The following is a 57671-nucleotide window of genomic DNA, read 5'->3' as shown; positions in this document are numbered from 1 at the left end:
CATTACCTTTCTATGCATGTAGTGATGATGAACGCGATTTAGCTACATTTAAGAAATTACATGAAAGTAAAAATGTAACTGTACGTAATGATCCAGACGGTCGTTCTCGTTTAAATGTAAATATTTTCGATGGAAATATTATTGTGACGGACTTTGGTGATGTTCCGCTTCTAGGAAACATACAAACAAACACATTACAAGAAGCATATGAAAAATGGAGCGCTTCAAAAACAGCACAATCATTAAGTTGTCATTGTCCTGCTGTTAAATGTCTTGGACCAAATGTTCTTGTAAAAAATAGCTACTATCCAAAAGAAGATTTCTTATCAAAAACATCAAACATTATGTTATAAATAAAAAACGTCAGCTTATAGGCTGACGTTTTTTATTTCATTGTGAATGCGATGAAGAAACAAATTTAAAAAACAAATGATCATGAATTGGAATAGCAGCTCCAATTCCTTGAGAAGTAACATTTTTTACGACAAGCCTTTTTTGATTTCCCTTTAAAACAAGGTACACTTCTCCAAATGTTACTTTTCCTTTTTCATTTACTGCTGGCGTATAAGCATATAAATATCCGAGTTGACTTGGACTAATATTATAAACACGCTCATGTCCTGTACCATAACCAATGGTCGTTTTAAACGAAAGTGGCAATTGTACTTTTTCAAGCGCTTTTAAAAGCATCATTTTTTTCACATCTGTAGCATCTTTCATATCCGCTGTTAAATCGCCTTCGATTGTCTTTTGAGTTTCTTGTTTATAGCGAAGTGGATATAAACGATCTCCTCCGCGATTATCATATACATTTCGATTCACTTGCTTATATTCCCAATTAATCGATGTATCTATTGACTCATAATTTAATGCCCATTGACCTAAATAAATTTTCGCTCGGTATCCTACCGCAAGCGGTGCATTCGAAATTGTTGTTTCATTAAACATTCGAATTAAATCAGGGTTTTCAATTTTGATATTTGCTGTTTTCAATAGTTCTTGCGCAAACTTACTTGGCTGTAAACGCGGTAAATCTTGTGCGTCATTTGGAAATGTATTATCTTTTGAAATATTTAAAACAGATGAAGGCATTTTTACTTCTACCGTTGTCTTTGCAAAACTACTGTTAGGAAATAATAAAATAAACGAGACCATGGTTGAAAGACATATGCTGTATACTCGTTTCACCTGTCTGGCTCCTTCCTACATAAAGGTATATAAATCTGTATTTATTGTTTTCCCTCTGAAGCATTGTTATCCCTATTTTTCATAATAAATAAAAACCAATTCCCATAATGACATACGCCGCTAATAAAGTGCCTCCTTCAAACCAGTTTGTATCCCCATCATTTGAAATCGCAATGGTTAAGAAAACAGCTGTAATCATAGAAACAAGTTCTGGTATTGTAAATACTAAAGGCATCTTTTGTGCAAAAAGCATCGAAAGAAGTACTAATACAGGAGCAACAAACATAGCGATTTGTAATGTAGAACCTACTGCAATTTCCACTGCGATATTCACTTTATTTTTATATGCCATAATAATCGCAGATGCATGTTCTGCTGCATTGCCAACAATTGCAACGATAATAACCCCTATAAATAACTCTGACCAGCCAAATGACTTTGCGACCGTTTCAAAAGTATGTACGAGGGCCTCTGACACATAAGCAACTGCAAGTGTTGCTATCGCTAAAATGAGTAGCGCTTTACTTTTGGACCACTCTGGCTCTTCCTCATGCGCTACTTCATCACTTTTATGTTGATATACACCACGGTGCGTAACTAACTTAAATAGCAATGCAGCAAGGTACATAATAATCATGATAATAGAAACACCAATACTTAATTGATACGTCTTTCCAGCATCCATCTTCATTGAAAAAATCTCTGGAATAACAAAGGCTACGACAACAGCAAATATTAATAAAGCTGAATTATGCCTCGCATCATACACATTAAAACTTTGTCTTTTATATTTAAGGCCACCTATAAAAAAGGAAAGTCCTCCTACTAATAATAAATTCCCAAGTACAGAACCCGTTAATGAAGCTAGCACAACTTCAATTAACCCTGCTTGAAGTGCGAAAATTGAAATGATAAGTTCAACCGCATTACCAAAAGTAGCATTTAATAATCCACCTATCCGAGGTCCAGAAACAATTGCTAAACTTTCTGTTGCTCTCCCCATAAACCCCGCTAATGCGATAATCGTAATGCAATATACAGCAAACATAATTGTTTGAGGCCAATGCAATGTTTTTCCGAGTACAGAAAGTGGTACACCTATAAGCGCTACTATAAGAAATATTTTATTAAACATGCTTTCCATCCTTCCATCGTCTGTATTTCTCCTCAATATTATTATTATTCTTCTCCTAACTTGTCCGATTTCATCACAATTACGTTTAAAAAATCGAATTGAAGAAAACAGTATGAAAGATATTTAAATTGTCTTGTTTAGACAGAAAGAATTAAAAATTTGAAAAGAGGTTATAAGCATGCACTTAAAAGAAAAAATCGCAACTATTATTCAAGGTCAACGAACAGGTATATTATCTACTGTACGTAACGATAAACCACATGGTGCCTTTATGATGTTTTTCCACGAAGATTTTGTACTATATGTTGCAACAGATCGAAATTCAAAAAAGATAACAGATATCGAAAAGAATCCAAATGTACATGTACTACTTGGGCGAGAGGGAAAGAAATTAGATGAAGATTACATTGAAGTTGAAGGTATAGCTTCCATCGAAGAAGATCAAACGTTAAAAAACAAATTTTGGACTAATAGCTTAAAACGCTGGTTACTCGGTGCGGAAGACCCTAATTACGTACTAATTAAAATTAATCCCGACACAATTTATTACATCGATAGTGCCGGTACGACCGAGCCCGAGTTTTTACGACTATAAAATAAAAACAAGCCCCCTTAGGTGGGCTTGTTTTGTCGAAAAGTCCTTCTGAAAAAAACAATAAAATAGGTGGAACTTTCTAAAGATTCTGTTATATAATAGCAGTAACTTAAATAAACTGTATTAAAACAGATTGAGGGGAGAAATAAAAATTGATGAAAAGAGAAGAACGAAAAAACATGATCGAGTTTATTGAAAAGAAAAAAGGGATTGAACGTGATGAATTATTATTTATGACGGATGATGAAGTAGAGCATATTTATAATGTAACGTACTTTTTATATGAAGAAATAGCAGAATAGTATAATAAACCCCCACCTTATTAAAAATATAGGGCGGGGGTTTATTTCGTTATTTATACATGAGAATGTTTTTCATGTATAATAATGTAAGATTGGAGGAATTTCACTATGAGTTCATGGCTATTATTCGCACTATTATCAGCAATTGCTGCTGCCCTCGTATCTATTTTTGGAAAGATTGGCTTAGATGGAATCGATGCCAACGTTGCAACAACGGTTCGTTCTATTATTATGGCATTATTTATGATAGGAGTTATTATTATACAAGGTAAATTTCAAAATATCGGCGACGTCCTGCTAAATAAAAAAGCACTGCTATTTATCACATTAAGTGGGGTTGCAGGTGCTTCGTCATGGCTATTTTATTTTCTTGCCTTAAAAACAGGAAAGGTCTCTCAAGTAGCTCCTATCGATAAATTAAGTGTAGTATTTTCTATTATTCTTGCGATGATTATACTCGGTGAAAAGTTAAACTTTATGACTGGTATCGGTGTAGTCTTTATTACAGCTGGTGTACTATTTATTGCTTTCAGCTAAAAAAACCGCTATTAGCGGTTTTTCTTTTTCTTTATGTAAAACCATACAATGCATGTAACAACTGCTGAAATGATTAAAATCCATATTCCATAATGATGTAAACTATACTCAACAAATCGCCACTTCTCTCCTAACTTCCAGCCAAGTCCGATAAAAACACTTATCCAAATGAGCGCACCACCGTAAGCGTACAAGCAAAAACGCCAAAATGTTAAATTTGAGACTCCCGCAAAATATGCTGTTAAATGACGTACTCCCGGTATAAAGTAACCAATCATTAAAAGAAATGGACCGTATTTTTCAAATAAAATATGTGTTTTTTCAATATGATGTTCCTTAATTCTAACTTTCGGACCATATTTTTTTAAAACAGGGAGCCCAAGTTTTAAACCTAATATGTAACTTAATGTAATGCCAAGCATTGCACCTGCCATTCCACTTAAAAAAGCAGCTGTTCCGGACATAACTCCTTTTGAAATGTTATAGCCAATAAAAGTCAACAAAAACTCATCCGGTATAGGCAATCCAACAATCCCGCCAGCTAAAGCTATAATAATTCCAAAATAACCATAATGTGCGATTAACTCGCCAATATGTTGTTCCATTCGGAAGACACATCCTATGCACGATCGTTATTCCATATTGTGCCCATTCTATCTTTAAGACAAACATGGTATACATATTCACTATACATTGTTTTTATAATGAACTCTACTTCTATTCCATTCCTTAAACAGAGATTTAATCAGTGGTTTTTTTATCCATCCTCACTGATTATTAGCCTGAACCAATCGGGATTTTACAGGTAGCAGGGCCGCCACTTAACTTCCTTGCATTTACTAAATTTTGGAGTAGGAGTCTTACTGCCTATAAATAGCGAGATAAAAAATAAAAATTCATAGGCTTATTTTTTTGTTACAATAAAGGAAAGTTAATTTTTGCAACGGTTTAACTCTCAGGAAAAATGATATATCTAGCAAAAACATAGTTTGGTCTATATAATGCAACTTCTACCTATTAGAGTAACATGCACCCTTTTACATACAACATCATTTTTCTAAATTATACAGGGGGAACGAACATGACCATTGAAAAACAATTTATCCAAAAGATTTACTATAAAACATTTTTAACAGAAGACTCTTCCATTCCGGTAGCGGAAGTACTCGGTGAAGCATATATAAATGAATCCAAAAATGAATTCTCCAACATATCTAATATTCGCTTCGCACAAGGTGAAGTTTATTTTCAAACTAACGACTTTGAAGCCGCTATATTCAAATGGGAGAAAGTAAATAATGAACTTGCTCTCTGGGCTATGAAGAATATTGCAGATGCTTATTTCGAATTAGATTTCTTGCCAAAAGCAGAAGAAATTTATACATCTATCCAAACAGAAGATACAACTCTTACGATGGAAGTTTCCCTACAACTTCTTTCTCTTTATATAGAGCAAAATCGTTTAGGACTAGCATTTAAGACGATTAGCGAAGCTGTTGCATTTCAACCAGACTATCCAAATATTACTGCAATCGCTCGATCGTTCTATGAAAAACAAGAAGATTGGAATAATGCTATTGAACTCGCTGTTCAAGAAGGAATTCGAACAAAGTCATTACACTGGTTCGATACTTTAATCAATTATGTGAACAGAGGCTTTACTAAAAAAATTAAACCTGAGTATTTCTATGAATCTTTAAAAGCCTTATATACAATTGATCAAGTTCAATTTAAAGGACTTGTTATTTCACTTTGGAACAGCTATGAAAATGAATCATTCCATCTACCTTGGATTCAAACAATAAATCACCTATTCTTACATATTGAAGTAGATGCTAATGACGATTGGAATGAAATTTCTACTCGCTATCAAGAGACGTACTTCGAATTGATTACTGGACAACATTTCATGCATGAATTACAAGGACTTGTACCAGATTTATTAACAAATTGGTTTAGTTTAATGAGAGCGGAAGATTCTTTACTTGTCTCCGCAGCAGTATTAGCATGGAATGAAGTTTCACCGACAACTCTAGAATCATTACTCGTAAAAAGCGCATGTGCCTTACTTTCAAATGCATCAGCTCATGCAAATGTTGCTATGGCAGACGTATCAGCATTATTTGAAACGATTGCTGTATGGGCTGAGAAGAATGATGTAGATTTAGGTCATCAATTCACACTACTTGTTCGTGAGTTATACGATTTAACTGTTACACAACTTCTAGTAGCAGGAGCTAGCGATTATGATAAATCAGCCTTTATTAACTCTATACTAGGAGAAAATATATTAAATGAGGCTATAACAACTTCAATTACATTTAAAGATAATAGTCAAACTGAAATAACTGAGCTTACAGAGCTAGATATACGAAATATACCAAACTTTGACGAACTTCATAACATACTAGCGGTACCTTCTCAGTCAGAACTAGAAAGAAAATGTATTGAGGTTAAATTGCCAAGTAGATTTTTACGAAAAAATAAGTTTTCATTCCTTGTCACACCTACTGTGCATGGACAACTTGACAAAAACAGCTCTCACTTTGAATACTTACAGGCAGCAGATAGTCTCATCTATGTACTAAACTCAGCTTCACCATTACATGATGAAGAGCTCGATACATTATTATATATTCGTAAGCAAGTACCAAATTTACAAATTCAATTCGTCTTACAAACAATTGATACGAATACTAGTGAAAATATCACGAACAGCATTAAAAAGAAAATACTCGTACATTTCCCAGAAGCACAATTTTCCCCTTACTCTCCTTCACAAGAGAGTAGTGAACAGCTAGGTAACGTAACAGACTCTATTCTTTCTAACCTTACTCAGCGTAACGTGGAAAAAGAACGCATTGAAAAATTATTATGGTTTATCCAAAAAACAATTGCATACCTTGTAAATGAACGTGTGGAATTAGAAAATACGTTAGTGAAATCCGTCCGCTGGAATAAACATATTTTAGTAAAACTTGATGGTTTTATTAATAATCTTACTGCCATTCAAAAAGATAAAATTCGTTCTATTACAGAATCTTATCTCTTAACGAAAGAAGAGATTACGCAGGATATACATTCTCAAATTCCTGAATTGTTGCAGAGTTGCTCTGATCTTGTTCAAGAAGATAGTGATTTCAAATTGGTCCATGAAGAACTAAATGTAGCAATGAATGAAAGAATTCAAAAACATGTACAACAAGTGCTTCTTCCTAAATTTACTGGGTCTATTCAAGAATGGATTGAAACTGCTCATAATGAATTCATTCAAGCTCAGGCTTATTTAGATGAAATGGGCGATACCTTTAATAAACTCTATGAGGAAGAGCGTATTAAACTTCCTTGTGATTTCAAATTACTAGACGACTGGGATAGAGATGTTGCAAGAATGACGAATAGAATTACAGTAGCTAACATCAATATTTTATTACGCTTTACACCGACACAATTTTTCTTAAAGAGTGCAGGGAAATTATTCGGTAATATGCAAAAAAATCAATCTATGCTATCAAATAAATATAAACAATATATTGAAACAGAAGATTATACAGAAGTTGCTCAGATGATTTCAAAACAATTCTTCCTTCAATTTGAAGTATTTGAAGGTGCGCTAGAACGTGATATCATGATGTTCTTTAAGGACCCTCTTAGCATATTGAAACAAACTGTAGAAGCAGCCCAACTTGAAATACAAGAAGATGAGCAAACTTTAACAAAGCTAAGAACGAACCCAGAAACTTATCATGATCCTTTAACACTCTTTAAATTGCAATTGTTACAACGAAAATTCATGTTAAATATCGACCAAAATAATGAACATATTGCTTCACAAGAAACAATAAATAAAACACCAACTGTTTAAATAAGAAAAACCAAGCAACTAATTCGCTTGGTTTTTCTTATTTCTAATTTGCAATTTTCACATGTTCAAATGGATAATATATCGCCATGAGCTTTCCTAATACTTCTGTTCGATCAATAAATCCTAAGCCGTTCCTACTATCCCTACTAACTAAACGATTATCTCCCATCACAAAAATTTTATTTTTAGGAACTGTAATCGGTCCAAAATCTTCAGTTAAATTGATAAGTAATTTTTCTGCCTGTTTTTTATTATTCTTTAAATACTCTTCGTTTTTCACTTGATGATTAACATATAATTGATCATTCTTCATCTCAATTACATCTCCTGGCAATCCAATAACTCTCTTCACGTAGAAATTATCTGTCTTCACGACAATAATATCCTCTCTCTCATAACTTTCAAATCTCTTTGCAAGTTTATTAATAATTACTTTATCTCCATCTTGTAACGTCGGCCTCATCGACGCTCCTTTTACAGTCGTAGGAAAAAACAAAAAGATTTTTGCCAAAAACACCAATAAACATGCAATTGCAATTATTTCAAAGAATTCACGCAAACGTTTTTTCTTTTGCATCATTCCACCATCTTTTTATTTTTATTATAAGTACTCCGACTAGTTAATTTCCACAAAATTCTGAATTATAACATTAGAATATTACAAATATAAAAATAATAATCCCTATAAATTCATTATTTTCATATACTATATTTCCCATCTATCAAGCAGGATTCCCCTTATGAAATCCATACTTAGAAAGTATAAAATACTGCACAAATTAAACAAACAAATATAATAGCATAGCAATAAAAAAGATACTCTCAAAATAGGCTATCAACTATTTTTGAGAGTATCTTTTTATAATCCTACATATACAATACACATCTGCGCTGCGACATATGTAAACCAAATCCAAAGTGGTTCATACTTCAGTTTGCGCCCTCCGATATCTGTCACGCCTATAATAAAATCAGAAATCACAAACAGTAAACCACCAAGTGCTGGTATCCACCATATTCCTATATTCTCGTAATATAAGGCGAATGCAAAACATGCCATTCCTCCAACCCACAAACCGTAAATTAAAGCGCCTATTGTAAAAAGTTTGTCTTGTTTTTCATTTCGAATAAAGAAAAACCACCCTATAATTAGAAAGAGTCCGTATACGAGTAAACCGATCCAAAAACCATTCCATGAAATACCTGTTTGTAAAAATGCTTTCACATAGAAACAATGCGCAAGAGCGAAAGTAACCATTCCTCCAATTAATCGATGACCAATTGGAATTAATCCTGCCATAAATAAATCCCCTACAGTTGATAAAGTCATACCGAGTGCAACCCACGTACTGTACTCAACCGATGGATCTTGTAACCATATCCAACTTGCACTTCCTGTTAAAGAAAAACTAAGAATAAGACGAACCGCTAAAGGTAACGGCATATTATTTCTCGTTCTCTTCGTCTGTCCTATTGCATAAATTGCTCCCATTACAAAAAGAATAATTTGCCCGACTAACACAATGTAAAGTACATTCATAATATGTTCTCCTCAATAAATGCTTTTTCTATCTTTTTTTCGTTACATATAGCACGTTCTCCTTTTTCTATGTAAAAAAAAAGAACAATACTGTTCTTCCATTTTAATCGTTTTTCTGTTCTCTATGCTACTTGTTTTTCTTGCTCAACTTTCTTTTTAACCGGGTTACGATTTACTACAATAATTCCCGCTGCGACACATGCTAAACCAAATAATACAAAGGAATGAATTGCTTCCCCTAAAATTAGGCTTGATAGTAGCACACCAAACACTGGTATAAAGAACATATACATCGAGACTTTCCCTACTTTGTTATACTTCATAATTGTATTCCATATACAGAATCCCGCTGCTGATAAGAACGATAAATATATGAGCATAAGTATTGCATGTAGATTAAATGCGAATGGCATCATTCCAACTTGAAATGCACCTATACATAGCAACCCAATTGATCCGAAAATCATCTGATATGCTGTCATATACCCAATATCTAATGTTTTACTACCTTCTTTCGCTAATATGTTTCCATATGAATACATCATCGCTGCCCCAAGAAGTAATAAGCTACCTATTCCAAAATGAAATGATAAACTTCCATCACTCGGTACATTCACTAAAATCACACCGCAAAAGCCGATAGCTACTCCAATTACTTTTCTCCTATTTAGAGCATCATCTTTATATAAAAAGTGTGCGAGTAAAATTTGAAAGAATGATGATGTTCCTGAAATAATCGCTCCTTCAATTCCTGAGCTGTAACTCATTCCAATATAAAAACATATATATTGAAGAAAAGTTTGAAACAATCCAATTTGAACTAACTGCTTTCCTGTTCCTTTTTTGAACTTCATATCTTTTCCTAACGCTTTAAAAAATAATAAGAGCATTACACCAGATAAGAAAAAGCGATAGCCAGCAAATAATATTTGTTCCCCGACTTCTTGTGGCTGAATTCCAAGTTCAGCATAGCTTAATTTAATAAAGGGAAATGCGCTTCCCCATAAAAATGTTGCTACTATTGCAGCAATAAACACGCCAATCGGATGGGTAAAAAATTTCTCTGTCTTCAACTTGATGTCTTCCTTTCCGACCTTTTTATGAACAATATTCATATATACCAAAGGAAATGCGAAAACACAAGTTTTCAGTTTATCCCGCTATTTGCTGGGCAGTAAAAGCCCGATTGGTGAGGGCTAATAATTAGTGTGGGATGAACAAAACTCCCACTAATTAAAGTTTCACTTTATACTAAAACAAAAACATATCATCTAAGAAAAACATATGCTATACTATAGAATAATTACAACCTAATAACTATTAAAATCAGATTTAACAGAAATGCTGCTATCCATTATGGATGGCAGCTTTCGTCGTTTTATAGGGGTTTCGATTTTGATTCTTTTTCTCAATAAGAATTCGGAAGGAGCGAGTATTAATGAACGCAGAAGTAAAAACATTACAAGCACAAAAAGATATTTCTCATCCCTCTTTATGGGATACATTAAAGAAACATTATGAACTTATATTTGCAATCGCATCTGGTATTTTTATTTTAGCTGGTTGGTTATTCACAAAAAATGATGCAATAAGTGCAGGTATTACTTTCTATATCCTTGCCTATGTAATTGGAGGATTTGCAAAAGCGAAAGAAGGTATTGAAGACACAATTGAAGAGAAAGAGCTAAATGTTGAAATGCTCATGATTTTTGCAGCTATCGGTGCCGCAGTTATCGGTTACTGGGCAGAAGGTGCTATTTTAATCTTCATCTTTGCATTAAGCGGAGCAATGGAATCTTATACATTAAGTAAAAGCCAAAAAGAAATTTCAGCTCTTCTTGATCTACAACCTGAAGAAGCATTACGTATTTCAAACGGAACCGAGGAACGTGTTCCAGTTGGACAATTACAAATTAACGATATTATTTTAATTAAGCCAGGTGAGCGTGTTCCTTCTGATGGCACAATTCATACTGGTGAAACAAATATTGATGAAGCTGCTATTACAGGAGAACCTATTCCGAATGAGAAAAAATTCGGCGATGAAGTATTTGCCGGCACTGTAAATTTACGTGGTGCTATTGAAGTTAAAATTACGAAGCCGAGCGATCAAACATTATTCCAAAAGATTATTCGTCTCGTTCAAAGTGCACAAAGCGAAAAATCACCATCACAACTATTCATCGAAAAATTTGAAGGAACATACGTAAAAGGTGTACTCCTTGTTGTTGCGCTTATGATGTTTGTTCCTCATTTCTTACTTGATTGGAGTTGGAATGAAACGTTTTATCGCGCTATGATCTTACTTGTAGTCGCTTCTCCTTGTGCGCTAGTTGCAGCCATTACACCGGCAACTTTATCAGCAATTTCAAATGGAGCGAGAAACGGTATTCTCTTTAAAGGTGGTATTCATTTAGAACGTCTAGCTTCAGTAAAGGCGATTGCCTTTGATAAAACAGGAACATTAACACAAGGAAAACCTACTGTAACAGATGTATATGCTCGAGAAGGCATAGCAGAAAGTGAATTGCTTTCTATTACAGCAGCCATTGAAAGTCACTCTACACATCCTTTAGCAGAATCGATTGTTAAATATGCAAAACATGCTTACGACATTACGATAAAAAAACCAGAAAACGTTGAAGATGTAACTGGTTTTGGATTAAAAGGAATATTAGAAAACAAAGCTTATAAAATTGGTAAAGCTGATTTTATCGGGGAAGAAACAAAAACATTTCATAATGGCATTTCTGCCTCACTTGAAAAAGAGGGGAAAACTGTCGTTTATATTAGTGATGAGGATGGTATTCTTGGACTGATCGCTTTAAAAGATACCCTTCGCCAAGAAACAATAGCTGCTATTCGTGATTTACAAAGCATTGGTGTCAAAGCAATCATGATTACTGGTGATAATGAAGAAACAGCAAAAGCAATTGCCAATGAAAGTAATATAAAAGAATATTACGCATCATGTTTACCGGAAACAAAAGTTGAAACGATAAAGCAGTTAAAAGAAAAGTATGGCATAGTCGCCATGGTTGGAGATGGTATAAACGATGCACCTGCACTCGCTACTGCTAGTATTGGTGTTGCAATGGGTGAAGGAACAGACGTAGCATTAGAGACTGCAGACGTTGTTCTTATGAAGAACGAATTATCTCGTCTCTCTCAAGCAATCCGTTTATCAAAAAGAATGAACCGTATTGTGAAGCAAAACGTTATCTTCTCTTTAGCTGTCATTGCGATGCTGATTTGTTCTAACTTCTTGCAGTTTTTAGCCCTTCCATTCGGTGTTATTGGACATGAAGGAAGTACCATTCTTGTAATTTTGAATGGCTTACGATTATTAAAAGGAAATAAGTAACGGGTCCCTGATAAAGGACCCGTTTTTTTTAATGGTAGCTATTGTGACCGTTCGCACTACTACTCGTCTTATGCTTTGGATGCGAACTGCTCTTTTGTTTGTTATTTTTATTATTGTGGTTCTTTTTATTATTACTCATGAAATATCCCCCCTGTTCCTTTTTATTATGGAACAAGAGCTCATTATTCATTACGGGAATTATTGTCACCCGTTCTATAATGATGGAGTAAACCATTAATTTCACCGCCAAGTAAAATTACCCACCCTGTTAAATAAAACCATAACATTAAAATAATGATACCACCGAGACCACCATATGTATTGGCGTAATTCGCAAACTTATCTACATAATAAGCAAATGAGTACGATACCACAATCCATCCTACAGTAGCAAATAACGCTCCTGAAATGACTTCTCTTCTTTTTAATTTCCGATCTGGTGCAAACGTATATAAAAAACTAAACAAGGCAAATAGTACGAAGAAACTCGCTACTAACCGTGTAATACTCCACACGTAAGAAAAACTATCTGATAAACCGAGCGCTTTAAACACCGCTGCTCCAATAACTTGTCCGAATACCGGGACAATTAAAGCAAAGACAATCATAAAAATAATAGCTAATGTAAACACAATTGATAACGCTCTTGTTTTAATAAAAGATCGTGTTTCTTTCACATCATAGGCGCGGTTAAAAGCGTTCATAACCGCATTCACCCCGTTTGAAGCAAACCATAACATCGATAGTAAACCGAATGATAATAAACCACCATTTTGCTGATTTACAACTTTATCTACGTTTACTTCAATTAAGTTCATCGCATCATCTGGTACATAAACCTCTAATAAACTAAGCACATCCTCTGTTTGAATGGGAATAAATCCAAGAAGCGTAATTAAGAAAACGAGCCCAGGAAAAATTGCAAGCAAGAAGAAATAAGCGAGCTGTGCTGCCAAGCCCGCTACATCATCGCGCATTGTCCGGTCATATAAATCTTTTCCAAACGAATAAGTGCGATTTCTTCTCACCTTTTCTAAAATTTTTCTCATATATGTTTAAACGCTTTTCTTCTCTTCTTTATCCTGCTTTAACTCAATGTACGCTTCAGTTTTTTTTTCCTCTGCATTTGAGTCTTTCATAAATAATTCACGCGCTTCTTTCATACCGCCATCTTCAGCAACTACCGGCTCTTCTTCTGCTTTAAGCTCATCTACCTTTGGAGATACAGCTTGAATTTCAATCGTTTCTGGCTTTTCTTCTCGCTCAACTTTTCTCTTACTAAAAATTTCTTTCGTTTCTTTTAACGTTTCTACAACAGACGGCGTCAATTTTTTAATTTCTGCTACTTTCGCTTTCACTACATTGAAATCAGCGAGCTCGCGTCCTTTATCTGTAACAGTTTGCACTTTTTCTTTGATTTTCGCATTTTCACCAATTTCAATCATCTTTGTTTTTGCTTTTTCTGCCGTATTTTTTACTTTTTCACGGTTTTCTTTCTTTAACATAGATACAGCTACCCCTGCAGCTACACCAATCGCAATGTTTCGAGCAATATTATTTTTCTTTGCCATATTCCTTCACCCTTTCATTTCTTATATTAGAAAGTATTACTTTCTAAGCTTCCTCATATTCCTTGTTCATTTCGAATGAAAGCTACTAGCTTTGCACACCCTTCTGTTACAAGGTCATACACTTCTTGAAAGTTCCCTGTATAGTAAGGGTCAGGAACATCTGTCCAGCCACCGTCTGGACCAAAATCGGACAGCCTACCAATATAGCCTCCAGTTTTACCTAAACTTTTTAAATCCGCTATATTCTTGTTGTCCATGGCAATAATATAATCAAACTTTGTTAAGTCTTCTTTTTCTACTTGCCTTGCTTTAATTCCTTCAAAAGCGACTTCATTTTCTTTTAAAATTTTTTGTGTTCCTTTATGTGGTGGATGACCAATATGCCAATCTCCAGTTCCTGCAGAATCAATGACAAATTTCTCTTCGAGTCCCTCTTTTACGACAAGATTTCGAAAAATTGCTTCTGCCATTGGAGACCGACAAATGTTCCCAAGACAAACAAACAATACTCGGACCATATCTTTGTTTCTTCCCTTCTTGGTGCATTTATTACCATATACTTATATAGTATAAACAACCAATTATTAATTATAAAGGAAATCCCTACTAATTTAATAGGATTGAAAAGTTTCATTAACGAAAATGATAAAAAAATGTTAAGATAACCTTATGTTATTTTAAAGGGGGACACTTCGGTGAATTTATCCGTAAAATCAGAAGCAAACGTTGAATATATGGTAGAAGCTATTAAAGAAAAATTACGCATGGTTAATGCTGGAGCAATGAGAGCTGCTAACTTTAACGAAGAAATGTACGAGGACTTACGTGATATTTATGAGCACGTTATGAAACGTGAAACATTCAGCATTAGTGAAATGCAAGCTATTACCGAGGAATTAGGTACATTAATTAAAAAATAACAAAGAGCCTCACGTATTCGAGGCTCTTTTAATTTCAACAAATTCATGACAACTCTTCTCTTTTCCTCAGCACATTCTAAAATACTGTACAATGAAAGTAGAACCTCACCTTAGATTTTTTCTCCATACATACTACTCTAAAAAAATTGCCACACTACCATTGCTAACTGTTTTTACTGGGGGTGCTTACTTATGAGCAATTGGTACAGTAAGACGAAAAATCAAACATTAATCGACCTAGAAACAAATGAACAGCACGGTTTAACAGGTGAAATCGTAAATGAACGTTTAAAGCAATATGGTTCTAATGAATTAGCTACCAAACAAAAACGTACTTTATGGCAGCGTGTTTTCGCCCAAATTAATGACGTCCTCGTATATGTCCTTATTATCGCAGCCCTTATTTCCGCCTTTGTAGGAGAGTGGGCGGATGCAAGTATTATCGCACTCGTTGTCATTTTAAATGCAGTTATTGGTGTCATCCAAGAGTCCAAGGCCGAGCAAGCCTTAGAGGCACTAAAGAAAATGGCAACACCTAAAGCCATCGTAAAGCGAGATGGTGAACTAAAAGAGATTCCATCTGAGCACGTCGTTCCAGGTGATATCGTTATGCTTGATGCTGGGCGGTATATCCCCTGCGATTTACGACTTATCGAAACTGCGAATTTAAAAATTGAAGAATCTGCTCTAACCGGTGAATCCGTCCCTGTCGATAAAGATGCAGTCTACCACCCTTCCATGCAAAGTGATGAGCAAGTACCATTAGGCGATCAAAAAAACATGGCCTTTATGTCGACGTTAGTAACATACGGACGTGGCGTCGGTGTTGCTGTTGAAACTGGGATGAACTCACAAATTGGCAAGATCGCTACCCTTTTACATGAAGCAGACGATGATATGACACCGCTTCAAAAAAGCTTAGCACAGGTAGGAAAATATTTAGGATTTGTCGCTGTAGCTATTTGTGCTACTATGTTTCTCATCGGTTTTTTACAAGGACGAGATACGTTAGAAATGTTTATGACCGCAATTAGTTTAGCTGTTGCAGCTATTCCAGAAGGCTTACCAGCTATCGTTTCCATCGTTCTTGCAATTGGTGTTCAGCGTATGATTAAACAAAACGTTATCATTCGTAAACTACCAGCTGTTGAAGCTCTCGGTTCTGTCACAATTATTTGTTCAGATAAAACAGGTACATTAACTCAAAATAAAATGACCGTTACTCACTTTTATAGTGATCGCACATACGACCAGCTAGAAAATTTGAATGTAAATAATGATGTACACCGTCTATTATTAGAAAATATGGTTTTATGCAACGATGCTTCTTACGGTACCGACTCACAAACAGGGGATCCTACAGAAATTGCCCTTCTTGTTGCCGGAAGCTCTTTTAACATTCAAAAAGATCATTTAGAAAATAAACATGAACGTGTTAACGAATTGCCTTTCGAGTCTGATCGTAAAATGATGTCAACTGTACATACGTACGATGAAAGCTACTATAGCATGACGAAAGGGGCCATTGATAAACTTTTACCTCACTGTACCCATATCTTTATAAATAATAAACTTGAGGTCTTAACAGATTCTGATAAAAATCAAATATTAGAAGCTGCCGGGTCAATGTCGCAAGAAGCCTTAAGAGTACTTTCATTCGCATATAAACGATACAATTTAAACGATATGGATATAAATCATCTCGAAGAAAATCTCATCTTTATCGGTCTTGTCGGTATGATTGATCCACCACGTACAGAAGTAAAAGATTCAATTACAGAATGTAAAAAAGCTGGTATTCGCACAGTTATGATTACGGGTGACCATAAGGATACCGCCTTTGCAATTGCCAAAGAACTTGGTATTGCTGAAGAAAAATCTGAAATTATGATTGGAACTGAATTAGATAACATTTCAGACACAGAACTAGCAAGTAAAATTAATCACTTAAATGTCTTTGCTAGGGTCTCTCCAGAACATAAAGTGAAGATTGTAAAAGCATTACGTGCTAAAGGAAATATCGTTTCTATGACTGGTGACGGTGTAAATGATGCTCCATCTTTAAAACAAGCAGATGTTGGCGTAGCAATGGGCATTACAGGAACAGATGTCGCAAAAGGCGCCGCAGATGTAGTTTTAACAGATGATAACTTCTCATCTATTGTGAAAGCTGTTGAAGAAGGAAGAAACATTTATCGTAATATTAAAAAGTCTATTCTCTTCCTACTCTCTTGTAACTTCGGCGAAATTATCGCTTTATTTTTAGCCATTTTACTTGGCTGGGCGACACCACTACGACCTATTCACATTTTGTGGGTAAATTTAATTACAGATACACTGCCTGCATTATCACTTGGTGTTGATCCTGAAGATCCAGATGTGATGAAGGAAAAACCACGACATGCGAAAGAAAGCTTATTTAGCGGCAGCGTTCCTTTTCTTATTTTCAATGGGGTTGTAATTGGACTTCTTACTTTAACAGCCTTTATTGTTGGGGCAAAGCTCTATACAGGAGATACAAATTTATTTCCTCTCTTCCCAGATCAAATTGATGAAGATGCTCTATTACATGCTCAAACGATGGCATTTGTCGTTCTTAGTTTTTCTCAACTCGTTCATTCATTTAACTTACGTTCAAGAACGAAATCAATTTTTTCAATTGGGATATTTACAAATAAATATTTAGTCTTCTCACTTCTAATCGGTGTTCTTATGCAAGTGTGTATCATCTCCATCCCACCTCTTGCCAATATATTTGGTGTGCATGCATTAACAATGCGAGATTGGGGATTTGTTCTTTTGTTAAGTATCATCCCGCTTGTTGTGAATGAAATCATTAAATTATTTAAGAGAAAATAAAAGGCAATGAGGACTGTTCCTCATTGCCTTTTCATTTATCCTTGTAATTCTTTTTTGATGTTCTCTGTTAATGTAGCCATACGCTTACGACTTTCTTCACGCTCACGTTTATTTTGCTCTTCAATTTGTTGTGTTTCTTGCATACCTCTTGAAATAATGTTCCAAGTTTCCTCAAGTGTTTCCATCTTAATACTAGAAGAACCTGATAATCTCGCTACTTCCACACTTTGAGTTGCAATATTTTGTGCATTTTTCTTAAGTAATTCATTTGTACGGCGATCAAGTTCAGCCATAGAGTCCGCAACAAGTTTTTGACGTTTCGCATTTACCGCTTGAATGATACCATTTTTAAAAATAGGAATCGTTGTAATAAATGCTGTATTGATTTTACCGATTAATTTATTGTTACCGCGTTGAATCATACGAATTTGTGGCGCTGTTAATAGAGCAACCATACGTGCCTTTTCTAAATCATCAATACGTTGTTCTAAAATTTCGACAGAGTTTTTAAGCGATTCTAATTCAATACCTGCTAACTGATCATTATTACGTATGCGTTCTTCGTACATCGGAACTAACTCTGTATTTAAACGCTCTAATAACATTTCACCTGCTACTACGTATTTTTCTAAGTCTAAATAATACTTTAAGTTTTGCTCATATAAACCATCTAACGTACCAATTGATTTTTTCATTTCATCTTGATACTTCGTAATTTCTACGTATACTTTATCCATTTCGCGACCCATCGTCTGATACTTACTAAAGATTTGTTCAATCATTTTATCTGCTTTTTTGAACATACGTGAGAAGAAACCACTTTTCTCTTCAGCAAAGTCTTTACTATCAAATCTGTCCATAATTTTACCAAGCTGTTTTAATAATTCACCAGAGTCTTCTACTTTCGATAAAGACATTGTATGTAAAATTTGATCAGCGAAACGTGAAATCTCCATAGAAGGCTCTTTTCCAAGCTCGATTAATTCTAATTGGTCTTTAATGTCTACTGCATTATAAATACGTTGTACTTCAGCATCTTGTCTAAGTTGCAAGCGAACATCTTGTGCGGTTTGCTCATTCAATTCTGTTTTCGAATCTAGTACGACTGGGTTATTCATATGGTATTCTCCCTTTCCTTATAAAAATGGACGAAATAGTCCTTTTATTGTTTGTGATAAATTTTTATAGGCTGATGAACCATGAAATTCAAGATCGAAATTAACTTCTTCAAGCCAATGTGAATCAAATGCTCCTGATTCAATATACGGTTCAATATCGTTTCTCCCCGTTGGATTAAAGTGGAATACATCTACTCCAATTTGATTTAAAAATAGTAATAACACAGCATCAGAACGACTTAATTCTCCGCTCTTCTCATTATTAAATATAACAATTTTCGGTACTTCTTGCGAATAATCAAATTTCTCAAGCTGCTCTAAAATATTCGGTGGTATTTGAGAAAGCTGTGCGAAAACATACAGTGCTACATCTTGTTTCGTCTCTTTCGCAATTGGTTTACACATTGCACTTTCACACGTATGGATGATTGCTTCTGCAATACCATGTTGTAATCCTTCTGGTAAACGCTTATGTGGCCACCAATGGCTGTTCATAATTAAATCCGGATGTAACTTCCCCCCGCGGTCCAATGCATCTCGATAATGATATTGGAAATTCGCTTTTTGTTCTTTCGTAAACGGGAATGTATTAATTAAGAAACTGTTATCAAATGATGTAACAGCCTTTAATCGCTGAAAATATTCTTTATCATTCTTTGAAACGCCTGATATTTTTGCAAATAAAGAAGGAATATAAATATGCTTATTTTCAACAAAGAATGTTGGACGTACAAATGCCTTTTCTTTCGTAATTAAAAAGAGTTCATCGTACGTCGTTTTGAGCGTACGGGCTACAGGTGTATACGAACGGAATTGCCACGGTTTGTATAATAATGAATTATCGTGGTGAAGTACTTGCTCGATTTCTTTTGAAGCTTGATAAGCTACTGTTGCGACGCGTTCACGACGCCGATCAGGAAATGGTTCCAATGAAATACGGCCCGAATGAAATACGACAAAAGTCCTTCCTTCCTCATCTACACTCTCAAATCCATCTTTTCCTTCTGGGTGATAATAAAGCACATCGCAGCCGAGCATAATAAGAAAGTATAAGAAATATATACGACTCTCCGTCGCATCACCGTACCAAACGATACGCGGCATTTGTTTCTTATAATTAATGGTAGAGAACCATTTCGCTACGTAATTTTCACTTAATTTAATCATATCAATTAAGAAACGCCGGAATCCTTCTGTTTTTAAAGATTGATTATGTTGTTTCTCATACAATTTCAAGATAGAAATAAACGTCGTATGTATATAATGCTGTAAATCAGGATTGTCTACTTGCGGTAATAGTTGTTTCCCAGACAAATGTGCTACAAGCCTATTTACTGTAAGTCCATTCGGCGCTTCTTGATGTAATGCAAAAACTTCTTGAATATGGCGCAGTTTTTCGGGATCAATCACCTTATTTAAATTTTGTTCATGCAAAACTTCGATTCCTTTTGCTTCACTATAATCAAATAGCCCATTGAAATATTCATCTACATCATTAGGAACACCAAGAATGCGACTTGCTATGTAACTAAATTTCATCTCATTCTCTGTCAGTTCATATTGTGGGCGTTTCTCTAAAATCGCTTCAAATTGCTTTAAATCTGATTCATCTTTTAATGCACATGGTTGAAGTGTAAAACGTGAAAACACAACAGTTCACCTCCAAAAACATTTACGTTTTTTCTAAAGTCTCTCTTCTATTATAAACTATTTTTAGTTATAAAAAATGGGCGCTCGCATAACGAGCAAACCCATTTCAATTATTTATGTTCATTTTTAGTAGCTGCAACTTCTTCTTTAGCTTGTCCAGAATTCTTCATGTAGTGAAGTATAAATGTTGCTCCAAACGCTATAACTAAAATAATAAAGAACAGCGTATGACTTACTTCAATATGAATGACAGACAGTAGCATCTTTGCTGCAATAATTAAGATTAAAATATATGCTGTCGTTTCAAGTTCTGGAATACGCTCTAACAATTTTAAGAATACGCCAGCGATACCGCGCATCATTAAAATACCGAGCATTCCACCTAATAGTAAAATCCATACTTCATTCGATACACCAAATGCAGCAAGTACACTATCTACAGAGAATGCGATATCCATTAATTCAACCATCGCAACCGTTCCCCAGAAAACACCGAACATTCTGAAGAGAATACCATTTTGGTTCATACCATGGGCTTCCTCTTCTTCTGAAGTGCCTTTTCTTTTATCAATGAAATATTTAATTGATAGCCAAGCTAAGTAAAGCGCACCTAACACTTTTACCCATGCCAATTTAATTAAGAACATTCCGATTCCAATTGCAATAAAACGGAATACATAAGCTCCAATAAGTCCATAGAATAATGCTTTTTTTCGTTTTTCTTCTGGGAGATGTTTTACCATTACCGCTAACACAAGTGCATTGTCAGCAGATAATAACCCTTCAAGTACAACAAGTGTACCTATTAACCCCCAAGATACTGGATCTTGTAACACTTTAATCCACATGTCCAAGTCGAAAAACTGAGCATACGTATCAAGGATTCCTTGCAAAATACTCATCTTACCTTTATCCCCTATTCTTTGCTAGATTTATAGAAAGGTCAAAAAAAGGAAACGAATGTCGTTTCCCTTCTTATGCATCCAAGCCATACGCTTTTACAAGCGCACCTAATCCACCTTGGAATCCGCTTCCTACTGCACTAAACTTCCACTGTCCATTATGACGATATAATTCACAAAAGACAACTGCTGTTTCAATGGAGAAATCTTCCCCTAAATCAAAACGAAGAACTTCTTCGTTTGTTTCTTCATTTGCTAAACGAACGAATGCATTTGCAACCTGTCCAAAGTTTTGATTACGGCCTTCACCATCATAAATTGTAACTGTAATAGCAATTTTATGAACATCTGCTGGAACCTTTTTCAAGTCGACAACAAGTTGCTCATCATCACCGTCACCTTCACCTGTACGGTTATCTCCTGTATGTAAAACTGATTCACAAGGAGACTGTAAATTATTATAGAAAATAAAATCAGTTTCCTTCGTACATTTCCCGTTCACATCTAATAAAAAGGCAGATGCATCCAAATCGAAATCAGATCCACCATCATAAGATTTAATATCCCATCCAAGACCAATTACTGCTCTTGATAAACCTGGGCTTGTTTTAGCTAAATCAATTTTCTGTCCTTTTTGCAATTGAATAACCATATATATTCACCTCTATATTTTAATTTCAAAAAATATATCCATCAGTAAATACGCGTTTCACTAATGGATATATAAATCTATTACTCTACATCTAAACCAAAGTTATTACATAGAGAACCTAATCCACCTTGGAATCCACTTCCGATTGCATTGAATTTCCACTCACCTGCGTGACGGTATAATTCGCTTACTACTACAGCTGTTTCAATAGAGAAATCTTCTCCTAAATCGTAACGAATTAATTCTGCATTCTTTTCTTCATCCAGAATGCGTACGAAAGAGTTAGAAACTTGTCCGAAGTTTTGGCTACGGCCTTCTCCATCATAAATTGTGATTGTGAAGCAAATACGTTCGATATGTGCAGGAACATTTTTCAAGTCTATTTTAATTGTTTCATCGTCGCCTTCACCTTCACCTGTACGGTTATCTCCTAAATGCTCTACAGCACCATTTGCACCCTTTGGATTATTATAGAAGACGAAATCCTCTGCTCCTGAAACTTTACCGTTAGCACCTACTAAGAAAATACTAACATCTAAATCGAAATCGTTTTGTCCGTCATAACGATTCGTATCCCAACCAAGTCCTACAAGAACTTTCGAAAGACCTGGATTTGTTTTTGTTAAGTCTACCTTTTGTCCTTTTTTCAATGAAATTGATGCCATATAAGATTCCTCCTTGATTTATTTTATTGGTAACGTGATACAATCTCACTTAAGTTTTTATCTTGTGTTCCTTCTCCAACTGCTGAAAACTTCCATTCGTTTCCGTCTCGATACATTTCACCTGCAATTAGAGTCGTTTTGCCAGCATAATTATCCGATAAATTATAGCGTGCTAATTCTTCACCAGTTTGCGGGTTTTGAATACGAATATATGCATTACGAATCATCCCGAAATCTTGACGGCGATTTACACAGTCATAAATATTTACAACGAATACTAAACGATTAATACGGCTCGGAACTTTATGCAATTCTACGAAAATTGTTTCGTCATCACCAGCGCCTTCACCTGTTAAATTATCTCCTGAATGAATAATACTACCACAAGTAGAAAGCTTGTTTCCGAAGTAAACTAAATCGTTTTTGTTTAAAAAATGATCCCCTTCTAACATAACAACAGATGCATCACAATCTACATTCGGTTTACTTCCAAATAATGAAGACAGAAACCCACCTGATTGCCCAATTGGGTCCCAGCCCAAGCCAACCTGCAGTTTTGCTACTCTCGGTTGTCCTTTCGTTAAATCGATCTTTTGACCTTTTTCTAAAATAATAGGCATGAAGTTTCTTCCTTTCTACAAAGCATTTTCCAAGGCGGAAAATATTGTATTCTTCCCTTATATTGTAGCATTATTTATCTAGTGATAAAAAGGATAAATTCTCAGTTATATGAAAACATTCATATAATTTACTTATGATGATGTAAGAAGTGGTAAATGGCACCAATCATTCCTGCAGAATTGCCACTTTGCGCAAGTTTAATCTCACAATTACTATAAATATCTTGATTTAAGTATATTCCTATCTCTTCCTTCACTTCATTTAAGAAATCATCTCCTCTTTCAGTAATTCCCCCACCAATAATAATCATTTTCGGATTAAAAATATAAGCAAGGTTACTAATTCCAATCGCCAAATGTTTAAAGAAAATCTTCACGGCTTGAGTAACAGCGCTATCACCCTTATCATATAATTCGAAAATTATTTTACCATCCCACTCCTTTTCACCTTTATATCTTCGTACAAGATGAATTAATCCCGAAATTGAGGCAACCTCCTCAAAAGTATTCCCTTCTATTAACATGTTCCCCCATTCCCCAGCGCCAAACGAATGTCCACGGTATAATTCCCCATTTATAACAATTGCTCCACCAATGCCCGTTCCAAGCGTAAGCATAATAAAATCGCTTTCTCCCCTCCCTGTACCTTTCCATTTCTCGCCTAAGGCTGCACAATTAACATCATTTTCAATAGATACAGGAACCTTTAATACTTCTTGTAATCTCTCAACAATAGAAATATTAGCATAACGCGGAATATGATCCACACCTCCCGTTATAACTCCTTTATCAATATCAACAATTCCCGCTGTACTAATACCAATTCCGGAAATAGTATGTTCAGTCATTAACTTTTTTGATAAATATATAAGCTTTTGAACAATTTGTTCCCCGCCCAAGTGAATTTCTGTTGGGACTTTTTTATGCATTAGTACTACCCCTATTTCTGAAACAATTCCATATTTAATTTGCGTACCACCAATATCAAATGCAATATATTCTTTCATCCGTTGCCACTTCCTCTACTGTTATGAGTGTAAATTCTCCATCACTCTACTATTTGCAAGAAATTCACATTAACTCTTTTCTCCCTTTAGAAATACACCACCTTTTTCTATATATAGTTTTTTTTGCATAAAACTCTTTTTCCTATGAAATATTACAAAGGGGTGTATTTTAGATGGAACAATAATTTTTTCTTCAGGAGGAAAACAATGACAAAAATCTTCATTTTAGCATCAACACTTTCTTTATCCTTTTTTAGCGGCTTAAATATTGGTAATGCTGCAACTGAAAATTTCCACCCAATAACAAACGCTATTGTACAAAATAACGATAATTTAGCAGAAGGTAATTCAAAAGATAATAATAAACCTCCAGGAAACAATGATTCTCAGGACGATAGTGGTTCTGACGGAAACGGTTCTGGTGGCAATGGTTCTGGTGGCAACGGTTCTGACGGCAGTGGTTCTGGTGGCAACGGTTCTGGTGGCAATGGTTCTGGTGGCAACGGCTCTGGTGGCAATGGTTCTGGTGGCAGTGGTTCTGGTGGCAGTGGTTCTGGTGGCAGTGGTTCTGGTGGCAGTGGTTCTGGCGGCAGTGGCTCTGGTGGCAACGGTTCTGACGGCAGTGGTTCTGGTGGCAATGGTTCTGGTGGCAACGGTTCTGGTGGCAATGGTTCTGGTGGCAACGGTTCTGGTGGCAATGGTTCTGGTGGCAATGGTTCTGGTGGCAGTGGTTCTGGTGGCAGTGGTTCTGGTGGCAGTGGTTCTGGCGGCAGTGGCTCTGGTGGCAACGGTTCTGACGGCAGTGGTTCTGGCGGACATGGTTCTGGCGGTAGTGGTTCTGGTTCTGGTGGCAACGGTTCTGGTGGACATGGCTCTGGTGGCAACGGCTCTGATGGCAGTGGTTCTGGTGGCAACGGTTCTGGCGGCAGTGGTTCTGGCGGACATGGCTCTGGTGGCAACGGCTCTGGCGGTAGTGGTTCTAGTTCTGGTGGCAACGGTTCTGGTGGACATGGCTCTGGTGGCAACGGCTCTGATGGCAGTGGTTCTGGTGGCAACGGTTCTGGCGGACATGGCTCTGGTGGCAACGGCTCTGATGGCAGTGGTTCTGGTGGCAACGGTTCTGGCGGACATGGCTCTGGTGGCAACGGCTCTGATGGTAATCGAGTTAAGGGCGATAGTAGTTCGCAAGATGGAAAAGGCTCTCAAGAGGGCAATCGAGTTAAAGGCGATAGCAGTTCACAAGGTGGTAACGTAAAAGATAATGCGACAAAACAAGGTGATAAGTTACCTAATACTGCAGCGCATTATCCTGCATCTATTTTAATGGGACTTTCAACATTCCTAATTGGTATGTTATTGTTTATTCGCCGTAAAAATGCAAAATAAAGACCAACATCCTTCCATCTAAAAAATACATGAAACCAATATAAAACTAAAAAGGACTTTGGATTGCAGTTTATTATGCAACCCAAAGTCCTTTTGGCATCTATCAGAAAGAGTATTAATACGCTTTTCCCCAATAGACCATGTGCTTTGCTTCTTTACTACAGCAAATACATTCGCCAGCTAAATGTTCTTGTTCAAAAGGCATACAGCGTGAAGATACTCCAACTTCTTCTTTTAGTTTCTCTTCACAAGCTAGTTCTCCACACCACATCGCCTTAATAAATCCTTGCTTTTCATCAGCTGCTTTCTTCATCTCTTCGAAATTCGTCACACTATACGTATTCTCATCGCGAAATACTTTTGCTTTATTAAATAAAGAATGATGAATTTCCTCAAGTAATGATGGAATGCGTTCTTCTAATTGATCCATTGATATAAATTCTTTTTCTTTCGTATCTCTTCTTACAAGTACAACTTGATTCTTTTCAATATCCTTTGGACCAACTTCTAATCGAATCGGAATTCCCTTCATTTCATACTCATTAAATTTCCAGCCCGGTGTTTTATTGCTAGCATCTATTTTTACACGCGCAACCTTCTGAATACGTCCTTGTAACTCTGTTGCTTTTTCTAACACACCTTCTTTATGCTGAGCAATAGGTACAATAACAACTTGTAATGGTGCAACTTTTGGCGGCATTACAAGTCCGTTATTATCGCTATGAACCATAATAAGTCCACCTATCATTCTTGTTGATACACCCCAAGATGTTTGGTGTACGTATTGCCACTTACCATTACGATCTAAAAACTTAATATCAAACGCTTCTGAGAAGTTCGTTCCAAAGTTATGAGATGTTCCTGTTTGAAGTGCTTTTCCATCATGCATTAAACTTTCAATCGTATAAGTTGCCTCCGCTCCTGCAAACTTTTCTTTTTCTGTTTTTTGCCCTTTAATAACCGGAATCGCTAAATACTCTTCACAAAAAGCAGCATATAGATTTAAAATATTTAATGTTTCAATTTGAGATTCTTCTGCCGTTTCATGAATCGTATGACCTTCTTGCCATAAAAATTCAGTTGTACGAAGGAATGGTCTCGTCGTCTTCTCCCAACGAACTACTGAACACCACTGGTTATATAACTTTGGTAAATCATTATATGATTGAACAATTTTTGAAAAATGCTCACAGAACAAAGTTTCAGATGTAGGGCGTACACAAAGCCTTTCCGCTAACTTTTCATCCCCACCATGAGTAACCCATGCTACTTCAGGAGCAAATCCTTCAACATGATCTTTCTCTTTTTGTAATAAACTCTCTGGAATAAACATTGGCATGTACACATTTTCATGACCAGATTCTTTTAATTTTTCATCCATCACTTTCTGCATATTTTCCCATAATGCATAACCGTATGGACGTAAAATCATACAACCTTTCACACTTGAATAATCAACAAGCTCCGCTTTTTTTACAATATCGGTATACCACTGAGCAAAGTCTTCTTCCATCTTCGTAATGGCTTGTACTTGTTCTTTTACCATAGTCATTCTTCCTCCTTCTAGAAAATACAAAAAAGCCCGCGCCCCTAAATAGGGACCGAGCTTTGTCGGCGTTACCACCCTGATTCATACACAAAAAAATTGAGTATGCTCTCTTTTTGATAACGGGAATTTCCCGCTGCATATGCAGAACTCAAAGGTAGGTTCCATATCGTCTTTTAAGAATCTTCCAGCCAAAAGGATTCTCTCTCTGCAAAAAGGTAAGACATGTACTAGTCCTTTTTCATCGTTATAACGAAATAAATTTGTTGAATATCATAATATAAATTTCATTTCAAAACAAGTTAGAATTTTCTTATTTTTATACATTCTTTTCAATTATTACTGCTTTATACATAACTTTTCCGAACTATTTTTACAAGTTGATGAGCCACCATACCAATTAGTGTACCAATTAAAACGAAGAAACAAATAAACCCGTATCCCATTCCTTCCCATCCACCAATAGCGATCATTGTTACAGGAAAGAAAGCTAAACAAAGAAGTACTAAACTAAGTGCAAATATAATATCAAACTGTTTGTCTGGAAAACGTTTCTTTAGTAAATATGACATAAAAAATACAAGGAGAATCGTGACCCCACCAATGATGTAAAAGATACCAAATCCATCTAGCCAATCCATAGTATTCCCTCCTTCCATTCATTCCCTTATACTTATTATATGTTTAATTTTTCTGAAAATAAACAATAAAATTTTATTCAGAAATACTTTTTTATTACCAGGTATTAATAGCAATATATAAGAATAGGTTTTATATAATCAGGAGGGAAACTTTATGGATAAAGCATTAACAAATCACGTCATTATTTTATCTTTCGACTGCTTATCAGCTTTAGATTTTCCTATATTACAAAAACTACCTAATTTCCAAACTTTAATAAAAAGGGGCGCGATTGCGAAAAAAGTGGAGCCAATTTATCCTTCTGTAACATATCCAAGCCACTCAACAATCGTAACCGGTAATTATCCTAATAAGCATGGCGTTGTCAGCAATACATTACTTCAACCAGGACGTGAGTCACCAGATTGGCATTGGTATCGAAAGTCCATTAAAGGAACAACTTTATATGATGAAGCACGCAAAGCAAATTTAACGACAGCAGCCCTTCTATGGCCTGTTACTGGAAGAGCAAATATCGATTACAATTTACCAGAAATTTTTCCAAATAGACCGTGGCAAAATCAAATTTTAGTTTCATTATTTAGCGGTAGCCCGCTATATCAATTAGATTTAAATCGTCGCTTCGGCCATATACGAAATGGATTGTCACAGCCTGAGCTTGATGATTTCGTCCTTGCTTCTGCCGTACATACAATTCAGACGAAAAAGCCTAATGTTATGTTTGTACATTTTACTGATTTAGACACTCAAAGACATTACCATGGCTTCGAGTCCGAGGAAACAGTAGCTGCAATCCATAGACACGACGAACGCCTTGGAAAAATTATTCATGAATTAAAAGAAAGCGGGATATACGAAGAAAGTACAATTATTGCACTTGGCGACCATAGCGCTTTAAGTGAAAACAAAGCAATCCAATTAAATGTCCTATTCCGTCAAAAAGGACTTATATCCGTAAATAAAAGTGGAAAGTTACTAGATTGGAAAGCTTATTGCCAAAGCTGTGATGGATCTGCCTACGTACATGTAAAAGATAAAAATGATACTGAAACGATTAAAGAGATTCAACTTCTTCTTGAAGGGCTTCTTCAGGATAAACAAAATGGAATTGAATTTATTCTGCACGATGAAGATGCAAAAGAACGTGGTGCTGATGGTAATTGCTTGTTTATGCTAGAAGCCATGGAAGGTTATTACTTCATTGAAAATTATACAGGTGATTTCATAAAAGAAATTACTAAAAAGGATGTTACTTCTAGTAAGAAATATACATTTGGAACACACGGATATTCCCCAACAAAACCTAACTATGAAACAATTTTTATGGCTGCTGGGAAAGGCATTCAAAGTGGCGTTACAATCCCGTATATGAGACTGATTGATGAAGGTCCCACTATTGCTAGGTTACTCGGTTTGCACTTAGGTGAAACAGACGGAGCAATTGTAGAGGATTTACTTCAATTGTAAAGAACTGTGTATATATGTAAAAGTTATGTAAAAATCATCACTGTTTCTCTTTTTACAATTTTTATTTTTGTACACTGATAGTAGAACAAATTTAAGGGGGAACATTATATGAAAAAAATGTCCAGACAAGAAAAAAGCTGGATATTATATGATTGGGCAAACTCGGTATATTCGCTCGTCATTACAACTGCATTATTTCCAATTTACTTTAAAGCAGCTGCAAAAGAAGCTGGATTATCTGGTGCAACTTCAACAGCCTATTGGGGATATGCAAACTCGTTCGCTACACTTTTAATTTCTATACTCGCTCCTATTCTCGGTACAGTTGCTGATTATAAAGGATTTAAAAAACGATTTTTCACATTCTTCTTTGGGCTTGGTATCGTATTTACAAGTATGCTAGCAGTTGTTCCAACATCTCAGTGGTACTTATTACTAGGATGCTATATGCTCGCATTAGTTGGCTTTGCTGGAGCAAATATTTTTTATGATGCATTTTTAATAGATGTTACATCTGGAGATAGAATGGACCGAATTTCTACAAGAGGCTTTGCATTAGGTTATATTGGGAGCACAATTCCTTTTATCGGTTGTATTGCTCTTATTATTCTTGCTCAAAAAGGAACTATCCCCTTATCAGTCGGCATTGCTAGTCAAATTTCCTTTGCAATCACAGCTCTTTGGTGGGGATTATTTACAATTCCAATGCTAAAAAATGTAGAGCAAACACACTATATTGAACGCCATCCAAGACCAATTGCAATGAGCTTCAAGCGCCTTGCTAATACTTTTAAAAATATTAAAGAATATAAAACTGTATTTATGTTCCTAATAGCTTACTTTTTCTACATTGACGGGGTAGATACAATTATCACTATGTCTACTGCTTACGGAACAGATCTCGGTATTAGTGCAACTAATCTATTAGTCATCTTATTTGTAACACAAATTGTCGCTTGTCCATTCGCTTTATTATATGGAAAACTATCGGAAACATTTACCGGTAAAAAAATGCTATATGTCGGTATTATTATTTATATCATTATCTGCACATATGCTTATTTCTTAAAAACGACACTTGATTTCTGGATTTTAGCAATGCTAGTTGCCACTTCTCAAGGTGGTATTCAAGCACTTAGCCGTTCATATTTCGCAAAACTAGTACCGAAAGAATCTGCAAATGAATTCTTCGGATTTTATAATATCTTTGGTAAATTCGCAGCAATTATGGGTCCAGTATTAGTTGGTGTCACAACACAATTAACAGGAAAAACAAACGCTGGTGTCCTTAGTATTATTGTCTTATTTATTATCGGTGGATTCTTATTAACTAGAGTACCCGAAAATAATACGTCCGTTACACCACCTAATCCGAAAACTAAAACAATATAAGAAAAAGATCCTCTTCACATAAGAAGAGGATCTTTTCTTTACTTTTATCGATAGCGTCCCACAATTAAAGACGCTACATCTTATACAAAAATAGTTTATCCACAGTTGTTCCTAATACTTCCGCTAAACGAAAGGCTAATGCTAAGCTTGGATCATATTTATTATTCTCAATTGCATTTATCGTCTGTCTTGAAACTTTACACTTATCAGCTAATGCACCTTGTGAAATATTATTTTCAGTGCGTAATTCATAAATTTGATTTTTCACATCTTTTCTCCTAACATGTAAAATCGTTTTTACAATATTAGTATATAGTCGGTACATTTCATTGTCAAAAGATCGCCACAAAAATAGGGAGCAATTCCGCTTCCTTACAATGTTTATTTTGAAGCTAACGAATTCGTCAGTTCCTCTTTATTAGCAAGCTCTTCTTTTTTTATTTGCATACGTAGAACTGGCCCTATTGCCAATAAAATAAGTGACGTCGCTATACAAAATACAATAACTAGTGAAGTCATTTCCTTCAATCCTCCAGCTAGCGATGTTCCGATTAACATAGCACCCATAAATAATGGTAAAATTGTTCCATTTACTCTTCCAATCATGTTTTCTGGTACAAGCTGAATCATAAGCGTACCGACAACGATATTAACACAAGCTAAACAAATACCTGTTCCAAACCTCATGAAACTAGTAATCCAAAATGATGTAGATAGCCCTTCTACTAAAAATGACATCGCTAATATGCTCATACCGAATACAAACATCTTTTTCGGATTCACTTTTGAAGCGAAAACTGCAGCAACAATACCACCGATTAACATACCTATTCCATCAGCTGCGGCTAAATATTGAACTGCTTCTTTTTCCATTCCAAGCCGTTCTATTACAAGAAACACCTCTAACGGATTTGTTAGTCCAACTGCTAATCCCATAATGGTGAAAGTGATCGTAATCATGCGTAAATTTTTCGTATGAAGAACGTACTTCCAACCCTCTTTTATATCATTTTTTAATGAATCTCTCGCTACTTGCTCTTGTTCAACCCATTTTGGTAAAAATGAAAGAGCGATAGCAGATAACAAAAATAAAATGATTAAGCTATATAGTGACGTAAATAAACCAAGTTGTGTATACACAAGCGATCCTACCACTGGTCCAAAAATCATAAATAATGACTGTAATGTTTGGTTAAATGCAATCGCATTTGCCACCTGTTCTTCCTTTACATAGCGCTTAAATATACGCGAAGATGATGGCTGAGAAAACTGACCTACAATCGCGGAAATGAGTGTTGCAAAAAATATAGCCTGCCAATAATCCAGCTTTAACAACAAGACAATTCCTATAATAGACAGTACACTTAACACATCCCCAGCAACCATTGTTCTTTTCGGATTCCAGCGATCAGCTAGCGCACCACCAATAAACGAGAAAATAAAGATAGGTGCATATTCCATAACTGATAATAAAGAAACAGAAACCGGATCATTATTCGTTCGCTCCATTATGAAATATAAAAGAGCCATATTTCTGATCCAAATTGCAAATTGTTGTAAAATATCAGATGCCATAACGAGCATAAATGCTCGGTTTTTAAATAAAGCGTTCATTTTCATTCCTCCTTTATAAACCGACCGTTCGGTCTAATTTATTTTGTAAGAAAAGCTGCTGACTTATTATTCAGCTGCCATTCCTTTTAACAATACATCTATTGCCTTTTTATAAATACGTTTCAGCTCTTTATGATCTAACTCGTAGTAAAGTACTCCAAGCCCCGATAATAATCCATTCACAATATACATAAGATCGCGCGTATTATCTTCACGAAACTCTCCAGACTGTATGCCTGCTTCAATTAAGTTCTCAAACATAACATATGATTCTCTAGTTAAAGCTAACAGTTCATCCAGAATCTCTTTACTTACAACTTGGCTCATAGAGAATTCCTCTATTGCATTTGAAATTGGTTGCTGTATGTCCTCTACATAATATTCCGCGAGACCATATAGTTTTTCAGTACTCGTACTATACAACTTCTCTTTTTCATTCCATTTTTCAAGCCAATCATACGTATGCTGTTTTACTACAAATAAAAATAATTCTTCTTTACTTTTAAAGTGATAATAAATGCTTCCTTTACTTCGCTCTGTAATTTCACAAATCTCTTCCATAGATGTGGCTGCATAGCCCTTCTGTGAAAACAGACTTTCTGCTTTATATGCAATTTCTTTCTTTATCTCTTCTGCGCTTCTTCTCATATTCACACCTCTTTAAACCGACCGTTCAGTCTAATAATAACAAATAAAAAACCTCTATCGCAAGAGGCTATACTCCTTATTTAAGAAAACGTACTTTCAAACCACGTTCGAATCGTATGTATTATTCCAATTTAAAATCCTAATTTAACAAGAAATACGCCTCCCGCAGCTAATAAAAACAACACTACTTTCCCCTTATTTTTCACTTTCGGTTCCCTTTTCATTTCCATTCCCCTTAGCATGTTAAAAACATTTAATCAAACGTTTGTTTAACTGTTTTTATGCATATGTAAGCCAACTAATCAAACGTTTGTTTAAAAAGAAATACGCCCCTATAGGGCGCATTCTCATCAATCACCGCCACCTCCACCACCGCAGCTACCTCCACTATCTCCACCAAAAGAACCTCCGCAATCATGTGAACCTCCATCGTGCGAGCTATCATTATCAGATCCAGCAAAGAAAAATAATGGTGATGAACTGTTAGATGAATTATGAATGTTATTTTGTTTCGTCAGGTTTACCTTCTTTTTGTTTAATCGAACTGCTGTTACGATTGTTCCAACTACAACAAATAATAGTATGACAATAATAAATTCCATATAAAAGCCTCCCTTAATTCTCGAATAATTGAATGGTTCTCTCTAGATTTTCAAATGAAATGAAGCGCGATTCACGTAGGATCTCTTTTCCATTATAAAATAATAAAACTGTTGGCCCTGTAAATACTGCATAACGCCCCGCAATCCCTTGCATGTCTTGTAGTAATATTTCTACTTTCTCTACGTAATCATAATTCTCTAATACGCAATTTACTTTTCTTAGCATAACATCACAAACACCACAATTCTCCGTTTTAATAAACAGAAGTACTAATTGTTGTTCTTCAATATGTGTCGCTAATTCTTCTATCGTTTCAAATTTATTCATCTTATTCCCTCTTAGCGTAATTTACGAAATACTTTCTCCTGATACATACGAAAAGCTGAACTATCTTTAATTTTCCTCTTTTCCATTACTTGCTGAAAACGCAGCGTTTTTGCTGTTAACTCTTCTTGTAATTTTTTTCTCTCTGCTTCATCATAACAACAAGCGATTAAATCCTCTATTTTCAATATATCTTTTTGCAATTCCATTTCTGGTGGAATCATGCCTGCATTTTTCAAGATTTTATAACTCATTCTTAATTCTGGAGGTACCATTGAAAGATCTTCTAATTGTAGTGGTTTTCCTTGTCCCGGAATATTATCAAGATCACCATTCCGTATCGCTTGACGAATTTTTTCCTCAGCAATGTTCAAAAACACATCCACACCATCCCCTCCTTTACATATTTTTACTATTATTTTACATGATATTTTCTCATCTTGCTACGCTATTACAAATTGACTTCATACAATTTTTTCTCAAATTTAATTACAAGGAGCCTTTTCCTCCCTAATCAATATTTTATTTTCATGTGTAGTCTGTATTAGAGCCATTTAATATTGAGAAAATCTTTTTGAATCAAATAAAGCGTTTACACTAAATCTTACATTTGCTACGATTTAATCACCCCAGCTCCCTTGTATAGACTTCGTGATGTCTGATCATTTTTATCTAGACGTTTCATACCTCTAGATCCATTTTGATTTATTGGCGTATGCCTTTAAATATATCTTTTATTTTGAAAGGAGAAATGACTATGAAATCAAAAAAATTCACACTGCTATTACTATCCCTACTGCTCTTCTTACCTCTTTTTCTCACAAACTTTATTACTCCAAATCTCGCATTAGCAAATTCACCAAAGCAAGGTCAAAAAATTGTTGGGTATTTTCCTTCATGGGGCATTTACGGACGTAATTATCAGGTTTCAGACATTGATGCATCAAAGCTAACTCATTTAAACTATGCTTTCGCTGATATTTGCTGGAATGGAAAACATGGAAATCCTTCTACTCACCCCGATAATCCAAATAAACAAACGTGGAACTGTAAAGAATCTGGTGTACCACTGCAAAATAAAGAGGTCCCTAATGGTACTCTCGTACTCGGTGAACCATGGGCTGATGTCACAAAATCTTATCCGGGATCGGGTACAACTTGGGAAGATTGTGATAAATACGCCCGCTGCGGAAATTTCGGAGAACTGAAACGATTAAAAGCTAAGTATCCTCACTTAAAAACAATTATTTCCGTTGGTGGCTGGACTTGGTCTAACCGCTTTTCTGATATGGCCGCTGATGAAAAAACAAGAAAAGTATTCTCTGAATCTACGGTAGCTTTTCTTCGCGAATATGGATTTGACGGCGTTGATTTAGACTGGGAATATCCGGGCGTTGAAACGATTCCTGGTGGTAGTTATCGTCCTGAAGATAAGCAAAACTTCACCCTACTCCTTCAAGATGTTCGAAATGCATTAACTAAAGCTGGCGCAGAAGATGGTAAACAATATTTACTAACAATCGCGTCAGGTGCAAGCCAACGTTATGCTGATCATACAGAGCTAAAGAAAATCTCTCAAATACTGGATTGGATTAATATTATGACATATGATTTCCACGGTGGATGGGAAGCTACTTCTAACCATAATGCAGCTCTATACAAGGATCCAAATGACCCAGCAGCGGATACGAAATTTTACGTAGATGGTGCGATAGACATTTATACAAATGAAGGGGTTCCAGCGGATAAACTCGTATTAGGTGTACCTTTTTACGGACGCGGATGGAAAAGTTGCGGAAAAGAAAATAATGGGCAATACCAACCTTGTAAACCAGGTAGTGATGGAAAGCTCGCTTCTAAAGGTACTTGGGATGATTATTCTACCGGTGACACAGGTGTGTACGATTATGGTGATTTAGCAGCTAATTATGTTAATAAAAATGGTTTTGTTCGCTACTGGAACGATGTAGCGAAAGTACCTTATTTATATAATGCGACTACAGGCACGCTTATTAGCTATGATGACAACGAATCTATGAAATATAAAACAGACTATATAAAGACAAAAGGTTTAAGTGGCGCAATGTTTTGGGAACTAAGCGGGGATTGCCGTACAAGTCCAAAATATAGTTGTAGTGGACCAAAATTACTTGATACGTTAGTAAAAGAATTGCTTGGTGGACCTATTACTCAAAAAGATACTGAATCACCAACAAACGTAAAAAATATTTCTGTTACAAATAAAAATTCAAACTCAGTTCAATTAAACTGGACTGCATCTACTGATAACGTAGGAGTTACGGAATATGAAATTACTGCCGGCGAAGAGAAATGGAGTACAACAACAAATAGCATTACAATTAAAAACTTGAAACCTAATACAGAATACACATTTTCAGTATTAGCAAAGGATGCTGCTGGTAACAAATCACAACCTACTTCTATTCTTATAAAAACAGATGATGCTAACACAACACCTCCTGGTGGAAATGGCAATGCTACCTTTTCAGTCACTTCAAATTGGGGAAGTGGTTACAACTTCTCAATTATAATTAAAAATAGCGGAACGACCCCTATTAAAAACTGGAAATTAGAATTTGATTATAACGGCAATTTAACACAAGTTTGGGATTCTAAAATTAGTAGTAAAATAAATAATCATTACGTAATTACGAATGCAGGATGGAATGGTGAAATTCCTCCTGGTGGATCAGTTACAATCGGAGGAGCAGGAACAGGCAATCCCGCCGAACTTGTAAATGCATCCATTAGCGAAAACTAAACGTAACCTCCATTAATTATTTCACTAAAGTTTGAATTTAGGTTTGAGTGCTCTATCCTAAATTCAAACTTTTAATTTTATGAAAAATCACAATTTTATATTACAATAACCTATTATAATTATATTTAGTTTCTAATATGAAGTTTGCGTGAAGTTCATCTGAATTTTACATGAATTTCCTTTAAGTTCTATTGTCTTCCTATACTAATCACATTATCCTTTACATATAGGAATTATTTTCATTCCATTTCAAACTATCTATATATATAAAGAAAGATAGTCGCCTATTAGGGAAAGGCATCTAGTATTATTATAAATATAAACATAACAAAAGAAAAAGCACGCTTATAAGCGCACCATAAGAGTGCTTCTTCATACAATTCTCATGTAAGAGTTCTCGAAAATCATGTTAATCACAAAGAAAAGGCATTAGCTTATACAAGCTAATGCCTTTTCTTTATTCATATTGGTCAGCATTCCAGTCTTCTATATTCCATACTTTTGTTATCCATGCTTCATAGAAAGAAGGCTCATGTGAGACAAGTAAAACTGTTCCTTTATATTGTTGTAACGCTTCCTGCAAAGACTTCTTTGTTTCTATATCCAAATGATTAGTTGGTTCATCTAAAATTAAAACGTTACTTTTCGTTACGATAAGTTCACATAAACGTACTTTCGTTTGTTCCCCTCCGCTTAATAAACTAATAGGTTTTAATACGTGTTCTTCTTTCAATCCACACTTTGCTAATGCTTGGCGTACTTCTTTCTTTGTCATATCTGGTCTTTCTGCCCAAACTTTCTCTAATGGTGTTGTTTCTGAAGCAAACTCCTCCTGTGCAAAATAAGCAGGATTTACTCGTTCTCCAACAGAAATTGAACCGCTTAACGGCTGTATTTGACCTAATAACGTTTTTAACATTGTCGTTTTTCCAATTCCATTATGACCAACAATCGCTATTTTTTCTCCTTTTTTCACTTGTAAATTCAACTCTGGACATAACGGATCACTATAACCTATCCTTAGTTTCTCAGCTTGCAATATACGACTCACTGGCTCCTCATAAACATTGAAATCAAAACGGGATCGAGTTACATGATTAACCTTTTCAACCCTTTGCATTTTCTCTAATACTTTTTCTCGACTTTTTGCCTGTTTCGCTTTTCGAATTTTATTTTTTTGAATAAATGTTTCTAACTGAGAGATTTCTTTTTGCTGTTTCGCATACGCCGATTGTACTTGTTTCTTTTGCACTTGATAACTTTGCACAAACTTTTCATAATTTCCTACGTATCGCTTCACTTTCCCTCCTTCTAGATGATAAATAACATTCGTAATACTGTTCAAAAATACTTCGTCATGTGAAATGATCACATAAGCTTTTTCATACAGTCTCAAATACGATTGCAACCATTCTATATGAGCTGTATCTAAATAGTTAGTTGGCTCATCTAATAATAAAACATCTGCTTTTTCTAAAAGGAGTTTACCAAGTAATAACTTTGTCCGTTGACCACCGCTTAGCTTTGAAACATCCTTTTCCATTCCTACTTCAAACAACCCTAAGCCAGTCGCTACTTCTTCAATTTCTGTATGAATTTGATAAAAATTAGAATTCTCCAATATAGTTTGTAACTCTCCATACCTTACTAACAATTTCGCTACTTCTCCTGCTCCAGCCATCTCTTCTGTAAGTTTTAACATTTCACGTTCAAACTCATACAGATTAGAAAACGCACTTTGCAAGTATTCTTCAATTGTTATACCTTCTTGCAAATCTATATGTTGTTGTAAAAAGCCAATCTTCATATGTGGAAACCATTCAATTTTCCCATCATCATGTATAAGTTCTCCTGTTAACAAGCGTAATAATGTTGATTTTCCAATTCCATTTTCCCCAACTAACCCAACATGCTCGCCCTTTAATAGTCGAAAACACGCATTATATAAAATGGTTTTCTCACCATACGAATGACTTAAATTTTCTACTGTTAATATACTCATTTTTTTCTCTCCTTTACTTATGGTTCATAAGCTAAATAGAGAGAGCAACAGTATAAAGCCTTATTTAATTGTGTATATAAAAAATGGGTAAGGTGAATACACCTTACCCATTACATATTATCGTAAAAAAGGATTAAGGTTCTTTACCTGCTGTCTTCAATTTAGCTTAATCGTTAAAAATGGGCAGACTTCTCCCGCATCAAGCTAAAACCATTTGAAGAACAGTTGATAAAGTCATTTTATCCTTTCACTCCTTTAACATTTGTTATATTAAGAGTATAAACTACTCTGTTATATTCTATTCTCTATTTTTTCTTTTGTTCCTTCTCCGTTTTTTCATTTTCTGCGTAAATTTCTTTATACATCTTTTCTAATGCATATGGATTTGTAAAGATGAGCGTTAACGATTTCCACATATAAATTCTTCTTTGTAATTCTATCCCATACTCTTTACTAACCATATTTTTCACTTCTGAAATATGCTCTTCGTTTTGAAATTGTTGTACAGATTTCAATTCCTTCGTCTTAAAATCCGTTAAAAAGCCTATTACAGTTCGTCCATGTTCCTGTGATCTTTCTTCTAAATCAAACTGAATTGAATGCACAAAACCTAAAACGTGAAAGATTTGAGCATGTAATCCGACAGCAGCACGCTGTTCCATTAAGTTGTAGCACTCTCGCTTTAATACTTCTACCATTTCTAAAGAATTTCTATTAACTGTCATTTTGCCGACAAACATAATTTTTACAATATGAGCGACTGCCCCCATACTTTTTAATACACTCTCTAAAATTTCTACTGCGTCTTCTACATAACCATTTGAAATTATAGAATGAATAAATTCATCTAATACCGCTTGAAACTTTTTAACTAAATGTAAATCACGTAATTCTGGAACATCTTCTCTCAATTGATCTCGACCTTGAACCCACTTTAAAATTTTTGTCATTTCTTCTTCTTTTAATTCATGGTGTTCCATACCATATTTCATTAATAATATATGATTTTTTAATAAAGCTTTTCCTTCTTCAAGATTATCTGCAGTTAATGAATCCACTATTTTCTCGATAGATTGCATCTTTCTCCCCCTATATAAAAAAGCCTCTTAACAGTAATTATACCAAAAACTGTTAAAAGACTTTTTCTATTTTTTCATATAAGGAGCTAATACTCTCAAAATTTCTTCCTTATCCTTCTTTAACTCAAGTGATGTTAACATATCCATCATTCGTGGTCTAGGTAATTTCACTTGTACCTCTCCAACTATTGTTGCTGGTCTTTGAGATAAAATAAATATGCGATCAGAAAGTAAAATTGCCTCATCTAAGTCATGTGTAACCATAACAATTGTCTGCTTTTCTTGATGCCAAGAATTTAAAAGCCAACTGTGTACTTCCATTTTTGTAAATGCATCTAATTTTCCAAAAGGCTCATCCAGCAGCATAATTGGCTTTTCACATAAATATGTGCGAAGGAAACTAATTCTTTGACGCATGCCTCCTGATAACTCATCTGGATAATGATCCGCATATTCATCTAGCTCGAACTGCTTTAATGCTTCCATTCCTTCTGCTAGCCTTTGCTTTTTAGGCTTCCCTTCGATTTCCAATGGAAGTACTATATTTTGCAAGGCCGATCGCCACGGTAGTAATAAATCTTGTTGCGGCATATAACTTACAACATCTTGTTTTTTCACAAGTTCCTCGTTATAAAATACCTCTCCACTCGTTGGCTCTTCAACACTCGCGATCATATTTAACAAAGTGCTTTTTCCACAGCCACTTGGACCTACAAAAGAGACGAATTCCCCCTCCTGTATAGAAGCACTAATATTTGCTAATACATTCTTTCCATCGAAAGCTTTTACAATATCTTTTATTTTTAATCCACTCATTTTTCACTTGGAAGGAATTCATTTGTAAAGGCATCTTTCACATCAATTTTCTTCTTAATAACTTTGTTGTCATATAAGAAATTCATGTAATTCGTCCAAACTTCTTCCTTCTGTACTCCCCACGCTTTTGCATCATCTTGATACTTTGTACTTAACCACTTTTGACTTTCTTGTACTAATTCTTTATTCAAATCTGGAACAGCTTTAATTAAAATATCTGCAGCTTCTTTCGGTTCTTTAATTGCAAAATCATAACCTTCTGTCGTTGCAGTCATGAACTTTTTCACAAAGTCTTTATCTTGCTTCGTGTGTTTTTCACTTGTAATAATAACAGGACTATAGAAATCGAGCGCTGGATCTAAGTCTTTCACCATAATTGTATTTAATTCTTTTCCTTGACGCTTCGCTTCAATTCCATCCCATCCATAATAAATCCATTCAAAGTCTGCATCACGACCGATTGATTTAAAGAAATCCGTTTGTCCAAGAATAATTTTTTCAACTTTATTAAAATCAGCTTGATGTTTCTCCATAATCGTTTTTAACGTTGCTTCTTCTGCTGGTCCTCCCCAGCCGCCATAACGTTTACCTTCAAAATCTTTCGGTGACGTCATATTATCTTTTTTTAGCGAGGCAAAAGCAGAGGTATTATGCTGAATAATTGCACCAACAGAAACAACTGGGATTCCTTCAACACGAGCTAATGTTACATTTTCTTGTGCGCTTATCGCAAAATCTGCTTTCCCAGAAGCAATCATCTGCTCTGCCGTTACATTATCACCAGGCTGGATAATCTCTACATCAAGCCCTTGCTTTTTGTAATAATCTTTCGTTTGCGCTACATATAAGCCAGTATGATTCGTATTTGGAAACCAATCTAAAACGACTTTTACTTTTTTATCTTTACTTGAACTTTCTTCTTTCTTCGCCGGATTACATCCGGCAACAGTTACTGCTAATAATGTAGCTAACATAATTTTTAAACCTTTTTTCATTTTCTGCCGCCCTTTCTGTATATCCATGGTGCTGTTATTCTTGCCATAAATTCAACAATAAAGTACAGACATAATGTCACCATGACGATAATCGCTGCAACACCAAATACTCGAGCAGTTAAAAAGGATTTTGTAGCTCTCGTAAGCATAACCCCTAACCCTTCACTTGCACCGAGCCATTCTCCGATAATTGCCCCCATTACGCTATATGTAACTGCAATTTTTAAACCTGAGAAAAAGTATGGGAGTACTGCTGGAAACTTTACTTTCTGGTAAACTTGCCATTTCGTTGCCTTCATTGTTTGTAACAGTTTCAGCATATTTTTATCTACCGTTTGGAAACCTTCTAAAATGCTAAGCGCAATTGGGAAGAAACAAACAAGAATAACAACCATTACTTTTGGCAACATCCCGTACCCAAACCAAATAATAAATAATGGAGCGAGCACAACGATGGGAATTGTTTGCGAAATAACGAGCAACGGATTCATTAAAATCCGAAATAAAGGGATAACATCCATAATGATAGCAATACTCGTCCCAAGTATAATTGCAAAAAACAACCCAATTATTACTTCCTGTAACGTTTGCACTGTATTCGGTAATAGTAAATCTTTCATTCCAATTAGCTCTTGCACAATTGCAGACGGCTTCGGTAAAATCCACGGCTCAATTTTAAATAATGAAACAGATCCTTCCCATATAGCAATGAGAAGGATAAGCCAAATTGTTGTAATTATTTTAGATCGCTTCTGGTTTTGCATATTCATCACGGTACTTCCAAACTTTTTCGTCAATCGTTACGCCCGTACTTGGACGATAGTGAATTTTAATAGAAGTGATTACTTCTTCTGCTCCAGCATCGACGCAAGCTTGTTGCGCGCGTTTAATGACGTCAAGAAGTACATCTAATTCTCCTTCCAACGTTGTTTCCATTGCCCCTACTTCATAACGAACCCCCGATTGTTGTACAACTTCAATTGCTTTATCAACAACGGAATACACATCTTTATTCTTCGCTTGTGGTACTACTGAAAATGAAATTGTAACTTGTTGTGACATAATAAAATCCCCCTTACAAAATATGTTTTCAAAAAAAGAAAAGGCTTTCCTACCATGTAGGAAAGCCTTGTATACAAGTTATTCTATAATAACTTATGCTACATCACTTTAAAGTAACTCCCTACGCTGGCATTATCCAGATCAGGTTGAGGGTCGATGTACACTTACATCCTCTCAGCCAATTGGCTCCCCGGTTCTTAATTCGTTTTCATTGTAGCATGATTTATTTTATTGAACAAACAAAAGCATGCATAATCACTTCATTTAACTTTTGAATTCCCCAATTAACTCTTGTAACTCCTGTGAAAGCCAACTTAAAGAACTAGCTAATTCAGCAATATCTTGTACAGACATTTCCTGTTCTTTCATACTTTCTTGAACATTACTACTACTATTCGCATACTTATTTGCGATAAGTGATAGTTCATTTACAACACGAACAATATTTTGGCTATTTTGCAATATATCATTTGAATTGCTAGAAACAGCTCTAACTTGATTTGTAACAGTTTGTGCTGATTTCGAAATTTTTTCAAAGAAAGCACCACTACTTTCAACAAGTTTAGTTCCTGATTCTACTTCTTTTGAAGCTTTTTGCATTGAAACAACAGCTTCTTCCGTTCCAGCTTGTGTTTCCCCAATTAATTTTGCTATATCTTTTGCTGATGCTTCCGTCTGCTCTGCTAATTTACGCACTTCATCAGCAACAACGGCAAATCCCTCTCCAGTTTCCTCAGCACGTGAAGCTTCAATAGTAGCATGTAAAGCTAGCGAATTAGTTTGATTTGAAATACCTGTAATTTCAGTTACAATATCACTAATTTCTTTTGATCTTGCTTCCAAAGAATAAATAATAGAAGATAAATCTTGTACTGCATTTTGTATTATGTTCATTTGATTAATCGCCTGTTTAATAACACCATTTCCTTTTCCTGAATGATGCTCTATACCTTCAGACTCTTTCGCCATTTGTTTTGCAGCATTCGTTATCTCTTCCATCTTATCTTCCATTTCATATACAATACCTAAATACTGTGGTACTGAAGTTTCTTGTGACTGGGCGCCAGCTCTTAACTCAACCATAGAACTTACGATTTCTTGAACTGCCATGCTATTCTCTTTCGTACTCACTGACAATTCTTTTGAAGATGAGGAAACCTGTTCTGCTGTCTGCTTCACTTTATCTATAATTCCTTTAAACTTCTCAATTGTGTTATTAAAATACGAATTAATAATACCGATATCATCTTGCCTTTCCACTAATTCAATACTTAAATCTCCTTCACCCACTTTACGTAATCCTTCACGTAAATCTTGTAATGGAGCAAGTGAATTACGTACAATCAAGAATTGAATAAAAGTTGCAATTAAAACTGAAATACAAATAAACATTAAACCTTGTATAATGAATTTTTCCTTTGTAATAGGAACAATAGAGGCATCTACATCGGCTGCAACAATTGCCACAATATTATCTTCTCCATCTTTAATTGGCTCTAATATCGTTACCCATGATCCTAATGCGTCTTCATATACTACTGTCATGTTTGCTTTTTTCGTGCTCATTACCTTATCATATGCTTTCATCCAAAGATCTGGTTGTTTATAATAGTCCCCCGGCTTTACTTCAACAACATTTGCTAAGTCTGTAGACAAGTCGACGATTTGTAACTCACCTTTTTCATTTTCTTTTGCTCCAACAATATACGTTTGTCCAACACTGCTCAATTCTTCCGTTGATTCATCTAATTTCTCTGTTAACTTCTCTCTCTTTTCTCTTTCTGCCGTTGGATCTTTTGCAACATCTCTCACTATTTCTGCGTCTAATTTATGTAATACCGTATCTCCTGTTTCAAAAGAATGCCTTTCGAATATAGACATCATACTATTTTGAAACATGTTAAAACTTAACGCCCCCATACTACCAACAAGCGTCAAAATAACTAATACAGTTAACAATACATTCTTTTGAAGAAACGATAACTTATGCCAATATTTTTTCATTAACTTCACCTTCCCTAATATCTCCAGCAAAAAAAAACAAAATATAAGAATATTTTGTTTGAAAATGGTTCTCAATATGAATAAAGATAAAAAAAGACCAATGTAATAAGCATTGGCCAAGACCAACCCTATCCGTCCGGTAACTGGCTAGCTTAGCCCTTCGACCTTAGCCCCTGTAGTTTTGCGTCCTCATGTTTCCATAAGTTTGCCTTTCTCGCTGAACGAGTTGAACGATATGGGAGTTCTATGAGAATTAAAATATTCTCTTCCAAATATTACAACATAAAAATTAAAATGTCCACCCATTTAAAGATGTAAATATAAAGTTTTAATGTATTATTTTTTCGAAATAATTTAACAAAGTTCGTGAATGTTACATTTCTTGTGTTATATAATAAAAAACGTATACAACACAAGGATTATTCCGGATATTCATTTAATTTTCTTTCAAATTAAACTATTCGAATATATCTTAACTTACGAATTTCGGAGGTAGTTTATCATGTTTTGGCTACAATTTCTTACGTTACTACTCTGCATTTTTATTGGTGCACGCTTAGGCGGCGTTGGTCTAGGAGTAATGGGTGGCGTTGGTATGGCAATACTTGTTTTCGTCTTCCACTTACAACCTACAGCTCCTCCTATTGATGTAATGCTTATGATTTTAGCAGTAATTACAGCTGCCGGTGCTTTGCAAGCTGCTGGAGGAATGGATTATCTTGTCCACCTTGCTGAGAAAGCATTACGAAAAAATCCAAAGCGCATTACATTCTTTGCTCCTATCGTTACTTATTTATTCACGCTATGCGCGGGAACTGGTCATGTCGCTTATTCTGTACTTCCCGTTATCGCCGAAGTATCTCGCGAATCAGGAATTAGACCTGAACGACCTATGTCAATTGCCGTTATCGCTTCACAGCAGGCAATTACAGCTAGTCCAATATCGGCTGCAACAGTTGCACTTTTAGCAATGTTAGCCGACTATAAAATCACCTTGTTAGATATTTTAAAAGTCAGTATTCCTTCTACTTTCATCGCTTGTATGGTAGCTGCATTCGTTGCTAGTAAAATGGGAAAAGAATTAAATGAAGATCCTGAATACTTGAAGCGATTAAAAGAGGGAATGATCCCTAAACTTGAAGAGAAAAAAGAATTTGTGGGTGCAAAAGGCGCTAAATTATCAGTTATCCTTTTCCTATTAGGAACTTTCCTTGTCGTACTTCTTGGTTCATTTGAAGCACTTCGTCCGGGATGGATGGTTGACGGGAAGTTAGCTCGTCTTTCCATGCCAAACACAATTGAAATGGTTATGTTAACTATTGCAGCTCTTATTATTATTTTCTGTAAACCAAATGTAGAAAGCATTGTGTCTGGTAACGTCTTTAAAGCGGGGGCAACAGCAGTTGTTGCTATTTTCGGTATCGCTTGGATGGGAGATACTTTCTTTAACGGAAACTTAAATATGATTCAAGGATCAATTCAGCACTTAGTGACTAGTGCACCATGGCTATTTGCTATCGCATTATTCATTCTATCTATTTTACTGTATAGTCAAGCAGCGACAGTTCGTGCTTTAATGCCACTTGGACTATCACTTGGTATTCCACCAGCTTTACTAATTGCAATGTTCCCTGCAGTAAATGGATACTTCTTCATTCCAAACTACGGGACAATCGTTGCTGCAATTAACTTTGATCGTACTGGTACAACAGGCATCGGTAAATATGTATTAAATCATAGCTTTATGATTCCGGGCCTAATTGCAACATTCACTTCTATTGGAATTGGAATGCTCTTAATTTCCATTATGTTTTAAAGAAAAAGCACAAACCTTTATTTAAAAAGGTTTGTGCTTTTTTAATCAAACGTTTGTTTAAACTTTTTTGGCAGTCTATTCCTCCATGTAGCATTTAAAATATTACATGGCCTTTTTCTACAAACTTTTATTTACTTCTTCAGATAATTCCCTCGTACTTTCATAAGCAGATTCCGCTAAACTAATCGCAGAAATAACAGAGACACCATCCGCACCGGCTTCTATAACCGAAGCGGTATTTTCAATCGTAATCCCACCGATACCAACAATCGGCATCATAATTCCTTGTTCTCTAAAGTGGGTTAAACCTTTCGTTCCTTGAACTGCTTTCGTATCTTTTTTCGTACTCGTTGGGAAAATAGGGCCAACACCTAAATAATCAGCTCCGTTTTCAATTGCCCAGCGTGCTTCTTCAATTGTATGGGCAGATACACCAATAATTTTATCTCCCATCTTTTCACGAACAGATATAATTCCTTCATCATCTTGTCCAACATGAACACCATCTGCATCTAACTCGAGGGCTAGTTCCACATCATCATTTACGATGAATGGTACACCGTACTCCTTGCAAAGCGCTTGTAGTTCTTTCGCAAAATCAATACGTTTCTCTCCCGTTAAAGCCCCTTCTCCCTTTTCACGAAATTGAAAAATTGTTATACCGCCTTCAAGTGCATCTCTCAATACTTGTAGTGGCTCCTTCGTACAATTGTTACTTCCCATAATAAAATATACCGATAATAATCTAGACATTTCAGCCTTTGTAATACGCGACATCTAGTTCCCCTCCTTACTATATAACCTCAATCTTTCCATACTTCTTAATATCATCTGAAGTTGTATTCGCTAACTGATTTAAAAATTCAATTTGGAAACTTCCTGGTCCATTCTTTACTGTTTTCGAAGCCGCTATTTCTGCTGCTACTCCATAGAATATTAATGCAGCCACTGTTGCCTTTACATAATCCTTTTCTACTGCTACAAATGCTCCTATTACAGAAGTTAGTAAACAACCTGTTCCAGTAACTTTCGTTAAAATAGGATGGCCATTTCGAATAAGAATAGTTCGCTCTCCGTCTGTAACAACGTCTTCTTCTCCAGTAATTACCGCAACTGTATTTAATTCATCCGCTGCCTGTTTTGCAATATTTACAACATTACCATTTCCAGTACCAGCGTCTACACCTTTAATTTCCCATTTTTCATTAATAACATTAGCAATTTCAGCTGCATTTCCGCGGATAACTGCTAAATCGATTTCAGCTGGAATATGTCTCGCAACTTCTGTTCGATAAGAAGTTGCCCCTGCCCCAACCGGATCAAATAATACTGGTACACCATTTGTATTTGCCGATTTTCCAGCAAGTAACATCGCTTCTACCTCTTCAGAACGAAGTGTACCCATATTTAATACAAGAGCTCCAGCAATGCTAGCCATTTCTGCTACTTCTTCTTTTGCATACGCCATTACAGGCGATGCCCCTAATGCTAATAAACCGTTTGCTGTAAAATTTGTTACAACAACATTTGTAATATTATGAACGAGCGGATTAGACTCTCTTACCAAATCCGCTACTTTACTAATTTCTTTCATATTCATTCTTTTCATCTCCTAACTATAGTGATGGGAGATACACAAAAAGGCACTTTGCGCGTACGCAAAGTGCCTGAACATGTGCTTTTACACTCTCCCTACGCTGGCATTATCCAACAGGTTCAAATGGTCAATGACGGACTAGTAGTCATACTCTCAGTTTGCATCCACAAACTCCCATGTGTTTATTATTCATCTACTTCAAAGTCTACTCTTATTCTAGTAAAATAACAAGTTCTTTCCTCATTATAGAATAATAGAGATCATAACTCTCCTGGTTCAACCATTCTTTGCCTTTATATAAGTAAAACTCTCACACGTATATTTCATCACAAATAACTCAAACCGTCAGCAAAACTGAATAGAACAAAGATGTATGCTATATTTAACGTATGGAAATTTGAAAGGATGTTTTTAAATATGGCAAAAAGTATTGTAATTGCTGAAAAACCTTCTGTTGCACGTGATATCGCACGTGTACTGAAATGTGATAAAAAAGGAAACGGCTATCTTGAAGGTAGTAAATATATTGTTACTTGGGCTTTAGGCCATCTCGTTACATTAGCTGATCCAGAAAGCTATGATGTGAAATATAAAAAGTGGGATTTAGAAGATTTACCAATGCTACCTGAGCGTTTAAAACTAACAGTTATTAAACAAACAGGGAAACAGTTTAACGCTGTGAAAAGTCAGCTTATTAGAAAAGATGTAAATGAAATCATTATAGCTACTGACGCCGGTCGTGAGGGAGAGTTGGTCGCACGCTGGATTATCGATAAAGTTAAAATGCAGAAACCGATTAAACGTCTATGGATTTCATCTGTTACCGATAAAGCAATTAAAGATGGCTTCGCAAATTTAAAACCAGGAAAAGCATATGAAAATCTATATGCTTCGGCTGTCGCACGTTCAGAGGCTGACTGGTATATCGGGCTTAATGCGACTCGAGCATTAACTACTCGCTTTAATGCCCAACTAAATTGTGGTCGTGTTCAAACACCTACTGTAGCCATGATTGCAAGCCGTGAAGATGAAATCAAACATTTCAAAGCTCAAACTTTCTATGGTATCGAAGCTCAAACAGCTGAGAGATTAAAGCTAACTTGGCAAGATACAAAAGGAAATAGCCGTAGCTTTAATAAAGAAAAAACTGATGCAATCGTGAACAAAATTAGTAAGCAAAATGCTACTGTTGTAGACATTGATAAAAAACAAAAGAAATCGTTCGCTCCTGGTCTTTACGATTTAACTGAGCTACAACGTGATGCGAATAAAATATTTGGTTACTCTGCGAAAGAAACATTAAACATTATGCAAAAATTATATGAACAGCATAAAGTTTTAACGTACCCTCGTACAGATTCACGCTATATTTCATCTGATATTGTCGGAACACTTCCAGAGCGTCTGAAGGCTTGCGGAGTTGGAGAATACCGTCCTTTAGCACATAAAGTATTGCAGAAACCTGTAAAATCTAATAAATCATTTGTTGATGATAGTAAAGTAAGTGATCATCACGCAATTATTCCAACAGAGAGCTATGTAAACTTCTCAGCTTTCACAGATAAAGAGCGTAAAATTTATGACTTAGTTGTAAAACGTTTCTTAGCTGTTTTATTCCCGGTCTTTGAATATGAACAACTAACATTGCGCACGAAAATTGGTGACGAAACGTTCATCGCACGAGGAAAAACGATTTTACATGCTGGTTGGAAAGAGGTTTATGAAAATCGATTTGAAGATGATGATGCAATCGATGATGTAAAAGAACAAATCTTACCTCGCATCGAAAAAGGCGATACATTAAACATAAAACTAATTGTCCAAACATCAGGTCAAACGAAAGCACCTGCACGCTTTAATGAAGCAACATTACTTTCAGCGATGGAAAACCCAACAAAATACATGGATACGCAAAACAAACAACTTGCTGACACGTTAAAGTCAACTGGTGGATTAGGTACTGTAGCAACGCGTGCTGATATTATCGACAAGTTATTCAATTCGTTCTTACTTGAAAAACGTGGTAAAGATATTCATATTACTTCAAAAGGCCGTCAGTTACTTGATTTAGTGCCAGAAGAACTGAAATCTCCTACACTAACTGGTGAATGGGAGCAAAAGTTAGAAGCTATCGCTAAAGGAAAATTAAAGAAAGAAGTATTCATTTCAGAAATGAAGAACTATACGAAAGAAATTGTTGCTGAAATTAAATCGAGTGATAAAAAATATAAACATGACAACATTTCAACGAAGTCTTGTCCAGACTGCGGTAAACCGATGTTAGAAGTAAACGGCAAAAAAGGTAAAATGCTCGTTTGCCAAGACCGTGAGTGTGGTCATCGTAAAAATGTATCTCGTACAACAAACGCTCGTTGTCCGCAATGTAAGAAGAAACTAGAACTACGTGGTGAAGGAGCAGGCCAAATTTTCGCATGTAAATGTGGCTATCGTGAGAAACTTTCTACATTCCAAGAGAGACGTAAAAAAGAATCCGGCAGCAAAGCTGATAAACGTGACGTCCAAAAATATATGAAACAACAGAACAAAGAAGAAGAACCATTAAACAATCCATTCGCAGAAGCATTAAAGAAATTAAAATTTGATTAAACAAAAAGGTTCCTACCACTATCGGTAGGAACCTTTTATTTTTAATGAATAATTTTACTTCCTTTTGCGTTCTCAACAAACTTTTCACTTGATTTGTTAATTGGTGTTTTCAGTAATAATGCAGCCACAACCATGATTACTACGAAAGCACTTAACACAAGTAAATCTCTAGTTACTATATCCCAAAGCATTCCACCTACTGTTTCACGAATTGCACTAATAGCATATGTGAATGGCAAGAACGGATAAATCGCTTGGAAGAATGGTGGTGTCATTTGAATTGGGAACGTACCGCCCGATCCTGCTACTTGTAGTACAAGTAAAATGATCGCCATCGATTTCCCAACGTTTCCGAAAATAGAAACGAGTGAGTACACGATACAAACAAATACTCCCCCAATAAATAAACTAAATAACACAAACCAGAATTTATCGACTACGTACGTACCGAGTAAGAATATATCACCCATCGATACGATAAACGCCTGTGAAAGACCTATCGTTAAGAATGTTAATAAACGTCCGAAGTAAACTTCATGGCTCTTATAATTCGCGCCCTCTTCGTGTACTTCTACCGTTAATAATGAAACCATTAATAATGCGCCTACCCACAATGCAAGCACTGTATAGAATGGTGACATTGCTGAACCATAGTTCGGCATTGCAAATAATTTATTCTCTTTTAAATTTACTGGATTCGCGAAGTAATCACTTTGCTTTTCAACATCATTCTTTAATAAGCGTATGATGTCTTTTATATCCTCTTCAGATTCAAAATCACGAATTTTATCTGCTAATTCTTTAATCTTTTTCTCAGTAGCTGGCATTTCAGCTTTAATATCTGCAATTTTCTTTTGACCATCTACTAAGCCTTTTGATGAGTCTTCAAGTAATTTTTTCACATCTGGAAGCTTCTTATCTGCCTCACCTAAAATTTGAGATGTATTTTTAGACATCTCTTTTGTACGAGCGATTGCTGTATTGAAGCCAGGTACAATTTCTGCATCATACGTCGATAATACATCTGTTAATTGAGCTGACCCACCTTTCGCAGCGTTGTTAATACTTTCAATTACATCTTTTGTAGGTTTCTGTCCATTGTTAAGAAGTGTAATCCCCTTATTCGTTGCCTCTACACCTTTTTGTAAACTACTTTTCGCTTTATTTAACTTTGTAATTCCATTATTAAGGTTTTTATCACTATTCACATCTGCTAAAACCTTATTTGTACTTTCTAGAACCGGAATCATATCGTCAATTAAACCAATGCCAGATTGGAATTGACCATTTAAGCTATTTAAAGCTACTTTTGTTGAATCTAAACCGTTAACACCTTTATTTTGTATATCTTCTTTTGCTTTTTGTAAATCTGCTTTAGCACCTTCAAGGCCATTTTTCGCTTTATCGTAATCTGCTTTTGCATTATCATATGCTGCATTTGCATCAACTTTCGCTTGATCTACTGTGCTAACTGCTTTTTGATAATCTGCTACAAATGTTTCATTGTAATCTTTTTCCGCTTGATCAATCAATGCATTTGCTGCATCTAATTTTTGATTCGCTACATCTGTTACATCTTTCTTTACTTCTTGTCCTGTACCGATAACATTTACAATATCTTTAATACCATTGTTTGAATTTTCCATACCTTTTTTAACATTAGTTAAGTGATCCACTCGCCCTTTGAAAAAGCTATTTCCAAAATCAGTCGTCGCTGACTTTTGAAGTTCAGTAAAGAAATTAATAAGATATGAAATACCATCTGTACCAGTTTGCAATCGATCTGATACCGCATTTAAATCTTTCTTTGCTTGTTCTGGATCAAACTGACCATTTTGCAATCCATTTAAAACACTTTTCCCATAAGCTGTTCCTGCACGGGATGAACTTAAAACATTATTGACTGTTTGATTAATATTTTGAGCTATATTTTTATAACCATCACTATTCAACTTAGAAAGGTCCGGTCTCGCTGGGAATTCAGGCAATCCATTCATTCCAGACAAATCAGGAATAGCTAAATCCACACCCGGATTCATTAAAAAGTCAGTAAATGCAGCTGCACTATCCATAACACCTTTTGCTGCTACTAAATCATTTCTTATCGTTCCTGGAGCATTTTTCAACGTTTGATCTTGATTCGCAAAGAACTTATCTAAATTCCCTAACGCTTCCTGCCCATCATTAATAACACTCTCTACAACTGGCAACTCTTTCTGCGCTACTTTCACAACATCTTCTGCCCGAGTCGCATCATCTAATGCCTTATCCACAAGTGTATTCATTTCTGGGAACTGTGCTTCTAACTTAAATACAAGATCCTTGACCTTCTCAATACTTGGTAAGTTAGTTTCTAAATCGATTCCAAGGTCATTGAAGATTTTAAAAATCTCACCGTTTGCTGTTTTAACAAAGTTTTTACTAACCTCTTCTGTAAGACCCGATGCACCTTTAGCTGTAATCTTCGGTGCAATGGCATTCACCTTTTCATTTACATAGTAATCAAGTTCTGGTTTCTGTGGATTTTCATTCAAGACTGTTGCAATCTTTTCAGAAAAATCTTTTGGAATAGTAATACTTGCGGAATAATCTCCACGCTCTACTCCATAAATTGCTTGCTTTTCATCAACAAACTTCCACCCGAAATTTTTGTCCTTCTTAAGTGAATCTACAATTTCTTTCCCGATGTTAATATCTTTCCCTCTTAAATTTGATCCAACATCTTGGTTAGAAACTGCAATCTGGATTCCTTTCGTATTTCCGTAAGGATCCCAAGAAGCTTTGATGTTAAACCATGCATATAACGATGGTAAAATCATTAACCCTAAAACAATAACAATTGCAGCCCAATGTTTGGCTACATTCCGTAAATCTGTCTTATAAATACGCCAAATCTGTTTCATATAAGCAATCACCTAATTATATATTTTTCTTTCTTTAGAAAATGATACATGCATTTTGCAATTATATCACTTTCTACATCGTGGATTAAACGAAAACATACTATTTTTCCCATTAAATATTTCACTTACTTCATTATATAACGAAGTAAAAAAAGTATGCATACAAAATGACCAAATTAGTTTTACATTCAATAATAACAAATATATAGGAAATGTCATAAAAAATACAAGTATTTTCTCTTGGGAATACTTGTATTTATCAAAAAACCCTCCCAGCTTTTCATTATCTGTGAGGGTTTCTTCTATTATATATCTAATTGTACTTCTACACCGAAATGATCAGAAATTACATTTCGATTTGTTCCATTAAAAATGACTTTTGAAGAATTAACTGTTTTACTTTGATTGCTTAATATTAGGTCAATTCGTAAGTTTTGTTTATTTTCATCCCAACCAGCAATCTCTCCTTGGACAGTTGTTCCTTCATCCTTCTCTATCGCTAGTTCATATGTGTCATATAAACCTTTTTGCATCGTATACTCATAACCCTCTCCTTCCAAACGAGCATTGTTATTAAAATCACCCATTAAGAAGGAAAGTTCATTGCTATTTACACGCTCCATTAAACGATCAACTTGGTCTTTGAATGATTCTTCTTCATCATTCCACCAACCTAGATGGCAAGAATAAAACGTTATATTCTTATCATTATAAGCAATTGTTGCACTTACAATTTTGCGTGTTTTCCAATACGTTGTATCCTTATTTTCTGAGACAAAGAACGTATCTTCCTTTACAATGTTGTGCTTTGTTATAATTGCTAATCCTTCTTCGTACACATCATATCCAATATGAGAGAAATCCCAAATAATATTGTATTCTTTTACATTTAATGCTCTTAACTCTTCTAGCAGTAAAAGTCCAAAATTATCTTTTTTCTTGTTACCGCATACATTTTCAGCTTGTATAGACTGACTTACTTCTTGCAATGCGATCACATCATAATCTTCTTCTTGAATTGCTTTAGCAAGATACTTTATTTTTTCAATTTGATTCTCTTCTTGCCAAGAGTGACAATTTAAAGTTAGCAATTTCATATTATTACGCACCTAACATATCTTGAATGTCTGACTTTAATACGTCAGCTTTCGGGCCATATACGGCTTGTACACCTTTATCTTTAACAATAAGTCCTAAAGCACCATTTTGTTTCCATTGTGCTTCTGGTGCAACAACATCTAAATCTTTTACTGTTATACGTAAACGTGTCATACAAGCATCTACGTCAGCAATATTATCTTTTCCGCCCAATAAATCAATAACTTTTGTTGCTAATGAACCATCTTGTACATTTCCTGTTCCTTCTGATGACTCATCTTCATTATCAATATAGTTACCTGCACGTCCTGGTGTTGGTAAATTGAATTTTTTAATTAAGAAATTGAATAACGTAAAGTTAAGACCGAAGAACACTAATGAAACAATGACAAAGTTAATTAAATCTCTTGTTAATCCTGCATTGACCATCATTGGTGTACGTGTAATTAACTCAATAAATCCAAATGCATGAACACGTAAATCAATTAAATCTACTAATGCGAATGCAAGTCCTGTTGTAATTGCATACACAACATATAATACTGGCGCAATAAACATGAACATGAATTCAATTGGTTCTGTTACACCTGTTAAGAATACTGCTAATGCAGCTGATAAGAACATTGGTTTATATTTTGCACGTTTTTCTTTATCAACATTACGGAACATCGCAAACGCAATCCCCATTAACGCTGCTGTTGAGCCGATAACTTGTCCAGCTTTGAAACGAGCTGGTACAACGTTATTTAATAAATCGTTATATGCTTTCGTATCTCCATTTGCTAATAAGTTATTTAAATCTGTAATCCATGCAAGCCATAATGGATCTTGTCCTGCTACAACTTGTCCAACTTTTGAACCAGTTAACATCGTATATGTTCCGCCTAGCTCTGTGTAGTTCATCGGAATCGTTAACATATGATGTAATCCAAACGGTAATAATAAACGTTCTAACGTTCCGTATACAAACGGTGCAACAATTGGTGCACTGTCTTTAGATGCTGCAATCCAGCGACCAAATTCATTTAATCCACTTTGGATAAATGGCCATACAAGTGATAATACAATCGCAGTAACTGTAGACCATACAATTACAACGAATGGTACGAATCGTTTTCCATTAAAGAATGCTAATGCCTGTGGCAGTTTATTATAGTTATAGTATTTGTTATATAAAGTAGCTCCTAGGAAACCTGTGATAATCCCTACGAAAACTCCCATGTTTAATGCTGGTGCACCAAGTACAGAAGTAAAGTAATCTTTTACAAGTAAATCTCCTGCTAATGATGAAGAAACTGTCGCTTTTGAATCCGCTAACATTTGAGCGTTTACGCCAAATATAGCTCCTGTAATTCTGTTTGTTAAGACGAATGCTAACAGTGCTGCAAATGCACCACCTGCTCGATCCTTCGCCCAAGATCCCCCAATTGCTACTGCGAATAAAATGTGTAAATTTGTAATAATTGCCCAACCGATGTCTTCCATTACTCGAGCAATAGTATGAACTGCGTTAATATCCCCAGCAGACATCCCAATTAACTTACCGATAGAAATCATTAAACCAGCTGCTGGCATTACAGCTACAACAACTAACAATGCTTTCCCGAACTTTTGCCAAAAATCAAAAGACGTAATTTTCATCTGTTCTTCCTCCCCTTTATTTATAACAACATAATGATTTAAATTATAATTTCTGTTTCTCTTATGAAAACGATTCCTTATGTTACTTTTTTCTCTTTACGCAACCGTTTTCATAAATCTATTTTAATAAAAGCGTTTTCACATTGCAATAGAAATTTATTTTTTTTCATAAAAAAAGATGCTCAAGGAGCATCCTTTTTCATTATAAAATGCGATAAACCCTTGTTTCATAAGGTTTTAACGTGATTGTAGTTATTTGTTCATGTTCCGCAACTTCATAGTTATTTAAAAGCAAACGTTTGCGTTCTAATGCGAATAAACTCTCATTATACACAGCTTCCTCTTTTGAGATATTACTAATTACAATGACTTTTTCATCCTGTAACGTACGTGTATACGCATAAATTTGTGGATCATCTTCTAAAAGTAAATCGTACGTACCGTAGTTCAACACATCGTGCTCTTTTTTCAAGGCAATCATTTTCTTATAGAAATTGAAAATAGACTTTTCTTCATTTTTTTGCTTTTCAACATTAATTTCTTTGTAATTTGGATTCATGCCAAACCAAGGTGTACTTGTTGTGAAACCAGCATTCATCTCATCGTTCCACTGCATAGGTGTACGTGAATTATCGCGGCAAGAAGCCCATATAATTTCCATCATATCTTGATGTGATACGCCCTCTGCAATTTTCTCGCGATATAAATTTTTAATTGCTACATCATCGTAATCTTCAATATTGGGTAACTGAACATTTGTCATACCAATTTCTTGTCCTTGATAAATAAATGGTGTACCGTGCATAAAGAAATACATCGCTCCTAGAGCTGTTGCACTTTCACGCCAATATTGTTTATCATCTCCCCACGTTGAAACGATACGTGGTTTATCATGATTCTCAATGTATAAAGCATTCCATCCTTTATTTTCTAATCCTTTTTGCCATTTCGTTAATACCTTTTTCAACCCTACAACATCAAGATCTTTCTTCTTTTCTGCATCCCATAAGCTTAAATGCTCGAACTGAAATACCATATTGAATTTACCTTGCTCTTCTCCAACCCAAAGCTCAGCATCTTCAATTTTAACGCCATTAGCTTCACCAACAGTCATAATATCGTACTTAGAAAATGTATTTTCTTTTAACTCTTCTAAT

The 57671-nt window shown here is 35.3% G+C and carries 51 protein-coding genes, 1 pseudogene, 3 riboswitches and 1 other annotated feature (2 of these 56 only partly in view); of the genes and pseudogenes, 14 read left to right on the top strand and 38 right to left on the bottom strand.

The window, feature by feature from the left end:
• Nucleotides 1–353: the final stretch of a radical SAM/CxCxxxxC motif protein YfkAB gene (yfkAB, locus tag KPL75_RS16465; RefSeq protein WP_219917016.1), read on the top strand. 775 nt of this gene lie to the left of the window's left edge; 353 of the gene's 1128 nt are visible here — the last part of the coding sequence; the start codon falls outside the window, past its left edge; the stop codon is at nucleotides 351–353.
• Between the two features lie 37 nt (nucleotides 354–390).
• Here yfkAB and KPL75_RS16460 read toward each other — a convergent pair whose 3' ends face one another.
• Both KPL75_RS16460 and cax read right to left on the bottom strand, forming a co-directional pair.
• Nucleotides 391–1188, bottom strand: coding sequence for a YfkD famly protein (locus KPL75_RS16460; protein WP_078180149.1), 798 nt, complete (start codon nucleotides 1186–1188; stop codon nucleotides 391–393).
• A 79-nt stretch (nucleotides 1189–1267) separates the two neighbouring features.
• Nucleotides 1268–2323: a calcium/proton exchanger gene (cax, locus tag KPL75_RS16455; RefSeq protein ID WP_219917015.1), complete on the bottom strand. Its 1056-nt coding sequence runs from the start codon at nucleotides 2321–2323 to the stop codon at nucleotides 1268–1270.
• Between the two features lie 178 nt (nucleotides 2324–2501).
• Here cax and KPL75_RS16450 point away from each other — a divergent pair, with 178 nt between their 5' ends.
• The 3 genes from KPL75_RS16450 to KPL75_RS16440 all read left to right on the top strand — a co-directional run bounded on the left by KPL75_RS16450 (nucleotide 2502) and on the right by KPL75_RS16440 (nucleotide 3757).
• Nucleotides 2502–2918, top strand: coding sequence for a pyridoxamine 5'-phosphate oxidase family protein (locus KPL75_RS16450; RefSeq protein ID WP_219917014.1), 417 nt, complete (start codon nucleotides 2502–2504; stop codon nucleotides 2916–2918).
• Nucleotides 2919–3073: 155 nt separating this feature from the next.
• Nucleotides 3074–3220, top strand: coding sequence for a BH0509 family protein (locus tag KPL75_RS16445; RefSeq protein WP_000817786.1), 147 nt, complete (start codon nucleotides 3074–3076; stop codon nucleotides 3218–3220).
• A 108-nt stretch (nucleotides 3221–3328) separates the two neighbouring features.
• Nucleotides 3329–3757, top strand: coding sequence for an EamA family transporter (locus KPL75_RS16440; protein ID WP_000100302.1), 429 nt, complete (start codon nucleotides 3329–3331; stop codon nucleotides 3755–3757).
• Nucleotides 3758–3768: 11 nt separating this feature from the next.
• On the opposite strand, the gene KPL75_RS16435 is transcribed toward KPL75_RS16440, so the two are convergent.
• Nucleotides 3769–4362, bottom strand: coding sequence for a DedA family protein (locus KPL75_RS16435; protein WP_002010251.1), 594 nt, complete (start codon nucleotides 4360–4362; stop codon nucleotides 3769–3771).
• A gap of 476 nt (nucleotides 4363–4838) precedes the next feature.
• On the opposite strand from KPL75_RS16435, the gene KPL75_RS16430 reads away from it, so the two are divergent.
• Nucleotides 4839–7622, top strand: a complete 2784-nt coding sequence (locus KPL75_RS16430) for a tetratricopeptide repeat protein (RefSeq protein WP_219917013.1) — start codon at nucleotides 4839–4841, stop codon at nucleotides 7620–7622.
• Nucleotides 7623–7665: 43 nt separating this feature from the next.
• On the opposite strand, the gene lepB is transcribed toward KPL75_RS16430, so the two are convergent.
• From lepB to KPL75_RS16415, 3 genes are all read right to left on the bottom strand, one after another.
• Nucleotides 7666–8202, bottom strand: a complete 537-nt coding sequence (gene lepB, locus KPL75_RS16425) for a signal peptidase I (RefSeq protein WP_219917012.1) — start codon at nucleotides 8200–8202, stop codon at nucleotides 7666–7668.
• 279 nt (nucleotides 8203–8481) lie between these two features.
• Nucleotides 8482–9162: a lysoplasmalogenase gene (locus KPL75_RS16420; protein ID WP_219917011.1), complete on the bottom strand. Its 681-nt coding sequence runs from the start codon at nucleotides 9160–9162 to the stop codon at nucleotides 8482–8484.
• A 122-nt stretch (nucleotides 9163–9284) separates the two neighbouring features.
• Nucleotides 9285–10235, bottom strand: coding sequence for a DMT family transporter (locus KPL75_RS16415; RefSeq protein ID WP_219917010.1), 951 nt, complete (start codon nucleotides 10233–10235; stop codon nucleotides 9285–9287).
• 365 nt (nucleotides 10236–10600) lie between these two features.
• On the opposite strand from KPL75_RS16415, the gene KPL75_RS16410 reads away from it, so the two are divergent.
• A complete protein-coding gene (locus KPL75_RS16410) occupies nucleotides 10601–12526 on the top strand; it encodes a heavy metal translocating P-type ATPase (protein ID WP_219917009.1) in 1926 nt (641 codons plus the stop codon).
• Between the two features lie 182 nt (nucleotides 12527–12708).
• On the opposite strand, the gene KPL75_RS16405 is transcribed toward KPL75_RS16410, so the two are convergent.
• The 3 genes from KPL75_RS16405 to KPL75_RS16395 are packed head-to-tail and all read right to left on the bottom strand — an operon-like array spanning nucleotide 12709 to nucleotide 14615.
• On the bottom strand, nucleotides 12709–13575 hold the full coding sequence (locus KPL75_RS16405) for a YihY/virulence factor BrkB family protein (protein ID WP_219917008.1): 867 nt from the start codon (nucleotides 13573–13575) through the stop codon (nucleotides 12709–12711).
• A 6-nt stretch (nucleotides 13576–13581) separates the two neighbouring features.
• Nucleotides 13582–14097: a DUF4075 domain-containing protein gene (locus KPL75_RS16400; protein WP_002010240.1), complete on the bottom strand. Its 516-nt coding sequence runs from the start codon at nucleotides 14095–14097 to the stop codon at nucleotides 13582–13584.
• A gap of 53 nt (nucleotides 14098–14150) precedes the next feature.
• Nucleotides 14151–14615 carry a low molecular weight protein-tyrosine-phosphatase gene (locus KPL75_RS16395; RefSeq protein WP_219917007.1) on the bottom strand — a complete coding sequence of 155 codons (465 nt, stop codon included), beginning with the start codon at nucleotides 14613–14615 and terminating at the stop codon, nucleotides 14151–14153.
• 177 nt (nucleotides 14616–14792) lie between these two features.
• Here KPL75_RS16395 and KPL75_RS16390 point away from each other — a divergent pair, with 177 nt between their 5' ends.
• Nucleotides 14793–15017, top strand: coding sequence for a DUF1128 domain-containing protein (locus tag KPL75_RS16390; protein ID WP_219917006.1), 225 nt, complete (start codon nucleotides 14793–14795; stop codon nucleotides 15015–15017).
• 192 nt (nucleotides 15018–15209) lie between these two features.
• Entirely contained in the window at nucleotides 15210–17876 is a 2667-nt protein-coding gene (locus KPL75_RS16385; RefSeq protein WP_219917005.1) for a cation-translocating P-type ATPase, read from the top strand.
• Between the two features lie 35 nt (nucleotides 17877–17911).
• Here KPL75_RS16385 and KPL75_RS16380 read toward each other — a convergent pair whose 3' ends face one another.
• The 7 genes from KPL75_RS16380 to KPL75_RS16350 all read right to left on the bottom strand — a co-directional run bounded on the left by KPL75_RS16380 (nucleotide 17912) and on the right by KPL75_RS16350 (nucleotide 24490).
• Nucleotides 17912–18994: a toxic anion resistance protein gene (locus KPL75_RS16380; RefSeq protein ID WP_002029585.1), complete on the bottom strand. Its 1083-nt coding sequence runs from the start codon at nucleotides 18992–18994 to the stop codon at nucleotides 17912–17914.
• An 18-nt stretch (nucleotides 18995–19012) separates the two neighbouring features.
• A complete protein-coding gene (locus KPL75_RS16375) occupies nucleotides 19013–20644 on the bottom strand; it encodes a YceG family protein (RefSeq protein ID WP_219917004.1) in 1632 nt (543 codons plus the stop codon).
• Between the two features lie 110 nt (nucleotides 20645–20754).
• Nucleotides 20755–21546: a TerC family protein gene (locus KPL75_RS16370; RefSeq protein ID WP_002091195.1), complete on the bottom strand. Its 792-nt coding sequence runs from the start codon at nucleotides 21544–21546 to the stop codon at nucleotides 20755–20757.
• 73 nt (nucleotides 21547–21619) lie between these two features.
• Nucleotides 21620–22198, bottom strand: a complete 579-nt coding sequence (locus KPL75_RS16365; RefSeq protein ID WP_219917003.1) for a TerD family protein — start codon at nucleotides 22196–22198, stop codon at nucleotides 21620–21622.
• Nucleotides 22199–22278: 80 nt separating this feature from the next.
• A complete protein-coding gene (locus KPL75_RS16360) occupies nucleotides 22279–22863 on the bottom strand; it encodes a TerD family protein (protein ID WP_002029588.1) in 585 nt (194 codons plus the stop codon).
• A 23-nt stretch (nucleotides 22864–22886) separates the two neighbouring features.
• Nucleotides 22887–23483 carry a TerD family protein gene (locus KPL75_RS16355; protein WP_219917002.1) on the bottom strand — a complete coding sequence of 199 codons (597 nt, stop codon included), beginning with the start codon at nucleotides 23481–23483 and terminating at the stop codon, nucleotides 22887–22889.
• A gap of 128 nt (nucleotides 23484–23611) precedes the next feature.
• Nucleotides 23612–24490 (bottom strand): ROK family protein, encoded by an 879-nt coding sequence (locus tag KPL75_RS16350; RefSeq protein ID WP_219917001.1) that lies wholly within the window; start codon nucleotides 24488–24490, stop codon nucleotides 23612–23614.
• Between the two features lie 207 nt (nucleotides 24491–24697).
• Here KPL75_RS16350 and KPL75_RS16345 point away from each other — a divergent pair, with 207 nt between their 5' ends.
• On the top strand, nucleotides 24698–25876 hold the full coding sequence (locus tag KPL75_RS16345; RefSeq protein WP_219917000.1) for a cell wall anchor protein: 1179 nt from the start codon (nucleotides 24698–24700) through the stop codon (nucleotides 25874–25876).
• Nucleotides 25877–25991: 115 nt separating this feature from the next.
• Here the strand turns inward: KPL75_RS16345 and proS are convergent, their stop codons facing one another.
• Together proS and KPL75_RS16335 are read right to left on the bottom strand one after the other, a co-directional pair.
• Complete coding sequence (gene proS / locus KPL75_RS16340) at nucleotides 25992–27422, bottom strand: proline--tRNA ligase (protein ID WP_219921122.1); 1431 nt, start codon at nucleotides 27420–27422, stop codon at nucleotides 25992–25994.
• Nucleotides 27423–27469: 47 nt separating this feature from the next.
• Nucleotides 27470–27676 (bottom strand) — a binding site (T-box leader).
• A gap of 93 nt (nucleotides 27677–27769) precedes the next feature.
• Entirely contained in the window at nucleotides 27770–28063 is a 294-nt protein-coding gene (locus tag KPL75_RS16335; RefSeq protein WP_002151635.1) for a YesK-like family protein, read from the bottom strand.
• A gap of 154 nt (nucleotides 28064–28217) precedes the next feature.
• Here KPL75_RS16335 and KPL75_RS16330 point away from each other — a divergent pair, with 154 nt between their 5' ends.
• Both KPL75_RS16330 and KPL75_RS16325 read left to right on the top strand, forming a co-directional pair.
• Nucleotides 28218–29531, top strand: a complete 1314-nt coding sequence (locus tag KPL75_RS16330; RefSeq protein ID WP_219916999.1) for an alkaline phosphatase family protein — start codon at nucleotides 28218–28220, stop codon at nucleotides 29529–29531.
• A 108-nt stretch (nucleotides 29532–29639) separates the two neighbouring features.
• A complete protein-coding gene (locus KPL75_RS16325) occupies nucleotides 29640–30923 on the top strand; it encodes an MFS transporter (RefSeq protein WP_219916998.1) in 1284 nt (427 codons plus the stop codon).
• Nucleotides 30924–30996: 73 nt separating this feature from the next.
• Here KPL75_RS16325 and KPL75_RS16320 read toward each other — a convergent pair whose 3' ends face one another.
• The 7 genes and pseudogenes from KPL75_RS16320 to KPL75_RS16295 all read right to left on the bottom strand — a co-directional run bounded on the left by KPL75_RS16320 (nucleotide 30997) and on the right by KPL75_RS16295 (nucleotide 34498).
• The gene (locus tag KPL75_RS16320; protein WP_201065777.1) at nucleotides 30997–31248 is read right to left on the bottom strand and encodes a helix-turn-helix transcriptional regulator; all 252 of its coding nucleotides are present in this window, start codon (nucleotides 31246–31248) and stop codon (nucleotides 30997–30999) included.
• Between the two features lie 56 nt (nucleotides 31249–31304).
• Nucleotides 31305–32537 carry an MFS transporter gene (locus KPL75_RS16315; RefSeq protein ID WP_000992559.1) on the bottom strand — a complete coding sequence of 411 codons (1233 nt, stop codon included), beginning with the start codon at nucleotides 32535–32537 and terminating at the stop codon, nucleotides 31305–31307.
• A gap of 66 nt (nucleotides 32538–32603) precedes the next feature.
• Nucleotides 32604–33185, bottom strand: a complete 582-nt coding sequence (locus KPL75_RS16310; protein ID WP_078204726.1) for a TetR/AcrR family transcriptional regulator — start codon at nucleotides 33183–33185, stop codon at nucleotides 32604–32606.
• A 134-nt stretch (nucleotides 33186–33319) separates the two neighbouring features.
• Nucleotides 33320–33409, bottom strand: a pseudogene (locus KPL75_RS27430) (histidine kinase); the annotation flags it as partial.
• A gap of 126 nt (nucleotides 33410–33535) precedes the next feature.
• Nucleotides 33536–33787, bottom strand: coding sequence for a hypothetical protein (locus KPL75_RS16305; protein ID WP_219916997.1), 252 nt, complete (start codon nucleotides 33785–33787; stop codon nucleotides 33536–33538).
• Between the two features lie 13 nt (nucleotides 33788–33800).
• Complete coding sequence (locus tag KPL75_RS16300; protein WP_219916996.1) at nucleotides 33801–34115, bottom strand: thioredoxin family protein; 315 nt, start codon at nucleotides 34113–34115, stop codon at nucleotides 33801–33803.
• A gap of 11 nt (nucleotides 34116–34126) precedes the next feature.
• Entirely contained in the window at nucleotides 34127–34498 is a 372-nt protein-coding gene (locus tag KPL75_RS16295; RefSeq protein ID WP_219916995.1) for a DnaJ family domain-containing protein, read from the bottom strand.
• Nucleotides 34499–34869: 371 nt separating this feature from the next.
• Between KPL75_RS16295 and KPL75_RS16290 the strand changes: the two genes are divergently transcribed.
• Nucleotides 34870–36894 (top strand): glycosyl hydrolase family 18 protein, encoded by a 2025-nt coding sequence (locus KPL75_RS16290; protein ID WP_219916994.1) that lies wholly within the window; start codon nucleotides 34870–34872, stop codon nucleotides 36892–36894.
• A gap of 457 nt (nucleotides 36895–37351) precedes the next feature.
• Here the strand turns inward: KPL75_RS16290 and KPL75_RS16285 are convergent, their stop codons facing one another.
• The 7 genes from KPL75_RS16285 to KPL75_RS16255 form a co-directional block, all read right to left on the bottom strand.
• Nucleotides 37352–38896 (bottom strand): ABC-F family ATP-binding cassette domain-containing protein, encoded by a 1545-nt coding sequence (locus KPL75_RS16285; RefSeq protein WP_219916993.1) that lies wholly within the window; start codon nucleotides 38894–38896, stop codon nucleotides 37352–37354.
• Nucleotides 38897–39201: 305 nt separating this feature from the next.
• Nucleotides 39202–39975 carry a hypothetical protein gene (locus tag KPL75_RS16280; RefSeq protein WP_219916992.1) on the bottom strand — a complete coding sequence of 258 codons (774 nt, stop codon included), beginning with the start codon at nucleotides 39973–39975 and terminating at the stop codon, nucleotides 39202–39204.
• A 66-nt stretch (nucleotides 39976–40041) separates the two neighbouring features.
• Nucleotides 40042–40791 carry an ABC transporter ATP-binding protein gene (locus tag KPL75_RS16275; RefSeq protein ID WP_219916991.1) on the bottom strand — a complete coding sequence of 250 codons (750 nt, stop codon included), beginning with the start codon at nucleotides 40789–40791 and terminating at the stop codon, nucleotides 40042–40044.
• A complete protein-coding gene (locus KPL75_RS16270) occupies nucleotides 40788–41786 on the bottom strand; it encodes an ABC transporter substrate-binding protein (protein ID WP_219916990.1) in 999 nt (332 codons plus the stop codon). The genes KPL75_RS16275 and KPL75_RS16270 overlap by 4 nt, the downstream gene beginning before the upstream one ends.
• Nucleotides 41783–42556, bottom strand: a complete 774-nt coding sequence (locus tag KPL75_RS16265) for an ABC transporter permease (protein WP_002139486.1) — start codon at nucleotides 42554–42556, stop codon at nucleotides 41783–41785. The genes KPL75_RS16270 and KPL75_RS16265 overlap by 4 nt, the downstream gene beginning before the upstream one ends.
• Nucleotides 42528–42848: an MTH1187 family thiamine-binding protein gene (locus KPL75_RS16260; protein ID WP_000082898.1), complete on the bottom strand. Its 321-nt coding sequence runs from the start codon at nucleotides 42846–42848 to the stop codon at nucleotides 42528–42530. Before KPL75_RS16260 ends, KPL75_RS16265 begins: the two co-directional genes overlap by 29 nt.
• A gap of 101 nt (nucleotides 42849–42949) precedes the next feature.
• A riboswitch (TPP riboswitch) is annotated at nucleotides 42950–43051 on the bottom strand.
• 61 nt (nucleotides 43052–43112) lie between these two features.
• On the bottom strand, nucleotides 43113–44852 hold the full coding sequence (locus tag KPL75_RS16255; protein WP_219916989.1) for a methyl-accepting chemotaxis protein: 1740 nt from the start codon (nucleotides 44850–44852) through the stop codon (nucleotides 43113–43115).
• A 135-nt stretch (nucleotides 44853–44987) separates the two neighbouring features.
• Nucleotides 44988–45072: riboswitch (cyclic di-GMP riboswitch) on the bottom strand.
• 282 nt (nucleotides 45073–45354) lie between these two features.
• Here KPL75_RS16255 and KPL75_RS16250 point away from each other — a divergent pair.
• A complete protein-coding gene (locus KPL75_RS16250; RefSeq protein ID WP_219916988.1) occupies nucleotides 45355–46668 on the top strand; it encodes an anaerobic C4-dicarboxylate transporter family protein in 1314 nt (437 codons plus the stop codon).
• 117 nt (nucleotides 46669–46785) lie between these two features.
• On the opposite strand, the gene thiE is transcribed toward KPL75_RS16250, so the two are convergent.
• Both thiE and thiM read right to left on the bottom strand, forming a co-directional pair.
• On the bottom strand, nucleotides 46786–47445 hold the full coding sequence (gene thiE, locus KPL75_RS16245; RefSeq protein WP_219916987.1) for a thiamine phosphate synthase: 660 nt from the start codon (nucleotides 47443–47445) through the stop codon (nucleotides 46786–46788).
• 16 nt (nucleotides 47446–47461) lie between these two features.
• The gene (thiM, locus tag KPL75_RS16240; protein ID WP_219916986.1) at nucleotides 47462–48268 is read right to left on the bottom strand and encodes a hydroxyethylthiazole kinase; all 807 of its coding nucleotides are present in this window, start codon (nucleotides 48266–48268) and stop codon (nucleotides 47462–47464) included.
• A gap of 72 nt (nucleotides 48269–48340) precedes the next feature.
• A riboswitch (TPP riboswitch) is annotated at nucleotides 48341–48453 on the bottom strand.
• A 229-nt stretch (nucleotides 48454–48682) separates the two neighbouring features.
• Here thiM and topB point away from each other — a divergent pair.
• Entirely contained in the window at nucleotides 48683–50872 is a 2190-nt protein-coding gene (gene topB, locus KPL75_RS16235) for a DNA topoisomerase III (protein WP_219916985.1), read from the top strand.
• Nucleotides 50873–50913: 41 nt separating this feature from the next.
• Here topB and KPL75_RS16230 read toward each other — a convergent pair whose 3' ends face one another.
• The 4 genes from KPL75_RS16230 to KPL75_RS16215 form a co-directional block, all read right to left on the bottom strand.
• The gene (locus KPL75_RS16230; RefSeq protein WP_219916984.1) at nucleotides 50914–53775 is read right to left on the bottom strand and encodes a YhgE/Pip domain-containing protein; all 2862 of its coding nucleotides are present in this window, start codon (nucleotides 53773–53775) and stop codon (nucleotides 50914–50916) included.
• A 305-nt stretch (nucleotides 53776–54080) separates the two neighbouring features.
• Entirely contained in the window at nucleotides 54081–54872 is a 792-nt protein-coding gene (locus KPL75_RS16225) for an endonuclease/exonuclease/phosphatase family protein (protein WP_002113634.1), read from the bottom strand.
• Nucleotides 54873–54876: 4 nt separating this feature from the next.
• Nucleotides 54877–56514, bottom strand: a complete 1638-nt coding sequence (locus tag KPL75_RS16220) for a PTS transporter subunit IIBC (RefSeq protein ID WP_016103422.1) — start codon at nucleotides 56512–56514, stop codon at nucleotides 54877–54879.
• Nucleotides 56515–56716: 202 nt separating this feature from the next.
• Nucleotides 56717–57671, bottom strand: the 3' portion of a protein-coding gene (locus KPL75_RS16215) for a glycoside hydrolase family 13 protein (RefSeq protein ID WP_002151609.1). It continues 710 nt past the right edge of the window; only the last 955 of its 1665 coding nucleotides appear in the window; the start codon falls outside the window, past its right edge; its stop codon occupies nucleotides 56717–56719.

Source organism: Bacillus sp. NP247 (assembly GCF_018966865.1).
Taxonomy (GTDB): Bacteria; Bacillota; Bacilli; order Bacillales; family Bacillaceae_G; genus Bacillus_A.
Note: the sequence above shows the minus strand (reverse complement) of the source record. Positions and strands in the feature narration are given on the sequence as shown.

Coding starts and splice junctions, on each gene's coding strand:
- cax (WP_219917015.1), bottom strand. CDS start 2,323: ATGTTTAATAAAATATTTCTTATAGTAGCGCTTATAGGTGTACCACTT.
- KPL75_RS16450 (WP_219917014.1), top strand. CDS start 2,502: ATGCACTTAAAAGAAAAAATCGCAACTATTATTCAAGGTCAACGAACA.
- KPL75_RS16445 (WP_000817786.1), top strand. CDS start 3,074: ATGAAAAGAGAAGAACGAAAAAACATGATCGAGTTTATTGAAAAGAAA.
- KPL75_RS16440 (WP_000100302.1), top strand. CDS start 3,329: ATGAGTTCATGGCTATTATTCGCACTATTATCAGCAATTGCTGCTGCC.
- KPL75_RS16435 (WP_002010251.1), bottom strand. CDS start 4,362: ATGGAACAACATATTGGCGAGTTAATCGCACATTATGGTTATTTTGGA.
- KPL75_RS16430 (WP_219917013.1), top strand. CDS start 4,839: ATGACCATTGAAAAACAATTTATCCAAAAGATTTACTATAAAACATTT.
- lepB (WP_219917012.1), bottom strand. CDS start 8,202: ATGATGCAAAAGAAAAAACGTTTGCGTGAATTCTTTGAAATAATTGCA.
- KPL75_RS16420 (WP_219917011.1), bottom strand. CDS start 9,162: ATGAATGTACTTTACATTGTGTTAGTCGGGCAAATTATTCTTTTTGTA.
- KPL75_RS16410 (WP_219917009.1), top strand. CDS start 10,601: ATGAACGCAGAAGTAAAAACATTACAAGCACAAAAAGATATTTCTCAT.
- KPL75_RS16405 (WP_219917008.1), bottom strand. CDS start 13,575: ATGAGAAAAATTTTAGAAAAGGTGAGAAGAAATCGCACTTATTCGTTT.
- KPL75_RS16400 (WP_002010240.1), bottom strand. CDS start 14,097: ATGGCAAAGAAAAATAATATTGCTCGAAACATTGCGATTGGTGTAGCT.
- KPL75_RS16395 (WP_219917007.1), bottom strand. CDS start 14,615: ATGGTCCGAGTATTGTTTGTTTGTCTTGGGAACATTTGTCGGTCTCCA.
- KPL75_RS16385 (WP_219917005.1), top strand. CDS start 15,210: ATGAGCAATTGGTACAGTAAGACGAAAAATCAAACATTAATCGACCTA.
- KPL75_RS16380 (WP_002029585.1), bottom strand. CDS start 18,994: ATGAATAACCCAGTCGTACTAGATTCGAAAACAGAATTGAATGAGCAA.
- KPL75_RS16370 (WP_002091195.1), bottom strand. CDS start 21,546: ATGAGTATTTTGCAAGGAATCCTTGATACGTATGCTCAGTTTTTCGAC.
- KPL75_RS16365 (WP_219917003.1), bottom strand. CDS start 22,198: ATGGTTATTCAATTGCAAAAAGGACAGAAAATTGATTTAGCTAAAACA.
- KPL75_RS16360 (WP_002029588.1), bottom strand. CDS start 22,863: ATGGCATCAATTTCATTGAAAAAAGGACAAAAGGTAGACTTAACAAAA.
- KPL75_RS16355 (WP_219917002.1), bottom strand. CDS start 23,483: ATGCCTATTATTTTAGAAAAAGGTCAAAAGATCGATTTAACGAAAGGA.
- KPL75_RS16350 (WP_219917001.1), bottom strand. CDS start 24,490: ATGAAAGAATATATTGCATTTGATATTGGTGGTACGCAAATTAAATAT.
- KPL75_RS16345 (WP_219917000.1), top strand. CDS start 24,698: ATGACAAAAATCTTCATTTTAGCATCAACACTTTCTTTATCCTTTTTT.
- proS (WP_219921122.1), bottom strand. CDS start 27,422: ATGGTAAAAGAACAAGTACAAGCCATTACGAAGATGGAAGAAGACTTT.
- KPL75_RS16335 (WP_002151635.1), bottom strand. CDS start 28,063: ATGGATTGGCTAGATGGATTTGGTATCTTTTACATCATTGGTGGGGTC.
- KPL75_RS16330 (WP_219916999.1), top strand. CDS start 28,218: ATGGATAAAGCATTAACAAATCACGTCATTATTTTATCTTTCGACTGC.
- KPL75_RS16325 (WP_219916998.1), top strand. CDS start 29,640: ATGAAAAAAATGTCCAGACAAGAAAAAAGCTGGATATTATATGATTGG.
- KPL75_RS16320 (WP_201065777.1), bottom strand. CDS start 31,248: ATGTACCGACTATATACTAATATTGTAAAAACGATTTTACATGTTAGG.
- KPL75_RS16315 (WP_000992559.1), bottom strand. CDS start 32,537: ATGAACGCTTTATTTAAAAACCGAGCATTTATGCTCGTTATGGCATCT.
- KPL75_RS16310 (WP_078204726.1), bottom strand. CDS start 33,185: ATGAGAAGAAGCGCAGAAGAGATAAAGAAAGAAATTGCATATAAAGCA.
- KPL75_RS16305 (WP_219916997.1), bottom strand. CDS start 33,787: ATGGAATTTATTATTGTCATACTATTATTTGTTGTAGTTGGAACAATC.
- KPL75_RS16300 (WP_219916996.1), bottom strand. CDS start 34,115: ATGAATAAATTTGAAACGATAGAAGAATTAGCGACACATATTGAAGAA.
- KPL75_RS16290 (WP_219916994.1), top strand. CDS start 34,870: ATGAAATCAAAAAAATTCACACTGCTATTACTATCCCTACTGCTCTTC.
- KPL75_RS16285 (WP_219916993.1), bottom strand. CDS start 38,896: ATGAGTATATTAACAGTAGAAAATTTAAGTCATTCGTATGGTGAGAAA.
- KPL75_RS16280 (WP_219916992.1), bottom strand. CDS start 39,975: ATGCAATCTATCGAGAAAATAGTGGATTCATTAACTGCAGATAATCTT.
- KPL75_RS16275 (WP_219916991.1), bottom strand. CDS start 40,791: ATGAGTGGATTAAAAATAAAAGATATTGTAAAAGCTTTCGATGGAAAG.
- KPL75_RS16270 (WP_219916990.1), bottom strand. CDS start 41,786: ATGAAAAAAGGTTTAAAAATTATGTTAGCTACATTATTAGCAGTAACT.
- KPL75_RS16265 (WP_002139486.1), bottom strand. CDS start 42,556: ATGAATATGCAAAACCAGAAGCGATCTAAAATAATTACAACAATTTGG.
- KPL75_RS16260 (WP_000082898.1), bottom strand. CDS start 42,848: ATGTCACAACAAGTTACAATTTCATTTTCAGTAGTACCACAAGCGAAG.
- KPL75_RS16255 (WP_219916989.1), bottom strand. CDS start 44,852: ATGAAAAAATATTGGCATAAGTTATCGTTTCTTCAAAAGAATGTATTG.
- KPL75_RS16250 (WP_219916988.1), top strand. CDS start 45,355: ATGTTTTGGCTACAATTTCTTACGTTACTACTCTGCATTTTTATTGGT.
- thiE (WP_219916987.1), bottom strand. CDS start 47,445: ATGTCGCGTATTACAAAGGCTGAAATGTCTAGATTATTATCGGTATAT.
- thiM (WP_219916986.1), bottom strand. CDS start 48,268: ATGAATATGAAAGAAATTAGTAAAGTAGCGGATTTGGTAAGAGAGTCT.
- topB (WP_219916985.1), top strand. CDS start 48,683: ATGGCAAAAAGTATTGTAATTGCTGAAAAACCTTCTGTTGCACGTGAT.
- KPL75_RS16230 (WP_219916984.1), bottom strand. CDS start 53,775: ATGAAACAGATTTGGCGTATTTATAAGACAGATTTACGGAATGTAGCC.
- KPL75_RS16225 (WP_002113634.1), bottom strand. CDS start 54,872: ATGAAATTGCTAACTTTAAATTGTCACTCTTGGCAAGAAGAGAATCAA.
- KPL75_RS16220 (WP_016103422.1), bottom strand. CDS start 56,514: ATGAAAATTACGTCTTTTGATTTTTGGCAAAAGTTCGGGAAAGCATTG.